This is a genomic window from Rhodococcus sp. 2G (assembly GCF_001886355.1).
Classification (GTDB): domain Bacteria; phylum Actinomycetota; class Actinomycetes; order Mycobacteriales; family Mycobacteriaceae; genus Rhodococcus; species Rhodococcus pyridinivorans.
The window spans coordinates 3,165,127-3,220,175 of sequence record NZ_CP018063.1 but is presented as its reverse complement, the minus strand read 5'-3'; the positions used below and the strand labels follow the sequence as shown (position 1 = coordinate 3,220,175).

Sequence of the window (55,049 nt, the reverse complement as noted above, 5' to 3'; positions counted from 1 at the left end):
CTCGAGCGAGGTGTGCTCGTCCGGGGCGAACAGCACCGTCACCTCACGCGAGCCGGCGAGGAAGGCCGGATAGTTCGCGGCGAGCAGCGTGCCGGCGGGATGGCCGAGCCATTCGGAGCGGGTGCGCACGAGCAGGTGGTCGCGGTACACGCTCACCCGCGCGTCGTCGGGAACATCCAGTTCGACGAGCTCGCCGTCCGCGGTGAGTTCGAAACGCTGCGCCCGGTAGAAGTCGATCGCGCGGTCGACGAAGCTGCGCTCGTATCCGGGCGTGTTGTCGTACCAGGCGGAGACAGCAACATCGGTGCGCTCACCTTCGAAGACCGTCTCGGCCTCATCGATCGGAGTGCCGCGCCGCCAACGCTTCGCGAGTCGCGGATAACCCGAGTCGGTGAGCGACCCGTCGCCGAAATCGCTTCCCACATAGACGGTGTCGGAGTCGATCCACCCGATGTCCGTCTTCGCCTCGGGTAGTTCGAAACTGTCCGGGCCCGAGACGAATCGTCGCTCGACGAGATCGAACTCGCGGATCACACTCGCGTCGGCACCACCGCGCGACAAGCTGATGAGCGCGCGGGTCTGATCGGGCCGCAGCACCTGGGCACCCGACCACACCCAGTTCTCGCCCTCTTCCTCGGCGACGGCGTCGAGGTCGACGAGGACGTCCCATTCGGGTTCGTCGCGCAGGTACTGCTCCATTGTCGTGCGACGCCACAGGCCGCGTACGTGCTCGGCGTCCCGCCAGTAGTTGTAGAGGTACTCGCCCCGCCGACGCGCATAGGGGATGCGGGCGTCGGTGTCGAGGATCTCGCGGATGCGGGATTCGAGGTCGGTGAAGCTCTCGGTGCGGGTGTACTCCTCGACCGTTCGGTCGTTCCGGGCACGCACCCAGTCGAGTTGTTCCTCGCCGGTGACGTCCTCGAGCCATAGGTACGGATCGGTCGTGTCGTCGCTCATGATCCATTCATACCCGCCCCGCACGTGCCTCCGGCGGCAGGCAGACTGTGACCTCGTGCAGATGCATCCGTCGGACGCGCGCCGGGAATGGCTCGGCGACCGCATCCCGGGCGACCTGTTCGCCCTCTACTGTTTCGACGCCCCCGCGACTCCGGTCGCCGACGTGCTCGACGAACTGCGGTCGCGGGCGGCGGTGATGGGGGAGCTGCAGGTACGGATGGTCGAGGTACCCGCGGGTCTCGACTATCCCTACTGGGCAGCGCACACCCAAGCAGAAGACCGGTTCGTCGTCCACGAATCCGGCAGCTACGAACAGATGCTCGTCGCGCTGTCCGGACTCGTCGCGACCCGCGTCGACGTCACCGTCTCGCCGTGGCGACTGCGCGTCTTCCCACATGTCACGGGTGCTCCGCGAGGGAACGGTCCCGCCCTCGTGGTCGTCCTGCAGATGTCGCACGCCTTCGCCGACGGGGTGCGCACCTCCGCGCTCGCCCGCGATCTGCTGGCGGGCACCGCGACACCCACGACACCGCCGCGCGCCCTCTCGCCCGCCGGGATGCTTACGCGTGCCGTCCTGCGGCTGCCGTTCTCGATTCCACGGGTGATCGCCGACGGGCGGCGGTCGGTGGATGCGGCGCGACAGCTCGCCGACCCCTCGGTGCCGCCACCCACCCCGGGGAGGCCGCTGGTCGCTGTGAACACCGCACCCGGGCCGCGGCGGACGGTCCGCACACTCGTGTTCGACTCCGCCGCCCTGCGCAGCGTCGGCACGGTCACCATCGGCGCGCTCACGGCCATCGGCGCTGCCCTGTCGCAGTTCCTCGGCGTCGACGAACTGTCCGCCGAGGTGCCGGTCGCGGTGGCGCCGGGCACGGCCCGCAACAGCTACCGCAACGTCGGCGTCGACCTGCACTGCGCGATCCGCGACCCGCACGCACGTGCCGCGGCGATCGCCGCCGACCTGGCGTTGCAACGGATCCGTGCGCGGCACCCCGCCATGGCGATCCGGGTCCGCACCGACGACCACGTCCCCGCACCGTTGCTGCGGTTCGGTACCGACCGACTCGACCTGTCCGTCGTCCCACCCACCGTCACGGGCAACACCGTCGTGTCGAGCGTCTACCGAGGTCCGGCCGACCTGGAACTCGGTGGCGGGCGGGTGCGGTTCACCTCGGGCTTCCCGGGCCTGTCGCCCGTGCAGGCGCTCACCCACGGCGTGCACGGGATCGGCGACACCGTGACCCTGTCGGTGACGACCTCCCCGGATGTCCTCGACGCGGCAGGTCTCGCTCGGTACGTCTCCCTGCTGCACGAGGCGGTCGCCTCGCTGTAACGTGCCCCGAATCCAACGATGGAGGGGCACATGGCGGCTTATGCGGTGACGGGTGCCGCGTCGGGAATGGGCCGGGCGAGCGCGGAGCGGCTGCGGGCCGCCGGGCACACGGTGATCGGCATCGACCTGAAGGACACCGAGGTCACGGCGGACCTATCCACTCCGGAGGGCCGTTCCCACGCCGTCCGGGCCACGCTCGAGCTGGCGGGCAGCCGCCTCGACGGTGCCGTGCTCGCCGCGGGCCTGGGCCCCACCCCCGGCAAGGAGAAGATCATCGCGCAGGTCAACGTGCGCGGCGTGATCGACCTGCTCGTCGGATGGCGAGCAGCTCTGGCCGCCTCCGCGAACAGCAAGGTCGTGGTGTTCGGATCCAATTCGACGACCACGACTCCCGGCGTGCCGAACTCGGCGGTGAAGGCCTTCCTCGCCGGCGACATGGACAAGGGCGTCGCGCACACCACCCGCATCTCGCAGGCGGGCCCGCCGTTCACCTATGCGGCGTCGAAGATCGCCGTGACCCGATGGGCGCGACGCGCCGCGGTCACCCCCGAGTGGGCGGGTGCCGGCATCCGCCTCAACATCCTCGCGCCCGGAGCGATCTCCACCCCGCTGCTCGACGCGCAACTCGAGAGCCCCCTCGGGAAGGTGGTGGAGAGCTTCCCCGTTCCGCTCGGGGGCTTCGGGAAGCCCGACGAGATCGCGCAGTGGGTCGAATTCATGCTGTCGCCGGCGGCGGACTTCATGACGGGCAGCGTCGTGGTGGTCGACGGCGGCACCGAGGCGTACTTCCGTCCCGACGACTGGCCGGTGCGGGTCCCGTTCCGGTCGATCCCGCGCTACCTGCTCGGCATGCGCAGGTTCGGGCGCCGCAAGTGAGGGTCCGCGCAGCGCGGACCCTCACCGCGCTCCCGTATCAGGCGAAGTAGTCGCCGAAACCGTAGATCGCGTCGAACGCGCTGGTGGGCAATACATCCACCGCGTTCACGCGGTAGGACGAGTACGAGTCCTGCATCAGGTCGCGCACGAACCGCAGGGCGTGGATCGCGTCGACGGCGTCGACGGTGATGATGAGCTGGGCGCGACCGTTGTCGCTGCGGCCCACCGCCCCGTGGTGCGGGACGATCGGTTCGATGAGGTCGACGGTCTCGTCGTCGGTCAGGAGATCGAGGTCGGCGTCGATTTCGATCATTGCGTTGTATTCCATGTGGGTTCTCCCGTGTCGAACACCCGAGCGGCCTCGCGCCGCGCGGGTTGATCTCGACGGGGAACACGCACGGCGACATCATGCCCGAGCCGGATGACCCTCGCCATCATCCGATCGGGGGACATCCGATCGAGACGGACGGACGATGTGCGGGACCGGTGCTCCGCGCGACGCTCGATGCATGCCGATCGTCGAAGTGAACAATCTGCACAAGTCGTACGGAGGTCGCGCCGTCGTGGACGGCGTGAGCTTCGAGATCCACGAAGGTGAGATCTTCGGGATGCTCGGTCCGAACGGGGCCGGGAAGACGACCTCCGTCGAACACATCTCGGGTCTGCGAAAACCCGATGAGGGCACCGTCCGCGTCGCCGGCCTCGACCCGGTCCGCGACCACCGGGCCGTCACCGAACTGCTCGGCACGCAGTTGCAGCAGAGTGAGCTGCAGCCGAAATTGACCGTGCGCGAGGCCCTCCGGTTGTACGCGGCCTTCTACGCCCGACCCGCGGACGGCGATGTGCTCGCCGAACGCCTCGGGCTCGGCCGCATGCTCGACACCCGGTTCACGAAACTGTCCGGGGGCCAGAAACAGCGGTTGTTCATCGCACTGGCACTCATCGGTTCACCGCGCGTCGTCGTCCTCGACGAACTCACCACCGGACTCGACCCGCGTGGGCGCCGTGACACCTGGGAACTGATCGAGGAGGTGCGTGATTCCGGCGTCACCGTCCTGCTCGTCACACATTTCATGGAAGAGGCACAACGCCTCTGCGACCGTGTCGCGGTCTTCGATTCCGGGCGCATCCGTGCGTTGGGGACGCCGGCCCAGCTGATCGGGCAGTCGTCCGCAGCGATCGTGGTCTCGTTCCACCCGTCCGGTCCGCTCGACCCCGCGCTCCTCGAAGCCCAGCCCGGCGTCGTCTCCGTGCACACCGCACGGGAACGGGTGGCCGTCGAAGGCAGTGAGGAGTCGATCCACGCGGTACTCGGCCTGTTGGCACGCCTCGGCGTCACGGCCGAACGCCTCCGCATCGCCGAAGCGACCCTCGACGACGCCTACCTCGATCTCACCGACACCAGGAGCACGTCATGACCGACCCGACCGTCCGCACCAGGCTCGTCGAGACGTCGACGACGAGCACCCCGGCGATGTCCGCATCGACCGCCGTTCTGCGTACCGAGGCACGACTGTTCACGCGGGAACCCGGGGCGCTCTTCTGGATCCTCGTCTTCCCCACGCTGTTGCTCGTGATCCTCGGCCTGATTCCCGGTTTCCGGGAACCGGATCCGGACCTCGGTGGTCTGCGGGTGATCGATCTGTACGTCCCCGTGGCGATCCTTCTCGCGATGATCGTGGCCGGTGTCCAGACGATGCCCGCGGTGTTGTCGTCGTACCGAGAACGGGGAATCCTCCGCAGGCTCGCCGTGACCCCGGCGAGTCCGTCGCACCTGCTGACCGCACAGATCGTGGTGCACGCGATCGCGGTCCTGGCGTCGGTGTTCCTCGCACTGATCGTCGGTCGGGCGGCCTTCGGAGTCGCCTTCCCCGCCCAGCCGTGGGGATACGCACTCGCGGTACTCGTCACTCTCGCTGCGGCACTGAGCGCGGGAGGGACACTGGCTGCGGTGGCACCGTCCGTGCGGATCGCCCAGACGCTGGGCACGATCGTGTTCTTCCCGTTGATGTTCAGTGCGGGCGTATGGCTTCCGGTGCAGGCGATGCCCGAGCTACTGCGACGGATCGTGGAGCTGACACCCTTCGGTGCCGCAGCGCAACTGCTCGACGAGACCGCCGCGGGCGGCCTGCCGAATCTCGGTGGCATCGCGGTCGTGGTGGGTTGGACCGTCGTCCTGACCGGCGTGGCGATCCGGTGGTTCCGTTGGCAGTGACGGCGTCGACCGTCATCCTGGAAGCCATGACGGCACCGACGACCACCGACGATCCGTGGCTTCGGACCTACAGATGGGCGCCGGTGGGGATGCTCGCGACCGGCACCGTCCTGTCCGTCGGCACCGCGACGTTGTTGATGAGTCCCGCCGAGCGGTACACGGCAGCGGTGCTCACCGCGGTGGCGGTGGGTCTGGAACTGTGGCGCGGTCGCCGCCGCCGGTCGATGCCGGAGGGCGACGCGGTCTACTACCTGCTCCGGTCCGCCCTGGCGTTCGTCCTGAGCTGGCTCAACCCGTTCTTCGCGATCTACGCGGCCTCCGGCTACTTCGATGCCCACGCGATGCTGCCGGACCGCTGGATCCGGTTCGGGCTGATCGTCACCGCCGTGACGGTGGCGGGTTCGCAGGCGGGTGGTCTGCCGCCGGACGACACGACGATGTGGATCGCGTTCGGGCTCCTCGTCGTGCTCAACGCCTCGATCTCCATGCTGATGATGAGGCTCGCCGAACGCGACGAGCAGCGAAGTCTCGAACGGCTCGCTGCGATCACCGAACTCGAACGCACCAACGTCCGACTCGAGAACGCGCTGTCCGAGAACCAGGCCCTGCACGCGCAGCTGCTGGTGCATGCCCGGGAAGCGGGGATCGACGACGAGCGCCGCCGGCTCGCCGCGGAGATCCACGACACCCTCGCCCAGGGCCTGGCCGGGATCGTCACGCAGTTGCAGGCGGCACAGGACACCGCCGATCCGGAGGCGGCGCGGCGCCACGTCGAGAGGGCCACGAACCTTGCGCGACGCAGCCTCGGTGATGCCCGCCGCTCGGTGCGCAATCTCGCTCCCGAGGCACTCGAGCACCGCACGCTCGACGACGCGCTGGCCCACGAGGTGGAGAGATGGTCGGCCGAACACGGGATCCGGGTCGATCTTACGGTCACGGGCACCACCGAACCGTTGCACGACGACATCGGCGTGACGTTGTTCCGCATCACCCAGGAGGCCCTCGCGAACGTCGCCAAGCATTCCTCCGCACACCGTGCCGGTGTCACGGTGTCCTATATGGACGACGAAGTGAGTGTGGACATCCGGGACGACGGATGCGGTTTCGATCCGTGCGCGACACCGGGCGACGGATTCGGGTTGCGGGGCATGCAGTCCCGTGCCGACCGGATCGCCGGCGTCGTGGACGTCGAGTCCGAACCGGGTGTGGGGACCGCGGTCTCGGTGCGGGTGCCGCTGATCAGGGCCGGGAGGATGTCGTGACCGACGCGGACGAGATCACCGTGCTGATCGTCGACGACCACCCCGTCGTGCGGGACGGCCTGCGCGGAATGTTCGCCGCATCCCCGGAATTCGACGTGATCGGGGAGGCCGCCTCCGGTCCGGAGGCCGTGACCCTCACGCTCGAACTCGACCCCGACGTGGTGCTCATGGACCTGCGGATGCCGGGAGGCGGGGGAGTGCAGGCGATCACCGAACTCGTCGCGCGAGGTGCGCGCAGTCGCGTCCTGGTGCTGACGACCTACGACACGGACGCCGACACCGTGCCTGCGATCGAGGCCGGCGCGACCGGCTACCTGCTCAAGGACGCTCTGCGCGACGACCTGTTCGCCGGGGTGCGGGCCGCGGCGGAGGGACGGACCGTCTTGTCGCCGGTGGTCGCGTCGCGGTTGATGAACCACATGCGGACACCGACCGCCCCGCAGGCGCTCAGCGCCCGGGAGCGTGAGGTGCTGGCGCTCGTCGCGAAGGGCACCTCGAACCGGGCCATCGCCCAGGAGCTGTTCATCAGCGAGGCGACCGTGAAGACCCACCTGACCCACGTCTTCGCGAAGCTCGAGGTGAAGGACAGGGCGGCCGCGGTCGCAGTCGCCTACGACCGCGGGATCCTGGGTTAGCCGAACAGCAGGGTTAGCCGAACAGCAGGGTCAGCCGAACGGCAGGGTCAGCCGAACAGCAGGGTCAGCCGAACACCGCACGCTCGCGGCGTCGTTGCCGACGGGAGAAGACCGCGACCATCAGTCGCACCGGAAGGGGCAGTTCGCGGCGGACCCGCTCGGTCTCGTCCTCGGTCATCACGGCGAAGAAGCGGGTGAGGTCGAAGTCGGCCCGGCCACCGCGCTGGGCGTCCTTCTCGAACCGCTGCCACGCGTCGGCGGAGACGCGCCCGGTGATGAGCGGGAAGACCGTTCTCTCCTCGTCCGCGATGTGCTCGTGGAGGTGCTCACTCAGCGTGCGGAGGGTGCGTGCGAAGCCGGCCACTGCCGCGGGGTCGGGGAGCCCGCGGGTGAATTCGCCGAGTTCGTCGAGGAGCGGGTCGAGTTCGTCGTGGTCGTCGGTGAGTTCGGTGAAGTCGACGTGGGGTCCGGCCGACGCGGTGATCAGCGGCCAGAGTGCGAGGTCCTCCACGTTGTGATGGTGGTAGAGACTCGCGACGAACAGTCCGACATAGTCGGCGGTCGCCGCGTAGCGGGCCCTGTCGAAGCTCGACGGATCTGCGAGCATCCGGTCCGCCAGTTCGCGGAGCCGGGTGACGTCGCGGAGGATCACGCGGTGCGCGAGCCGCATTCCGAGCAGGTCGTCGTCGGTGGTGAGGCGCGGGGTGAGGGATGCGGAAGTCATGTCGGTAGCGTGCGCGGCCGGACTTGGAACCGGCTTGGTGCCGAGCGGGCGCCGGAGATCGTCGCGCACCAAGTGGTCGCCAAGAATGTCTCCGCGCGCTCGGTCCGTGATCATCACTCCGGCGCTTGCAGGGAGCCGGCAGCTGATGTCAGCGGGTCGGCGCGATGCCGAACAGGAGCGCGTCGATGCCGGCGCGGAACGCACGGTCGTTCGCATCGGATCCGTCGTCCGCACCGCTGCGGCTGTCCGCATCTGCGACATCACCTGCGGATCCTCCGGCGGACGCGCCGGTCATCAGGGCGGTGAGATGCGGGTAGTCGCCGTGCTCGAGCATTGCGCCGATGTGCGCGGCTCCGCCGCCGGCCGCCCCTGCAGACATCCCGGCGGCCTCCTGCGCGGCGAAGTTGGTGACCCACCCCGACAGGAGGGCGACTCCGGTCATCGTCGCGGTCGGGTCGAGTCCGGCGGGGGCGAGGGCGCCGACGAGGTGGTCGAGATACCGCATCGAGTTCGGGCCGAGCGTCGATGCCGTGACCTGGCTCAGCCAGGGATGCCGGCGGTGGATTGCGCGGGACTGTTCGGCGACGTCGAGTACGTCGGCGCGCGCGTCACCGGTCAGCGGAGCGAAGCGGTACTCGGCGCCGGCCCGGTAGCTACCGGCCGGTAACCGGACCATCGGCAGACACCGGAATCGGGCGGGACTACCCTGTATATCCGTGACCTCACACTATGACGTCGTTGTCCTCGGAGCCGGTCCCGGTGGGTACGTCGCTGCTATCCGCGCGGCACAGCTGGGACTGAGCACCGCCATCATCGAGCAGAAGTACTGGGGTGGTGTCTGCCTGAACGTCGGCTGCATCCCCTCGAAGGCACTTCTCCGCAACGCCGAGCTGGCACATCTCTTCAACAAAGAGGCCAAGACCTTCGGCATCTCGGGAGACGTGTCCTTCGACTTCGGTGCCGCCTACGACCGCAGCCGCAAGGTCGCGGACGGGCGCACCAAGGGCGTGCACTTCCTCATGAAGAAGAACAAGATCACCGAATACGACGGTAAGGGCTCGTTCGTCGACGCCAAGACCATCGAGGTGACCCTCACCAAGGGCGGCACCGAACAGGTGACCTTCGACAACGTCATCATCGCCACCGGCTCCGTCACCAAGCTGCTGCCGGGCACCGAGCTCAGCGACAACGTCGTCACCTACGAGGAGCAGATCCTCACCCGCGACCTCCCCGAGTCCATCGTCATCGTCGGTGCCGGTGCCATCGGCATGGAGTTCGGCTACGTCCTGAAGAACTACGGGGTCGACGTCACCATCGTCGAGTTCCTCGACCGCGCACTGCCCAACGAGGACGCCGACGTCTCCAAGGAGATCGCCAAGGCGTACAAGAAGCTCGGCATCACCATCAAGACCGGTGCCGCGGTGCAGAAGATCTCGGACGACGGTTCGAAGGTGACCGTCGAGATCAAGGACAACAAGTCCGGCAACGTCGAGACCGTCACGGTCGACAAGGTGCTGCAGTCGGTCGGCTTCGCCCCGCGCGTCGAGGGCTACGGCCTCGAGAACACCGGCGTCGAGCTCACCGACCGCGGTGCCATCGCGATCGACGAGCGCATGCGCACCAACGTCAAGGGCATCTACGCCATCGGCGACGTCACCGCGAAGCTTCAGCTCGCGCACGTCGCGGAGGCGCAGGCCGTGGTCGCGGCCGAGACCATCGGCGGTGCCGAGACCCTCGAGCTCGGCGACTACCGCATGATGCCGCGTGCGACCTTCTGCCAGCCGCAGGTCGCCTCCTTCGGTCTCACCGAGGAGCAGGCGAAGGCCGAGGGCTACGACGTGAAGGTCGCGACCTTCCCGTTCACCGCCAACGGCAAGGCGCACGGTCTGGGCGATCCCAACGGCTTCGTCAAGCTCATCGCCGACAAGACCCACGGTGAGCTCATCGGCGGCCACCTCATCGGCCCCGACGTCTCGGAGCTGCTGCCCGAGCTGACCCTGGCCCAGAAGTGGGACCTCACGGTCAACGAGCTCGCGCGCAACGTCCACACGCACCCGACTCTGAGCGAGGCGCTGCAGGAGGCCATCCACGGTCTCGCAGGACACATGATCAACTTCTGAGGATGCGGGGCCGACCCGAGGCCCCGCGTTCACCCTTCTTCCGTGTGGGCGGATCCCCGCTCGGATGTACCGGCTCAGCCCGTGACGACTCGACCGTCGTCGCGGGCTGACGTCGTTCCGCCCTTCTCCGGGCGCAGCACCGGCTGCACGAGACAGTTACCGTCCTGCGGGTCGGGCCGGACGTCGACGGCGTAGCGGCTGCGCAGCAGGTCGGCGTGGTCGTCGAGGACACGCTGGATCAATCCGCGTTGGATGCCGTGCACCACTTCGGGATTCGTGCGGGCGATCTCCGCGAGCGGGCACGTGCACAACGTGAGGCTGTGGGTGCCGAAGGCGTTCGTCGCGCTCTGCGTCTCGAAACCCAACTGCTGCAGGGCGTCGATGACGAGCGTGCCGGCGTCGACGGTCGGCGCGGGTGCGAGGGCGAGGGCGAGGGCGAGCATGCCCGCCCAGTCCGAGCCCACCTCGAACGCCTTGTCCTCGCGCTCGGTGGGGGTGCCCCCGATCCGCGCGGCGAGCAGCGCGACGAGATCGGTGTAGGACGGTTCCTTCACCGCGACGTAGCCGAGGCGCGGGCGCCCGACCCGCTCGGTCGGAAGTTGCCGGGTGCGGACGAGACCTTCCTCCCCGAGGCCGCGAGATGGAAGCGGACGGTCGTGACGTGCAGGTCGAGCGTGGCGGCGAGATGATGGGCGTCGACCGGGCCCGAGGACTCCCGCAACAGGCCGAGAATCCGCTCGAGTTGCTTCACCCGCCGTGCCAAGTCCGCTCTCCCGTCGCGCCCGCGGTGACTCTCAGGTGAGGGTCACCTTACTAAAAGGAGGAAAATCCTCTATAGTCGGCGCCATGGAGGCGACAACCGACGCACCGTCCACGTTACGACCGGTCCGGAGAGCCTCGGAACCGTAGCCACCCTTGCCCTCGCGATAAGGAGTGCAGAACATGGCGGACAAGCACGCATCGGAAGACGCTCTCCCCCTTGCGGGTAGGGACACCGCCCACCTGCCGGGACACTGGCTGCTCGCCCGCCTGGGCAAGCGTGTGCTGCGGCCCGGCGGTAAGGAACTGACGGCACGCGTGCTCGCCGACGCGAGGTTGCGTGGCGCGGACGTCGTCGAGTTCGCGCCCGGCCTCGGCCGGACGGCGCAGGAGATCCTCGCGTACTCGCCCGGCAGCTACACCGGAGTCGAATCCGACGAGACGGCAGCCGAACTGACGCGCAAGGCCATCGCCGGCGGAGGCAGTGTGGTCAGCGGCGAGGCGTCGAAGACCGGACTCGACGACGAGGTCGCCGACGTCGTGGTCGGCGAGGCGATGCTGACCATGCAGACCGACAGGCACAAGGCGGAGATCGTGCAGGAGGCCCGTCGGGTGCTCCGTGTGGGCGGCCGGTACGCCATCCACGAACTCGCGATCGAACCCGACAAGGTCGATGACGAGGTCAAGACCGAGATCCGCACGTCGCTCGCGCGCTCGATCAAGGTCAACGCCCGCCCGCTCACCGCGGCGGAATGGCGGACCCTGTTCGAGGAGAACGGATTCGAGGTCGAGAAGATCGGCTTCGCTCCCATGGCGCTGCTCGAACCCAAGCGCATCCTCGCCGACGAGGGCCTGCCCGGCACCCTGAAGTTCGTTCGCAACGTCCTTCGCGACTCCGACGCCCGCAGCCGGGTGCTCCAGATGCGGTCGACGTTCACGAAGTACAAGAAGCATCTGGTCGCGATCGAGATCGTCGCCACGAAGAAGGAAGCGTGATGAGTACACAGCAGGTCGAGGGCAAGCTCACCCGTATCGAGGGGCTCGCGGAGCTCAACGCGGGCGAGGGGAGCGGACCACGCATCGAGAAGCTCGCGGCGGTCACCGGTGCCACCGTGGTACGTCTGTCCTTCGTCGCCGGGCAGACGATGGAGGACCACAAGGCCGGCGCTCCGATCCTCGTGCAGGCCGTCACCGGCGACATCTCGTTCAGCACCGCCGACGAGACCGTGTCGCTCGTACCGGGTACCGCCGTCCACGTCGACGCCGGCATCGTGCACCGCCTCGTCGCGAACGCCGATTCCGTGGTGCAGCTGACGATCCTGCGCTGAGCTGTCACCGATCCCACATCGGCGACGAATGTGCACGTGAGGTGTGCGCGCCCGCGTAGTGTTGCGCCATGGCGGAACGCGGCGCTCGCCCACACGTGCACCCGGTTCGGAGATGGTTGCTGCGAACGGTGCGGCACCTGTTCACACCTCTGCGGCCCGACGACTATCTCGAGATGATCAACCCGCTCTGGACGACCCGCGAACTGCGCGGTCGTGTGGAGCGGGTCGTCCCCGAGGGCGGCGACGCCGCATCGGTGCTCATCCGCCCGGCCTACGAGTGGCGCGGTCACGAGCCGGGCCAGTACGTGCGGCTCGGGGTGGTCATCGACGGGGTCTACCACTGGCGCGCGTACTCGCTCACCTCCGACCCCGATCCGGTCGACGGGCTCATCAGCGTCACACCCAAACTCGTCGAGAACGGCGTGGTCTCGCCGTACCTGGTCCGCAAACTCGAGCCCGGCGACATCGTCCGCCTCGGTGAGGTCGAGGGCGTGTTCACCCTGCCCGACCCGCTGCCCGCGAAGATGCTGTTCATCAGCGCGGGCAGCGGGATCACCCCGATCATGAGCATGCTGCGCAGCCTCGACCACCGCGACCGCATCGACGACGTCGTCGTCGTGCATTCCGCCCACACCGAGGACGAGGTGATCTTCGGCTCGACCCTGCGCGACCTCGACGAGCGGCATCCCGGAATGCGTCTCGAGCTGTGGCTCAGCGGCGACCGCGGCCGCATCACCCCCGACGACCTCGGCGATCTGTGCCCCGACTGGCGCGAACGCGACGCTTTCTGCTCGGGCCCGCGCGACCTGCTCGACGCCCTCGAAGAACACTGGGACGAACACGGTGATCCCGAAAGATTCCACCTCGAACGTTTCCAGCCGATCATCGGTAGGAATGCCGGGAGCGGCGAGGGCGGCACCATCCACTTCCTCGACAGCGAGAAAGAGGTGGAGTGCGACGGGGGAACACCCATCCTGGTCGCAGGCGAGAACGCCGGCCTGAAGTTGCCATACGGCTGCCGTATCGGCATCTGCCACACGTGCGTCGGAACGCTGAAATCCGGGCAACTCCGGGACCTGCGGACCGACGAGGTGAGCGAGCCCACCGGGGCTGCGGTGCGTACCTGCATCCACACCGCGGAGGGTGACATCGAAATAGAACTGTGAAGCAACCGGCTTCGAAGCAGGGGGCGTCGTGACGAGAAGCATCGACAGGACCGACACCGGGACGCGGGAACCACACAGTCCGCTCGCGCGTCTGAGCGACGACGATCTCGAGCAGATCGCCAAGGAGTTCGACGCCATCCACGACGAGGTGTACTCGAGTCTCGGCGACAAGGACCGGCAGTACATCAAGAACGTCATCGCCGCGCAACGGCAGTTGGTCGTCGCGGGGCGGTTACTGCTCTTCGCGTCGTCGTACAAGCCCGCCTGGGTGGCCGGGACAGCCTGTCTCGGAGTGGCGAAGATCCTCGAGAACATGGAGATCGGCCACAACGTCATGCACGGCCAGTGGGACTGGATGAACGATCCGGACATCCACTCGTCGGTGTGGGACTGGGACACCGCCTCCACCGCGGAGGCGTGGAAGCACTCGCACAACTACATCCACCACACGTTCACGAACATCCGCGGCCTCGACAAGGATCTCGGCTACGAGATCATGCGGATCGACCCGCACCAGAAGTGGCACCCCGTCTACCTGGCGCAACCTCTCTACAACGCGCTGCTCACCGTGCTCTTCGAATGGGGTGCGGCGCTGCACGACCTCGACCTCGAGGCGTTGTGGGCCGGCGAGAAGTCGACCGGTCAGGTGATCGAGGAGCTGAAGGGCATCTTCGGCAAGGCCCGCGCGCAGTTCGTCAAGGACTACGTCGGCTGGCCGCTGGTGAGCGCCGCGCTGTTCGGTCTCGCGCAGGTCGCGCTGCAGGGCCGGTTGCCCCAGCCGAAGACCTCGCGTCTGGGCCGGCGACTGCGGTCGATGAGCAAGGGACCGATGGGCAAGGGCCGGTCCGAAAAGTTTCGTACCGCAGCCCATCTCGCCGACCGGTATCTGCCCGGTGTCGAGAAGACCTTCCTCGCGACGGTTCTCGCCGACATCACGGCCAACATCATCCGCAACGTGTGGGCGCACGCGATCATCTTCTGCGGGCACTTCCCGGACCAGACCTATACCTTCTCGAAGAAGGAGGTCGAGAACGAGTCGCGTGGAGGGTGGTACGTGCGGCAGCTCGTCGGCGCCGCGAACATCGAAGGCACCCCGCTGTTCCACATCCTCAGCGGCAATCTCGGCTACCAGGTGGAGCATCACCTGTTCCCCGACATGCCGAGCACCCGTTACGCGGAGGTCGCGCCGATGGTCAAGGACATCTGCGAGCGTTACGAACTGCCCTACAACTCGGGGCGATTGGGCAAGCAGTGGTTCATGGTGCACCGCACGATCGCCCGGCTCGCCTTCCCGGGCGGCAAGCCCCGTCCGAAGCCCGGACCGTATCGTCGTTCGCAGGACCCCACCGGCGGTCCCGTTCCCAGCGAGGCCGCACGGTTCCGCGACCGTCTGCCCGCCGACCATCCCGACGCCGGACCAGAACACGAGGGCGGCGGCGTGAAGGTCGATCCGCCACCCCGCTGATCACGTCGTCCGGTGTGCAGTTGTCGTCGACGATGCGCGAATTCGCCGATGAGAACTGCACTCCGGAGCCGGGGTCAGGACGCCCGGTATGCCTTCCAGCCGCCGAACTCGGTGATGTCCACCGCGTCGGCGGCTGCGTCCTGCGTGCAGCCGAAGCCGACGACCCACCGTCCGTCCGCCAGTTCGACACTCGTCAACGTCATCGGGGCGGGCAGCGCGGCGAGGAACCGACCCAGTCCGGCCTCCGACAACCGGAACAGTTCACCGACGATGGCGGCGCCCTCGCCCGGTGCGTGACGCACCAGGCCCGGCTTCGGCGGCGTCGTGTTCAACGCGGCGAGGCGGTACGCGTCGGAGGTGTACACCTCCTCGACGAAGCGCGCCCCGAGATCCTCGAGCTGGAAGTGCAGCGGCTGACCGCGCAGGTGCGCTCCGAAGACCGCGAGTTCGACGCCGGACTCGACCACGCGCGGTGCGTCCACACCGTTCAGCGCGGCCGCGACGTCCACGGCCACCTGGTCGCCGAAGGCCGGGACCACGACCATGACCCCGAACGGCTCACCGGCCGGTGTCGGCGCACCGGGCACCGCCACCGCCGTCATGTCCAGCAGGTTGCAGAAGTTGGTGTAGGTGCCCATCCGACGATTGATGGCGATCGGATCGGCCTGCACCGCGGCGATCGTCGGGTGTTCCGTCGTCGTCGGGAGCAGCAACCCGTCGAACCCGGCGAGCAGTTCACGCGCGAACGCCTTCACGTGAATGAGGGTGTCGAGATCCTCGACGAGTTCGTAGGCGGCAGGCTTCTTCGCGCCGGCGACGATCGCGGCGACCGTGGGATCGGCACCCTCCGGTGCCGTCGACAGGAACTCGCCGACGGCCGCGTAGCGCTGGGCCACCACGGCACCGTCGTAGAGAAGCAGGGCAGCATCGAGCAGCGGTGAGATGACCACCTCCGCGATCTCGATGCCGGATTCGCGTGCCGCGGTCACCGTGCGGGCGAAGGCGTCGCGGTACTCCTCACACAACGCTTCGAGATCCTCGGCGCGCGGCACCGCGACGCGCAGAGTGTTCGGCGCGGCGAGTCGTACATCCGCGGGCCAGGTCCTGCTGCGCGGGTCGCGGGGTTCGGGTCCGGCCATGATCCGGACCGCGGTCGCCGCCAGGTCGAGCGACGTCGCGAAGACCGTGAGGCAGTCGTAGTCGACGCAGGCCGGGACCACGCCGTGCGCCGGGATGACGCCGAGAGTGGCCTTGATGCCGACGATTCCGTGCAGCGCGGCGGGTACCCGTCCCGAACCGGCCGTGTCGGTGCCCAGCCCGATGTCGGCGATGCCGAGCGCCACCGCGGCCGCCGAACCGGAACTCGAACCGCCCGAGACCTTCTCGGGATCCCACGCGCACCGCACCGCCCCGTACGGGCTGCGGGTGCCGACGAGACCGGTGGCGAACTGGTCGAGGTTGGTCTTACCCAGCACGACGGCGCCGGCGGCGACCAGACGCTCGACACCCGAAGCGGTTTCCTCCGGGACGTACGCGAACTCGGGACATGCCGCAGTGGTCGGGATTCCCGCGACGTCCACGTTGTCCTTGACCGCCACGACCAGACCGGCGAAGGGAAGGGACTCACCGGCGGCGACCCGTGCGTCCACTTCGGCGGCGTCGGCGAGAAGATCGTCGGCGCTGCGCAGCGTGATCCACACCTCGGGTCGATCCACCTCGTCGATGCGGCCCAGTGCGGCACGAACGCGATCGGTGGCGGACACCCTCACCGGGGAGACGGGCGCCGCAGCTGTATACATCTTTGTGGACATGGCTGTATACGCTATGGACCAGCAATGACGCTGCTGTGACGTTGTGTAACAGCCTTGTTAGGATCGCGCCGAACCGATGCCCGCCGGTGCGGACGGATCAGAAGTCGCGTTCGATCCGCAGCACACCGATGGTTGTGGCAAGGGCGTCGTACTGCGTGACCAGCAGACAGAACTCGATGAGCCTGCGGTCGTCGTAGAACTGCGCGAGCGACGCCCACGTCTCGTCGGACAGATTTTTCGTCGCCACGAGTTCGTCGACGGCGGCGAGAAGAGCGCAGTGCCTTGCCTGCCAGCCGGGAGCGTCGGGTCCGGCGACGATACGCTCGCGCACCTCGTCGGTGATGCCGGCACGGCGACCCAGGCGGGTGTGGTGGTCGAATTCGTAACCGCACTCGCGCAGATGCGCGACGCGCAGGATCACCATCTCCGCTTCGAACCGGCCGAGACGGCCGAACGGCATGAGCATGCCGGCATAGTGCAACCACCCGCGGAACAGTCGTCCGGTGCGGCCGAGGGTGCTGAACAGGTGGGCGTCCGAGGTGCCGCCGGCGGCGGACAGGGCCTTCCATGTCACCCAGTTGATCGGGCCGAGCTCCTTGAAACGTCCGGGCGGGATGCGGGGTGTCATGAGCGCCAGTGTGCCGCACCGGACCCGTCCGGTCACGTGACACGACCGGAAGTGTCAGTCTCGGACGGCCCGGGCCATCCGCGCGAAGGCGCGTGCCTCCTCGGCCCGGCGCACGACCACCGATCGCGAGGTGTCGATGTGGGCGAGCAGCAGGTCGTGGGCGTCGTCGAGCTTGTCGGCGAGAACCAGCTCGGCGACCTCGATGTGCTCGTCGACGGTCGCGACGATGCGGTCGGGGGTCAGATAGTCGAACATCCGCACCGGGCGCACCTTGGCGTTCACCGAGGCCAGCGCGTCACACAGGGCACGGTTGCCGGAGGCGGCGAGCAACGTCATGTGGAAGCGCTCGTCGAGCGTGACGAAGCCGGCATCGGGCTCGGGCGGATCCTCGCGGATCTCATACCAGCGGTCGAGCTCGGGACCGAGGACGTCGGGATCGTGCCGCACCGACTCGCCGCCGAGTGCGCGGCGAATCCCGCGCAGCTCCAGGGTGGTCCGCAGTTCGTACAGGTCCGCGAGGTCGTCGAAGCGCGGACGGTAGGGGTACAGCCCCTGGTCGCGGCGTTCGACGAGCCCGTCGGAGACCAGTCGGGCGAGGGCCTCGCGTACCGGCGTGCGCGACACCTCGTACTGCTCGGCGAGGCGTTCTTCACTGAGTCGTTCGTCGGGGGAGGGGGTCCCGGACATCAGACGATCGCGCAGGGCCTTGTAGACCCTCTCGCGCCGTGTGTCGGCGGCCATCAGATTGCCATCGCCGCACGGACGGTGGAGGCGGCGTCGACACCACCGTCACCCGTCGAGGTGATGCGCCCGGATTCGAGGACGTAGTAGTGCAGGGCGTTGTCGAGGGCGAAACCGATGTGCTGTTCGACGAGCAGCACCCCGAGGTCGCCGCTGCGGCCGAGTTCGACGATGGTGTTCTCGATCTCGGCGACCACCGACGGCTGGATGCCTTCGGTGGGCTCGTCGAGGATCAGCATGCGCGGCTCGGTGATCAGCGCGCGGGCGATGGCAAGTTGCTGGCGCTGACCGCCGGAGAGCAGGCCGGCGCGGCGGTCGAGTAGCGGGACGAGGGCGGGGAACAGGTCGAGCATGTCGGTGACCAACTGCCGGCCGTTGCGGCGCGTGTCGGCGACGACCTGCAGGTTTTCCCGGCAGGTGAGCTGACCGAAGGACTGTTGCCCCTGCGGGACGTAGGCCAGGCCGCGGGCGACGCGGGCAGATGGTCGCAGCGAGGTGATGTCGTCACCGTCGAAGAGGATCTTTCCCTTGGTGACGGGCAGCAGGCCGACGGCGGCGCGCAGCAGTGTGGTCTTGCCGGCACCGTTGTGGCCCATGACCGCGACGGTCTTGCCGGTCGGCACGGTCAGGGAGATGCCGTGCAGGATCTCGGTGCGACCGTAACCGGCGCGGACGTCGACGAGTTCGAGCATCATGCCTCCTGAGCAGCGGTGGCGGTCCCGAGGTAGACCTGCTGGACCTGCGGGTCGTTCTGGACCTGGTCGACGGTGCCGTCGGCGATGACCTTGCCGCGGGCGAGGACGGTGACGGAGGTGGCGAAGGCGCGCATGAAGTCCATGTCGTGCTCGACGACGACCACCGTGCGCTGCGCGCCGATGCGGCGCAGCAGCTGCCCGGTCTCCTCGCGTTCGTCGCCGCTCATTCCGGCGACGGGTTCGTCGAGGAGCAGCACGTCGGCGTTCTGCACGAGCAGCATGCCGATCTCGAGCCACTGCTTCTGCCCGTGGGCGAGGATGCCCGCGGGGGTGTCGCGGTGGGCGGTCAGGCCGATCGTCTCGAGTGTTTCCTCGATCTCGGGCAGAACGTTGTTGCGGCGGCGCAGCAACTGCCACGGGGAGCGGCTCGCGCCGGCGGCGATGTCGAGGTTCTGCAGAACGGACAGTTCCTCGAAGACCGAGGCGGTCTGGAAGGTGCGGCCGACACCGAGGCGCGCGATCTTGTGGGTCTTCTTGCCGAGCAGTTCGACGCCGGATTTGGTGATCGAGCCGGTCGCTGGGACCAGGCCGGTGACGGCGTCGACGAGGGTGGTCTTGCCGGCGCCGTTGGGGCCGATGAGGAACCGCAGGTCGCCTTGGAGGAGGGTGAGGTCGACGCCGTCGACGGCGGTGAAGCCGTCGAAGGTGACACGCAGGTCGCGGATCTCGAGGTAGTCGCTGCTCATTCCGGCGTTGCCGCCGTAGACGGGTTTGCTCATCGCACGGGCTCCATCTCGGGAAGGTCGGCGGGCTCGGGTTCGGTCGGGGGTGTGGGTTCGGTCGGGGTGGTGCGGCGGCGCCGGCGGAGCAGGGTGATGACTCCGGCGAGGCCGGCGGGGAAGAAGCCGACGACGACGATGAACAGCAGGCCCTGCGCGTAGGTCCAGGCCGACGGGAAGTTCTCCGACAGGGTGGTCTGTGCCCACGCCACGCCCACCGCGCCGAGGACCGGGCCGAGCAGGGTGGTGCGTCCGCCGATGGCGACACCGATGAGGAACGCAATCGACGGGACGATGCCGACGTCGGCGGGGGAGATGATGCCGACGATGGGCACGAACATCGCCCCGGCGATGCCGGCGAAGAAGGCCGCGACGGTGTAGGCGGCCACCTTGATCAGGGCGGGGTCGTAGCCCAGGAAGCGGACCCGCTCCTCCTGGTCGCGCACGGCGACGAGCAGTTCGCCGTAGCGGGACTGCATGAGCTGGCGGGTCGCGGCGACGACGAGCAGCAGGATCGCGGCGACGATGAAGAACAGCATCCGCTTGTTGACCGGATCGGACAGGTCGTAGCCGAAGAAGGTGCGGAAACGGTTGAGGCCGTTGGATCCTCCGGTGGACTGCTGGCCGATGAGCAGGATCGCGAAGGCGGCGGCCAGTGCCTGGGAGAGGATGGCGAAGTAGGCGCCCTTGACGCGGCGGGCGAACACACCGAAGCCGAGCAGGGCGGCGAGCAGGGCCGGCACGATCAGGATCGCCAGCAGCGTGACGGCGGGGGAGGCGAACGGGGTCCAGTAGGCGGGTAGTTCCCGGATGCCCGCGATCTGCATGAAGTCCGGGACTGTGTCGCCGCGGAGCTGCGCGTCGGAGATCTTCAAGTGCATGGCCATGATGTAGGCGCCGAGGCCGAAGAAGACACCCTGGCCGAGGGTGAGCATGCCACCGCGGCCCCAGGCCAGGCCGATGCCGACGGCGACGATCGCGAAGCACAGGAACTTGCCGAGCAGGCCGAGCCGGAAATCGGAGAGGACGGCGGGGGCGAGACCGAACAGGACGATCGCGGCGATCGCGAATCCGCCTGCTGTGCGTACGGGTCCGGGTCGGGTGAAGGTGCGGGTCGAGAAGGTCGCGGGCATCAGACCAGGCTCCTCGTCTTGACGGCGAACAGGCCCTGCGGACGGACCTGCAGGAAGATCACGATGAGCACGAACACGATGACCTTCGCGATCGACGCGGTCGTGGAGTACTCGATGAACGAATTGAGCAGGCCCAGTGCGACGGCCGCGAGCACGGCGCCCTCGATGCGGCCGAGACCGCCGATGACGACCACGAGGAAGGCGTCGATGAGGTACGACTGGCCGATGGTCGGGCTGGTCGAGCCGATGAGTGTCAGGGCCACACCAGCGAGGCCGGCCAGGCCCGAGCCGAGGAAGAAGGTCGTGATGTCGGTGCGGCGCGACGAGATGCCCACCGTCTCGGCGAGATCGCGGTTCTGCACCACGGCCCGGATCCGTCGTCCCATCGGGGTGTACTTCATCGACGCGATCAGGGCGACCACGCAGACCACGGCGAGGGCGAGGATGAACAGGCGGGTCTTCGGGACCACCGCCCCGAAGATCTCCACACCACCGGAGAGCCAGGACGGTGCGACGACGTTGACGGCGGGGGCGCCGAAGATGTCGCGGGCGGCCTGCTGCAGCAGCAGGCCCACACCGAAGGTCACCAGCAGGGTGTCGAGCGGGCGGTGGTACATGCGGCGGATGAGGGTGACCTCGAGGATCACACCCATCACGCCGCCCACCAGGAAGCCGACGAGCAGGGAGACGAACAGGGACATCCCGGCCGAGGAGATCACCTGCTGCACGACGAAGGCGGTGTAGCTGCCGGCCATGATGAATTCGCCGTGGGCCATGTTGATCACGCCCATCTGGCCGAACGTCAGCGACAGCCCCAGTGCTGCCAGCAACAGGATCGATCCGATACTCAATCCTGTGAAGAGCTGTCCTACAAGGACATCCATGTCGTCTCCCTCTTCGGCTTCCGTGCTCAGTTACCGGACAGGCCCGACGCCCAGTCGTAGGACTCGAGGTACGGGTCGGGCTCGATGGCGCCGTCGGACTCCCAGACGGTGTAGATCAGGCCGTCGCCGCGGATCTCACCGATGCGAGCGGTCTTGGTGATGTGGTGGTTGTCACCATCGATCGTGACGGTGCCCTCGGGGGCGTCGAAGGTCACGCCGTCGGCGGCTTCGACGACGTCGTCGACCTCGAAGGACTCGGCCTTCTCGACGGTGTTCTTCCACAGGTAGACCGAGGTGTAGGCGGCCTCCATGGGATCGGAGGTCGGCTTGTTGGCGCCGTACTTCGCCTTGTACGCCTCGACGAACGAGGTGTTCTCGGGGGAGTCGACGGTCTGGTAGTAGTTCCACGCGGTGAGCTGGTCCTCGATGTTCTGCGCGCCGATGCCGCCCACCTCCTCTTCGGCGATGGACACCGACACGACCGGCATGTCCTTCGCGTTGAGGCCGGCGTTGGTGTACTCGCGGAAGAACGCGACGTTGGAGTCGCCGTTGAGTGTGTTGAACACCGCGTCGGCGTCGGCGGTGCGCACCTTGTTGACGATGGTGGAGAAGTCGGTGGAACCGAGCGGGGTGTAGTCCTCACCCTTGATCTCGATGTCGTTGGCCTCGGCGTACGCCTTGATGATGCGGTTGGCGGTCTGCGGGAAGACGTAGTCGCTACCGACGAGGTAGAGCGACTTCACGCCCTGTTCCTTCAGGTAGTCCAGGGCCGGCACGATCTGCTGGTTGGTGGTCGCGCCGGTGTAGAAGATGTTCGATGACGACTCGAGGCCCTCGTACTGGACGGGGTAGTACAGCAGCGCGTTGCGGTCCTCGAAGACCGGCAGCATCGCCTTGCGACTCGACGATGTCCAGCCACCGAACACCGCTGCGACGCAGTCGGATCCGATGAGCTTTTCGGCCTTCTCCGCGAACACCGTCGGTTCGGATGCGCCGTCCTCGGAGACGATCTCGATCTGCTTGCCGAGCACACCGCCGTCGGCGTTGATCTCCTCGACGGCCAGCGCGATCGAGTCGCGGACGGTGACCTCGGAGATCGCCATCGTGCCCGACAGGGAGTTGAGCGAGCCGACCTTGACGGTGTCGCCCGAGGTGTCGACGCACGACGCAGCACCGGAGGCGGCCGTGCTGCCCTCGTCACCTGCGCGGCTTCCGCAGGCGGACAGCACGAGTCCGACTGCGACGAGTGCTGCGGGGGCCGCGATGGCGCGGGTGGCGAGCCTGGACCTGACAACAGACATGTAGAGCCCTTCCTTCGAAGGTGTGGCCTGAGGGGACCCCGGTGTATCCGGGAGGCGTATACAGCGCTGTATCCGTGAGGCCACACAGTAGAAGGGAGTTGTTGCGCGGGAATATCTTCCGGTCACGGTCTCGTGACACAGATTTCGTGGGCGTTACAAAGTGCGCACAAGCATCAGCTACGACCTTCGCTATCCGCTACGGCAATCGCTGCGGCGGATAGCTGACGGTGTAGCGAACTGTTTGTCCACAGGTGGCGAGATCATCCACAGGCGACGCGAATACCGGTGTTCGCACCGCGTCTGCACCACGACGATCGGGCACGGTTGTCCGCATGCGACCGACACCTTTCCTGCGGACCACCGCTCTCGCTTCCGGGATGACCGACTCCGAGATCCGTCGTGCGGTACGCGCCGGTGAACTCGAGCGACTCGAACCCGGCGTCTACCTCCACCGCGACGACTCCCTCGACGAACTCGATCGCTATCGCGTGCGCGTGCGATCCGTCGGGGCAGTGCTCGCGCCCGGCACGGTGATCAGCCACGAGTCCGCCGCCGTCCTGCACGGGCTCGCCCTGTGGAAGCCGGATCTCACGCGGGTCCACGTCACCCGCGGCAGATCGGGTGGTGGTCGGAGGAACGCGAACCGTCACCTGCACGTCGCCCCTCTGCGTCCTCACGACCTGTCGGAGGTCGCGGGCATAGCGTGCACCTCGCTCGCCCGGACCGTCGTGGATCTCGCCTGCACACTCGACTTCGACGAAGCCGTGATCGCGGGTGATTGTGCTGCGGCTCGTGATGCCGAGTTCGGCTCCGCGTTGCTCTGTTGTCTCGACGAGTCCGGGCCGCGTAGGGGTATCGCCGCGGCGCGACGCGTGGCTGCATTTCTCGACGGTCGCAGCGAGAGTCCGGGAGAATCGCTGAGTCGCATCCGGATGCATCAGGCCGGCATGCCCGCACCGACGCTCCAGAAGGAGATACGAACACCCGACGGGCAGTTCGTCGCCCGGGTCGACTTCCTCTGGGAGGACGAAGGAGTCGTCGGTGAGTTCGACGGGATGGGCAAGTACGACGAGGGAGGCGTCGAGGCCCTACGGAACGAGAAGCGACGGGAGGACGCCCTGCGCGACCTCGGCTTCGAAGTGGTCAGGTGGACGTGGCCCGAACTGTCCCGGTTCGACGTCGTCCTCGCTCGCTTCGACCGTGCCGTCGCCCGTGCGTGGCGGTAACCGCTACCGTCCCAGCTATGTGCCGCATCTGCTTCCGCTGCGGATGGCAAACAAGCGAGCGGATGCGTCAGATGGGGTCGAGGACCGAGCCCATCACGCGCTCGACTGCGATCTCGATGACGACGCGGCGGGGGTTGGGGCGGGGTTCGCGGTAGCGGGCGGCGTAGCGACGCTCGCCCTCGCGGACGTCGGCCGGCTCGCGCGTAACGCGGGCCGGGCCCTCGAGGGTGAGCCAGCGACCGCCGTCGACCTGGCTCACCACCGCGTAACCCCCGCGCTCGACGTTGAGGGTCTTCTGGGAGCCCTCGAAGGTGATGACGCGGGCGAGGCCGGCCTCGCCGTCCCACGTGAACCCGACGGCGACGACGTGCGGCGAGCCGTCCTTGCGGAGGGTCGTGAGCGTCGCGAGGTGGTACTCGGACAGGAACTCGAGTGCCTTCGCGCCTATCGAGTCGGGGGTGCGTGCCATGCGACGAGCCTACCGACGCTCAGCGCACCAGATACGGCGAGACCGACGAGCGGTGCTCGTTGATGTCGATCTCCTTGCCCAGGGGAGGGAAGGCGCGCTGCGGGCAGTTCATCCGCTCGCACACGCGGCAACCCGAGCCGATCGGCGTGCCGGGATTGGACTCGTCGAGGTCGAGACCGTCGGCATAGACGAGGCGATGCGCGTGCCGCAGTTCGCAGCCGAGACCGATCGCGAACGTCTTCGACGGCTGGCCGTAACGCGCGGCGCGACGCTCGACCGTGCGCGCGACCCACAGATAGCGACGACCGTCGGGCATCTGCGCGATCTGCGTCATGATCTTGCCGGGATAGGCGAAGGTCTCGTATACGTTCCACAACGGGCACGTGCCACCGCTGGTGGAGAAGTGGAAACCGGTGGCGGACTGACGCTTCGACATGTTGCCCGCGCGGTCGACGCGCACGAACGAGAACGGGACGCCCCGCAGCTTCGGACGTTGGAGTGTCGACAGCCGGTGCGCGATCGTCTCGTAGCTGACGCCGTAGAAGGCCGACAGGCGTTCGACGTCGTAGCGGAAGTCCTCTGCGATCTCGTGGAACTGCGTGTACGGCAGGATCAGTGCGGCCGCCCAGTAGTTGGCGAGCCCGAGCCGGGCCAGCGCGCGTGAGGCATCGCTCGTGAACGAACCCTCCGCGACGAGGCGGTCGATGAGCTCTCCACACTCCAGGTACGCGAGTTCGATGGCCAGCTTGAAGACCTGCTGCCCGCCGGACAGCTGCGGCGCGACCTCCAGGACACGGGTCTCGGGGTCGTAGCGGTGAAGGATGTTCTCGCCGAGGTCGATGCGCTTGACGATCTGCACATCGTGGACCGTGGTCATGCGGCGAGCGATCTCGCCCCCCACGTCGCCGCGGTGGAACCGGATGCGGTTGGCCAGCTCCTCGGCCGCGGTGTCGAGATCGTGCAGGTAGTTCTGCCGCTGGTAGAAGTAGTCGCGGACCTCCTCGTGGGGCATGGTGATCGCACCGCTGCCGCTGCCGTCGCTGTACCTCTCCTCGGTCGCGACGGCGAGCTGCGCGGTGGTGTTGCGGAAGCGCCGGTGGAGATTGACCATCGCGCGCGCCAGAGTGGGGTGGGCTGCGACCATCTCGGCGATCTCCTGGGCGTCGGCCTCGATGCCCATCTCCCGGTCGAGCGCGACCTCCCGCATCTCCGCGATCAGACGGGTGTCGTCCTGCGAGGAGAAGAAGGTGGCGTCGACCCCGAAGACCTCGCTGATCCGGAGCAGGACGGGCACCGTCAGCGGCCTGACGTCGTGCTCGATCTGGTTGAGATAACTCGCCGAGATCTCGAGGGTCTTGGCGAGCGCGGCCTGGCTGAGTCCTCGCTCGGTGCGTAGCTGCCGCAGCCGGGCGCCTACATAGGTCTTGGCCATTCGCCCAGGGTAGAACTGCCTCGCAGCCTTCGCAAGGCAGCGTTCGCAGCGTGTTAATCGACAGATACCGGTGGGGCCTCGAGGCCGAACCACGAGCCCGGCGCGAACGCCTCGAAGTGAATCGACCCGGGGGATACCCCCGACGCGACGAGTTCCGAGCGGATGGCACGCATGAACGTGATCGGACCGCACACATAGGTGCGGGCATCGCCCGGAATCGTCAGCCCGGACAGTGGAGTTCGTCCGTCGCTGCGGATCTCGTCGTACTCGGTGTAGCGCACGTGCAGCCGGGCGTCCGGCAACGAGTCGACCAGGATGGCGAGTTCGGTCCGGTGCGGTTGCTCGTAGGGGGTGCGGTCGACGTGGACGACGTCGACGCTCCGGCCGTCGCCCCGGGACTGCATGTCGCGCAGCGCCGCGATCGTCATCGTCACGCCCACGCCCGCCGAGGCGAGCAGCAACGGTTCGCTGCCCCTGTCGACGACGACGCTGCCGAACGGCGGCGACACGAGGAGGTGATCGTCGACGCCCAGGCCGTCGCACAGCACGGGGGAGACGAGTCCGCCCGGCACGCGCTTGACGGTGACGGCCCACTCGCCGCTCGTCCTGCCCGGGAAGACGGTGTACTGGCGGATCTGCTCGGAGCCGTCCGGCAGCGCGACCCGCACCGAGATGTACTGGCCGGGAAGGAAGGCCGGCAGCGGCCGACCGTCGACGGAGCGGAGGTGGAAGGTGGCCGCGTGCGCGCCGTCGTACTCGTGTTCGGTGACGACAACCCGACGCCAGATGTCACCGGGGGCCACACCGGCCCGCCGGTACAGCTCCGTCTCCTGCTCGACGAGCGAGTTCGCCATCAGCGTGTACACCTCGTGCCAGGCCACGGCGACCTGCGGTGTGACGGCGTCGCCGAGCACCTCGGCGATCGCGGCGAACAGGTGGGTCCGCACGATCCCGTAGTGCGCGGCCTGTACACCGAGGGACGCATGTTTGGCGGCGATCCGCTCCATGATCGGGTCGATGTCGGTCGGTGCGTGGGTGACCAGCAGTGATGCGAAAGCGGCGACCGAGTCGGCGAGCGCCCGTTGCTGGGCCCCGTTGGCCTGGTTGGTGCGGTTGAAGGTGTCCCGCAGGGACGGGACGGCCCGGAAGAGCCGGTTGTAGAAGACACGTGAGATCGTGCCGATCTCGGCGCCGACCACCGGCAGGGTCGCTTCGACGATCGACCGCGACGTACTCGAGAGAATGTCGACTCCTCGTGTTCGGGGGCTGTTCTGCCGGGGCCCTGACACACGAAGGCACTACGATGCACCGGCCCCGATCCGGCCCGAGACATGTTACGGATGGGATTCCAGAGGTCAATGGGGATCACAAACCACGATCACCGTTTGTGAAGGCAGTCACAGGCAGGTGTCCGATCCGTCCCGAGGTGGGGGAGTCGGCGGGACGAGGCGTCCCGGCGGTGTGGGCCGGACGGCAGCGGCAAAAGCCGAGGTAGTTACTACTCGCGGGTAATAAACCCGTGCCCGATTCGGGTAGTTGGACCGACCATCGATTGGCAATCTTCGCAATGGCTGCGACGAAAATAGCCGAGATTGGCATTAGCAACAGGTAGACGGGCTTTTTGGACTGTGTCATTGTCGTTCTTGTACATCCGAACGGCACGCAAAGGATGTGAAGTCGTACACGCGTACTGCTTCATCCCGAGCGGGGCAGATCTAGAGAGTGGAGATTTGATGTCGACCACCGGCACCCCGAGGACTGCAGAAGAGATCCAGAAGGATTGGGACACCAATCCGCGCTGGAAGGGGATCACCCGCAACTACACCGCCGAGCAGGTCGCCAAGCTGCAGGGCAACGTCGTCGAGGAAGCCACCCTCGCTCGCCGCGGTTCCGAGATCCTGTGGGACCTCGTCAACAACGAGGACTACATCAACTCGCTCGGCGCCCTCACCGGTAACCAGGCGGTCCAGCAGGTCCGCGCCGGCCTGAAGGCCATCTACCTCTCCGGTTGGCAGGTCGCCGGCGACGCCAACCTGTCCGGCCACACCTACCCGGACCAGTCGCTGTACCCGGCGAACTCGGTTCCGCAGGTCGTCCGCCGTATCAACAACGCGCTGCTGCGCGCCGACGAGATCGCCAAGGTCGAGGGCGACACTTCCGTCGACAACTGGCTCGCTCCGATCGTCGCCGACGGTGAGGCAGGCTTCGGTGGCGCCCTCAACGTCTACGAGCTGCAGAAGGCCATGATCGCGGCCGGCGTCGCCGGTTCCCACTGGGAGGACCAGCTCGCGTCGGAGAAGAAGTGCGGTCACCTCGGTGGCAAGGTGCTCATCCCCACGCAGCAGCACATCCGCACCCTGACCTCGGCTCGCCTCGCGGCCGACGTCGCGGACGTCCCGACCGTGGTCATCGCCCGCACCGACGCCGAGGCCGCGACCCTCATCACCTCCGATGTCGACGAGCGTGACCGCCCGTTCATCACCGGTGAGCGCACCGCCGAGGGCTTCTACCACGTCAAGAACGGCATCGAGCCCTGCATCGCCCGTGCGAAGGCCTACGCTCCGTACTCCGACCTCATCTGGATGGAGACCGGTGTTCCGGACCTCGAGGTCGCCAAGAAGTTCGCCGAGGGCGTCCGCAGCGAGTTCCCGGACCAGCTGCTGGCCTACAACTGCTCGCCGTCCTTCAACTGGAAGGCTCACCTGGACGACGCGACCATCGCGAAGTTCCAGAAGGAGCTCGGCGCGATGGGCTTCAAGTTCCAGTTCATCACCCTCGCCGGCTTCCACTCGCTCAACTACGGCATGTTCGACCTGGCGCACGGCTACGCCCGCGAGGGCATGACGGCCTTCGTCGACCTGCAGGAGCGCGAGTTCAAGGCGGCCAAGGAGCGCGGCTTCACCGCCATCAAGCACCAGCGTGAGGTCGGTGCCGGCTACTTCGACACCATCGCCACCACCGTCGATCCCAACACCTCCACGGCTGCCCTGAAGGGCTCCACCGAGGAAGGCCAGTTCCACTAGGAACCAGCGCCACCCCGAGGTCCACCACCCCGCGGCGGGATCCACAGGTCCCCATGTCCTGCCGCGGGGTGCGTGCGTATCCGGAGCAGTTCGAAACGCGCGCACCCGACGGGTCCTCGCTTGTACTTCCGGCCTCGGCCACGACCCCCACAACGAGAAGGAGCTGACGTGACCAGCGAAAAGATTCAGCGCGTCGGCGTGATCGGCGCCGGCATCATGGGCGCAGGTATCGCCGAGGTGTGCGCACGCGCTCATGTCGACGTACTGGTGTTCGAGCAGACCCGCGAACTCGCGGCTGCCGGACGTGCCCGGATCCTCCGGTCGCTGGACCGGGGCGTGAGCAGCGGAAAGATCACCGAACGGGAGCGTGAGCAGGCCGCATGGCGTCTGCGCTTCACCTCCGATCTCGGTGACTTCGCCGATCGGCAGCTCGTGGTGGAGGCCGTCGTCGAGGACGAGAAGGTCAAGAGCGAGATCCTCGCGGAGCTCGACAAGATCGTCACCGATCCCAACGCGGTGCTCGCCTCGAACACCTCGTCGATCCCGATCATGAAGCTCGGTATCGCGACCGGTGCGCCCGAGCGTGTCATCGGCATGCACTTCTTCAACCCTGTTCCGGTGCTCCCGCTCGTCGAGCTCGTCACCACCCTGAAGACCAGCCCCACCGTCGCCGAGCGCGCCGAGGCGTTCGCAGCCGACGTACTGGGCAAGCAGGTCGTGCGGTCCTCCGACCGTGCAGGTTTCATCGCCAACGCACTGCTGGTGCCGTACCTGCTCTCGGCGATCCGGATGGTCGAGTCCGGCTTCGCCACCAAGGAGGACATCGACAAGACGATGGTCCTGGGTTGCGCCCACCCGATGGGTCCGCTCGCCCTGACCGACCTGGTCGGTCTGGACACCGTCAAGTCGATCGCCGACTCCATGTACGAGGAGTTCAAAGAGCCCCTGTACTCGGCCCCGCCGCTGCTACAGCGCATGGTCGAGGCGGGACTCGTCGGCAAGAAGTCGGGCGCCGGCTTCTACGAGTACGCCGACAACGGTCGCACGGTCAAGAAGGCCGGCTAGCCAGGTAGCACCACCGCACACGGCGCCCGTGCCCGGCGACAGTGTTCCGAACACTGGTCACCGGTGCACGGGCGCGACGTGCATGAGGGAAAGGTCGACGCCGACATGGCAACTCTCGCCGACGGATACGGATCGAGCATCCTCGGGTACCCGCGCATCGGGCCCCGCCGCGAGCTCAAGTTCGCCCTCGAGGCCTACTGGCACGGTGAGGGCACGCGCGACGAACTTGTCGCGGTCGCTCGCGAGCTCCAGGAGAACACCTGGCGCGAGCTCGCAGCCACGGGTCTGACCCAGGTACCCGGCAACACGTTCTCCTACTACGACCACGTCCTGGACAACGCCCTGTTGTTCGGCGCGCTGCCCGAGCGGTTCCGTCCACTGGCCGATGAGCTCGACCCGCTCGATCTGTACTTCACGCTGTGCCGTGGCCGCGAGGACTTCCCGCCGCTCGAGCTGGTGCGCTGGTTCGGCAGCAACTACCACTACCGCCAGCCCGAACTCGACGAGAACACCGTCTTCGAGCTGAATTCGGCGGCCGTACTCGACGAGTTCGAGCGTGCGAAGGCCGAGGGTATCGAGCTGCGGCCGGTGGTGCTCGGCCCGGTCTCGCTGCTGCTGCTGTCGAAGGTCGCACCGACGTCGACGAAGGAGGGTTTCCGCACCCTCGACCTGCTCGACGCGCTGCTCCCCGAATACGAGAAGCTCTTCGAGCAGCTCGCCCGTGCCGGTGCCACCTGCGTGCAGCTCGACGAGCCGTCGTTCACCGAGGACCGCAGCGAGGAGGAGCTCGCAGCCCTCGGGCGTACCTACGACGCGCTCTCGCACGCTCCGCTGCGTCCGCGTCTGCTCGTGACCGGCCCGTACGGGCATCTCGGTGAGGCACTGCCGATCCTGGCCGCGTCGAAGATCGAGGCGATCGGCCTGGACCTGGTCAACGGCCGCATGAGCGCGGACGAACTGGCCGCAGTGCCCGGACTCAAGCGCAAGCGCATCTACGCCGGTGTCGTCGACGGCCGCAACGTGTGGAAGGTCGACCGCCACCGCACCCTCGACTACCTGAAGTCGCTCGCCGCGGTCGCACCGGATCTCGTCGTGTCGACCTCGTCCTCGCTGCTGCACGTGCCCTACGACCTGCTCGTCGAGTACGACATCCCCGGCGACGTCGCCGACCGTCTCGCGTTCGCGAAGCAGAAGGTGGGGGAGGTGGTCTCCCTTGCCAAGGCGCTCACGACCGGGGCCGAGGAGCGGTGGCGCAAGCCGCCCGTGTCGGTGCACTTCAAGCAGAAGCACACCGTCCGTGCACGTCTGAACGCGGTCACGCCCGCCCATCGGGTGCGCGCGCCGTACGAGGAGCGCCGCGCCGCGCAGCAGAAGCGACTGGATCTGCCGCCGGTGCCGGTGACAACCCTGGGGTCGTTCCCGCAGACCGCGGAGATCCGCAGGGCACGAGCGGAACTCGGTCATGGCCGGATGTCGTACGGCGAGTACGTCAAGCGGATCCAGGAGGAGATCGAGTCCACCACCCGTCTGCAGGAGGACATCGGTCTCGACGTCCTCGCCCACGGCGAGCACGAACGCAACGACATGGTGCAGTACTTCGCCGAGCTGATGGAGGGTTTTGCCACCACCCACTTCGGCTGGGTGCAGGCCTACGGTTCGCGCTGCACGCGTCCGCCGATCCTCTACGGCGACATCGTGCGGCCGAAGCCGATGACGGTCGAGTGGATCTCGTTCGCGCAGTCGCTGACCGACAAGCCGGTCAAGGGCATGCTCACCGGTCCGGTGACGATGCTGGCGCGTTCCTACGTGCGTCAGGATCAGCCGCTCCACGAGACGGCCGACCAGCTCGCGCTGGCCATCCGCGACGAGATCGCCGATCTCGAGCGGGCGGGCATCGCGATCATCCAGGTCGACGAACCGGCCATCCGGGAACTGTTGCCGCTGCGGCAGGACGGGCGCTCCGAGTACCTCGACTGGGCCGTCGACGCGTTCCGTCTCGCCACCGGTGGCGCGAAGCCGGAGACGCAGATCCACACGCACCTGACCTATTCGGGTCAGGCGTCGGTGGTCGACGCGATCGAGCGGCTCGACGCCGACGTCACGGCGATCGTGGCGACACGCTCGATCCGCTGGGTGCTCGAGGCGATCAAGGACCGCGCGCTGTCCCACGGTGTCGGTCCCGGTGTCTACGAGTCCCGCTCGGCCCGGATCCCGGACATCGACGAGCTCGACGAGTTGCTCAGCGAGGCGGCGGAATCGGTGGAACTCGACCGCTTGTGGGCCAATCCGGACGGTGGTCTCAAGACCCGTCACCACTGGCAGCTCGAGCCGTCGCTGCGCAACCTCGTCGCTGCGGCGCGACGACTGCGCCGCCGGGCGGCACACCGGTCCGACCAGGCCGGATAGCCGAACCGTCTCCACGACGTGCACCTGCGGGAGTCCCCCGCGGGTGCACGTCGTCGCGAGGCGGAGTAGTTGTGGAGGAATGACGTCCACAACTGGTACGACCACCGTCGCCGCATACGCCGCCACCGCGCCCGACGCGCCCCTGTCGAAGACCACCGTCGAACGACGTGCCCTCGGCCCGCTCGACGTGCTCATCGCCATCGAATTCGCCGGCATCTGCCATTCCGACATCCACACCGCCCGGAACGAGTGGGGCGGAACCAAGTACCCGATCGTGCCGGGCCACGAGATCGTCGGCACCGTCGCCGCCGTCGGTTCCGGTGTCACGAAGCACGCCGTCGGAGACCGCGTCGGCGTGGGTTGCTTCGTGAACTCCTGTGGTGAATGTGAGCCCTGCCGAACAGGATTCGAGCAGCACTGCACCAGTCGGGTGACGGGAACCTACAACTCCGTCGACCGCGACGGCTCCGTCACCCAGGGCGGCTACTCGACGCACATCGTCGTCACCGAACACTTCGTCCTGAGGATTCCCGACGGACTCGACCCGGCCGCCGCGGCGCCTCTGCTGTGCGCGGGAATCACCCTGTACTCGCCGCTGAAGCGGTGGAATGCCGGGCCGGGGAGCAAGGTCGCGATCATCGGCATGGGCGGTCTCGGGCATGTCGGAGTGAAGATCGCGGCAGCGATGGGTGCGGAGGTGACCGTGCTCGGTCACTCGCTGTCGAAGCGGGACGACGGCCTGCGCTTCGGTGCGGTCGACTACCGGTCCACCGAGGACGAGTCGACCTTCAAGGAGTTGCGCGGGAAGTTCGATCTGATCCTCAACACCGTCTCGGTCAACCTCGACCTCGACCGCTACCTGTCGTTGCTGCGGCTGCACGGCACCCTCGTCGGCCTCGGCCTGCCCGAGAAGCCGCTGTCGGTGCGGGCGTTCTCGCTCGCGATGAACGATCGTGCGATGGCCGGATCGAATGTCGGCGGAATCCCCGACACGCAGGCGATGCTCGACTTCTGCGCAGAGCACGGCATCGGTGCGGAGATCGAGCTGATCTCCGCGGACCGTATCAACGAGGCATACGACCGTGTGGTCGCCAGTGATGTGCGCTATCGCTTCGTGATCGACGCCTCGACGTTCTGACCGCGTCGACGTCCCGGGCACGGGAGCCCGGGACGTCGACCCGTCAGAAGTTGTCGCCGAGCTGATCGCGGAGCTGCGCGAGGGTCTTCGTGAGCAGACGCGACACGTGCATCTGCGAGACACCCACGCGCTCGGCGATCTGCGTCTGCGTCATGTTGCCGAAGAAGCGCAGCAGCACGACCGTGCGTTCGCGGGCCGGAAGGGCCTCGAGCAGCGGACGCAGCGCCTCGTGGTTCTCGACCTCGTCGAGCGCGGCGTCGTAGTCGCCGAGCGTGTCGGCGAGGGTGAGCCCGTCGTCGCCGGACGGGGACGACCGGTCGACCGACACGGTCTGGTAGGCGTTGCCGGCCACGAGACCCTGCAGCACCTCCTCCTGATCGATGCCGAGTACCTCGGCGAGCTCGGAGGCGGTGGGTGCACGTCCGAGCTGCTGGGAGAGCTCGGACGTGGCCTTGCTCAGGGACAGATGCAGTTCCTTCATGCGTCGCGGCACACGAACCGCCCAGCCGGCGTCACGGAAGTGCCGGCGCACCTCGCCCATGATCGTGGGGACCGCGAAGGAGACGAAATCCGAACCGCGTTCGGGGTCGAAACGGTCGACAGCGTTGACCAGGCCCAGGCGCGCGACCTGCAGCAGATCTTCGAGGGCTTCACCACGGCCGTCGAAGCGCCGGGCGATGTGCTCGGCGAGCGGCAGGCACCGCTCGACCACTGCGTCGCGGATGCGGATGCGACCGGGGTCGCCCTCCTCGAGTGCGAGGAGTGTTCTCAACGTTTCGGTGACGTCGGCGTACTCGTCGCTCGACCTACCCGTGTTGCGCGTCACCGATCGGCGCTGCCTTCGGCGATGGACATGTCGATCGTGGCGCGCGAGTCGTCGCTCGTCACCGAGATGGACTCGGTCAGCGAGTTGAGCACGTGCCATCCGAAGGAGCGCGGCTGCCCGATCGCGGAGGCGTCGTTCGTGGGCGCCGACAGGCTGATGTGCAGCAGCGGGAGAGCCGCCCGGAACGAGCACGCCAGGATCGCGTCCTCGGGTGCGCCCATGATCAGCCGCGTGGCCGCTTCGTCGACGGCGAGCTTCACATCCGCAACGGTATCGAGGTCGAAGTCGTGCTGCAGCGCGATCGCGGCGGCTACTGCTCGGAGCACTGCGAGCTGGTCGGGATGGGCCTCTACTCGGAGTTCGACTACCGGGGGATTGTGGTCGCGTGCCGATTCGATCGACGCGGATTTTGCCATGAGCCTGATGTCTCCAGTACGGGGAGTGGGGGTACGAGTGGGTCGTGTCTGTCTGGTCGTCGGAGAGATTACCCAGATACCGCGAATTCAATCCATCCTCCGTGACCTGGGCAGGGGTCCGCAACATGCCCGAAATGCACGATCGACGTGTTGAGTGCCCCTGGTTCGTGGACTACTGTGGCGGCAGAAGGTTGAGCACACAGCCGAGAACACGGAAGCGCCCCTGTTTCGGGAGGGTTCCGATCGGTCACCGGTTGTGCCTGTCTCGTAGGTCGTGCTTCCTGCAATTTTCGATGTTGGGAAGTGCTATGACAGTTCCTCAGCGAATTGCCGCACAGGTAGATTCCGTCCCATCCGGGTGGTCGGCTCGGCCGATCAGGTCCGACATTCCCGCAGAACGGGTCGTCGGCGCAGAATTCAGCGCGCAGAAGATCGAACCGGACCTCGTCTGGATCGACGTGCGAGGCGAGATCGACATCCGCAACGCACACGCTCTACACGCGTTCACCCATCGGCAGCTCGAAGAATCGATCCGTATGGTCGTCGATCTCGGGGCAGTCGAATTCTTCGGTGCGGCCGGGTTGTCGGTCTTCGACGATCTCGACGAACGTGCGCAGGCCCTGAACGTCCGCTGGGCACTTCTGAGTGGGCGACCGGTGGAACGGTTGCTCCGGGTCGCCGACGCGACCATCGCTTCCAAGGCATGCAGAACACGTGAAGCAGCGCTTGCTGCGCTCGCTCGCGTGAAGTAACAGGCCGGGAGAGCCGAACATACGGCGTGGCCGCAATCCGCCACGCCCCTCCATACCGTTGCCGTTCGGGTTTCCCGGGCGGCAACGGTTCTGTTCGGAGGGCATCTCCGATCCGCCGCTCGGCCCGAGGTGCCCGTTTCGTCACTTCGACCCGGGGGAACCCGCTGGTGAACCCGAGGAGGTCGAGATGAGCACGAACGACTGGATTCTGCTGGTGATAGCGGTGGTCGTCGCGTTGGTGGTAGTGGCGGTGCTGGGGTGGACGCTCCGCAACCGGCGTGCCGAGCGCCGGCGTGCCGAAGCCGAACGTCTGCGTCGCAGCGTCGAGGAGAACAGGCCGGGAGTCGAACAGCGGGCGGCGTCGGCCGAACGCACCGAAGCGGAGGCCCGTCGCGCCGCGGCGGACGCCGAAGCGAAGGCGGCCGAGGCGGAGCGGCTGCGCGCCCGCTCCGAGGAGGAACGTCGTACCGCCGAAGCGGCACGAGCCGAACTCGACGAGCGTCGTCGCCGGGCGGAAGAGCTGGATCCCCGTTCGGCGGAACACGCCGAGCGCGGTGATCACCGCGCGGATCCGGTTCCGCGGACGGCAGATTCGTCGGATCAGGTCCCGAACACCGTTCCGGGCGACGAGGCCGGCCGAGCGGGCGCACACCGGAACGATCAGGACTTCCGTCGCTGATCGTTCCGGCGCCTGTAGAGGTTCGACGGGCGCTACTGCACGCCGGTCCGTGCGGTCCGGTGTGCAGTACGCCGGACCGGCACGCAGCGTTCGTAGGCGCGAAGGGTGTCCTCCGCCACGCGATCCCAGGTGTACCGGGCGAGAACGCGGTCGCGTCCGGCGATACCGAAGGTGGCGCGTGTCGTCGCATCGGAGAGAAGCCGGCGCGCGGCTGCCGCGACGGCCTCGGGGGAGCGGGTGGGCACGAGAAGGCCGGTCGCCTCGTCGAGCACGGTGTCGAGCAATCCACCGGAAGCAGTTGCGATGACCGGGCGACCGCACGACATCGCCTGCAGGGCGAGCATCCCCGACGGATCGTGCCAGGGAGTGGAGACCACGGCGTCGGCGGACAGGAGCAGACCGGGCATCTCGTCCCGCCCGACATCGCGGCGGATCCGGACGCGTCCCTGCACACCGCGTACGCGTGCGAGCTTCACGAGACGGGACTTCTCCTGCTCGTCTGCTCGGCGCGACAAGTACGGGGGAGCGGGATGCGCGGCGATGACGAGTTCGGTGTCGGGAATGCCCGCCAGCGCTTCGATGGCGATGTCGAATCCGGAGCCCAGTTCGAGAGGGCCGGCTGCGAGCAGACGATGCTTGCGGGTCCTCGTGGTGTCGGGAGCGGCAGCGGTGCTGTAGTGCACGGCGTCCACGCCGCTCGGCACCACCGTGGTCCGCGTGCGGGGAAGTCCCATGCGCGCCAGCTCGAACACCTCGTCGGAACTCGTCGCGATCATGCGTGTCGCGCCCCGGGCGATGAGCCGCTCCAAGCGGATTCGGTCACGCGCGGACGCGTCCATCGCAGTCTTCTCCCGGATCCGGTGCTCGACCGTGCCGAGGGAGTGGAAGGTCTGAACCGTGGGGATGCCCAGCGAACGGGTGGCGAGCTGCGTGGCCAGTCCGGACAGCCAGTAGTGGGCGTGGGTGATGTCCGGTGGCCGCCGGCGCCACTCCCGATCCAGGAAGCTCCCGAATTCCCCCATCGCAGAGGCGGTTTCTTCGGGACGCAGCGGGGACGGTGGTCCTGCCGGTACCTGCACCACCTCGTATGCACCGGGGGTGGAGATCCGGTCGGGGTCGTCGCGGTCCTCGCGGCGTGTGTAGACCACCACCTCGTGACCGGCCCCGGCGAGGGCGGACGACAGTTCGGCCAGGTGGACGTGAAGTCCTTGCGGCGGCGCATCTGCGTGCGCGCCGTGACCGAGCAGGGGATTCACTTGTCCGGCAACCATCGCGATCTTCACCACAGCGGTATTCCCGTGTGTGGTGGGGGATAAACCGGTCACGGCGCGCCGGTACGAACCGAAATACGCTGCTGTCCCACCTGTTCGTTCGTGTGGGGTCGGTGGCTCCGGCCGCACCGGGCCGGGACGACCGGTCCCGGATCAGATGATGGCGCGGGCGGAGATGGTGGCGTAGACGACCATCAGCACCAGCAGTACCCATCCCGCACCCTGCCAGATCGGCCAACGACCGCCGCGCTTCCACGTGCGGTAGGCCGTCAGCAGTGCGCCGAGTCCGCCGAGCAGGAGCACGAGTGTGGGTCCGAAGACCAGGATCTGGCGGGCGGGATCGGTGCACACCGCGAATGCGGCGTCGCTGCAGTCCTGTCCGGAGTTCGTGCCCCAGAGAATGGCGACGCCCATCACCACGAGCGCAGCGACGATCACGCCCCCCGCGTACATCGTGGCCTTACGGGCCGTCCGGGGGTCGTTCCAGCGTTTCTCCACATCCTGGGTCATGGCTCTCCCTCTCGTGGCCGAACGGTGCACGCGCGATGGCGGCGCACGCGCGCAACGGCCGGCGTGACTCGCTCTCCGAGTACCCCCGGCCAGGTCGCCCAATCCGGATGTGCGGTGGTCGCCCCACGAGAGGTGGGGTGAGCCGGGCGTCAGGCGCGCTGGTGCACGGTCATGAAGACGTAGTCGAAGTGGCTCCGATGCTGTTCGGCGAGGGCCGGCAAGGACGTGATCTCGTGTACGAGTCGTTCGGCCAGTGCCCGCAGTTCGACGTCCGTCTCCTGCGAGCGCCAGGCGCCGCCGGACCCGGATTCATCCCCGCCCGATCCGACCTTGGAGAGTTTTGTCCGTTAGGGCCGGATCAGGGTGCTCGGTGCGTTTGTTCGGTTTCCCCCTCGGGTATTGCTACCCGGCCGGACGGTCCGGCATATGAGACGGATCGAGGTGAGGTCGTGCGATTGGTGAGTCTCGTGGTCCTGATCTGGTTGATCATCGGTGCGGTGGCGGCCGGTCAGCGCGGCTACTTCAGCGACTCGGACCAGAATTGCAGCAGTCTCGCGACGGTGGCAGTTACGGTGGTGGCCGGGCCGCTCAACTACGCGGGCGTCAATCCCCAGGTCGAGTGCGAGGTGCCGCAGCCGAGCCGGTAGGTCCGCATTCCTTCGGGTCTGTCGCTGTTCGAGGTGCGGAGCGTGCGGGTCCTCTTCCGACAGATGTCGGAGAGGACCCGCACGCCTAGCTTCCGGAGGCGGTGACGTGCGCACCCGAGGTGGCTCGCAGGTCCTCGAGGAAGGTGCGCGACCAGCGGGCGACGTCGTACTCCATGACGTGCGCGTGCATGGTCTTCATGCGCTTCTTCCGTTCGGCCGGGTCCTCCTCTATCGCTTCCACGATCGCGCGCTTGACGCCTTCGAGATCGTGTGGGTTGACCAGAAGAGCGCGGCGGAGTTCGGCTGCCGCCCCGGCGAATTCGCTGAGCACCAACGAACCGCTGCCGTCGGGGTGGCAGGCGATGTATTCCTTGGCGACGAGGTTCATGCCGTCGCGCAGGGGAGTGACCAGCATGACATCGGCACCGGTGTACATCGCGAGCAGTTCGTCGCGGTCGACCGAGGCATGGAGGTAGTGGACGACGGGGGAACCGAGCCGGGCGAACTCGCCGTTGATCCGACCCACTTCGCGCTCCACCTGGTCGCGGAGTTGTGCGTACGCCGTCAAACGCTCGCGGCTCGGCGTGGCCAATTGCACCATCACGACCTTCTCGGGATCGAGGGTGCCTTCGGCGAACAGCTCGTGCAGGGCCTCGAGACGTACGTCGATCCCCTTGGTGTAGTCGAGCCGGTCGACGCCGAGCAGCATGACCTCCGGATCGCCCAGGTCCCTGCGGATCTCGGCGGCACGCTCCTGAACGGCGGTGTCGCGGGAACGTTCGCGGAGCTGCGCGGAGTCGATGGAGATGGGGTAGGCACCGACATGAACCTGCCGGTCGCCGAGAACGATGGTGCCGCCCGACGAGGTCCCGCGCGGTGCCGGAAGTCCGAAGAGCCGGTTGGCGAGATAGAGGAAGTTCTGTGCCCCGCCGGGGAGATGGAAACCGACGAGATCGGCGCCGAGCAGACCGTCGACGATCGCCTTCCGCCACGGCAACTGCAGGAACAGTTCGGTGGGCGGGAAGGGGATGTGGAGGAAGAAACCGATCGTGACGTCGGGCCGGAGTTCACGCAACATCCGGGGAACGAGCTGGAGCTGGTAGTCGTGCACCCACACTGTCGCCCCGGGGGCAGCGGCACGGGCCGCGGCCTCGGCGAATCGCTGATTGACCGCGCGATAGGTCCGCCACCACCGGCGATCGAAAGTGGGTGGGATGAGCGCGTCGTGGTAGGGCGGCCACAGAGTGTCGTTCGAGAAACCCTCGTAGTACTCCTCGACCTCCTGGGAGGACAACTCCACCGGATACAGCGAGAGCCCGTCCTTCTCGAAGGGATCGACCGTCACGTCGGGAGTGCCGGGCCAGCCGACCCAGGCGCCACTGTTGGACCTCAGGACGGTCTCCATCGCGGTCACCAGGCCACCGGGGCTGCGTCGCCAGACCGGCGGGCCACCGTCGGTCGGCGTCTCGAGATCCACCGGCAAACGGTTGGCGACCACGACGAAATCGTCGGAGTTCGGTTCGTTCATAATCCCGCCTTCGTGCAACTGCCTTACGGCGAACCAATCCCACATGTTCGAAATCGACTACTTCTTGTTATCAAGGCGGGTAGGGGGCCGCAAACTGCGTGCACCGCTGCGGGCCTTCGACCAGCAGTTCTCCGGAAAATCAGCTTTCGCTCGGCAGGGGAGCAGCCGGGTTGTCGAACATTTCGTCGATACGCTTCTTGATCTCCGCGGTACTGAATCGCACGCCCTGGTGGAGGGCTGCGGGCGGGAAGAAGGTGGCGCCGGAAACGGGGCTCTGCTCGAGCATCGTCGAGGTCCTTTCGGAAAACAGACGGAGATGGACCGGGACCTTTGTGGTCGCGGTCGGTGAAGTGACGAGGATCGGCCTGCGTCGTGGCCCGAACGATTCAGCTCGCGGGGTTCGCCGCGAAGAGATCTATGAGTGCCTTGCAGAATGCCGGCAGGTCGCCGGGGTTGCGGCTCGAGACCAGATTGCGATCGACGACCACCTCTTGATCGACGACGTTTCCGCCGGCGTTGCGGATGTCGGTACGAACGCTCGGATACGACGTGAGGGTGCGGTCGCGCACCACGTCGGCCTCGACGAGCATCCACGGTCCGTGGCAGATCACGCCGACCGGGCGCCCGGAGGTGACGAACTCCCGCACGAACGACACGGCCTTGTCGTCCTGGCGCAGCTGATCGGGATTCGTGGTTCCACCGGGAAGCACCAGGCCGTCGAAGTCGCCGGGGGAGACCTCCGAGACGAGGTGATCGACGGTGTATTTTCCTGCGGCGTTGACGTCCTTCTCCATTGCCTGGATCTCGCCCTGCTCGATCGAGACGAGTCGGACGGTGGCGCCCTCGTCCTCGAGAGCTTTACGCGGCTCGACGAACTCGACCTCCTCGACTCCGTTCGTCGCGAGAATTGCGATGGTCAGTCCGGACAGTCGTGCCCCATCGGCGGAATTCATGTTCGTGTGTCCTTTCTCGGCTGCTGTCGGAATTACCCGGCTCGGATGGTGTGAAACGCGGGCTCTCACGCCTTTTTCCACCCTCGGCGTCACCTGGGGGAAAGGTTGCCGGTCGCGGGCCCCTCCAGCAGAGTGCCGTCGGCAGTGAATCGTGAGCCGTGCAGCGGGCAGTCCCACGACGACTCCGCGTCGTTCCACCGCAGGATTCCGCCCAGGTGCGGGCAGACCGCGCTCACGCGGTGCGTCCGGCCGTCGACCGTGGACACGCCGACGGGACGTCCGCAACTGCGTACCACCCGTCCCTGTCCTTCTTCCGGCTTTGATCCGGAGGACGTCGCGGCCTGCAACCAGCCCTTGGCCATGTGCAATGCGACGGTGGTATTGAGTTTGGCTGCGGTGGGAATGCCGGTCACCAGTTCGGTGCGCCATGCCGCCATGGCGGGCGCCCACGCCTCGACCTCGGGATCCGGCGACTCCGAGAACCGGGACGCGATGATGTGCGCCGCCGCGACCCCGCCGGTCATGCCCCACTTGCCGAAGCCGGTCGCCACCCAGATCCGGTCGGCACCGGGCAGGACGGGCCCGACCTCGGGGAGGCTGTCCATGTTCGTGTAGTCCTGCGCCGACCACCGGTACAGTTCGTGGGCGCCGGGGAAGGTCCGTTGGCTCCATCGCAGCAGGTCGTCGTATGTGGAGCGGGTCGAATCGTGCCGGCCGACGACGTGTCCGTTGCCGCCGACGAGCAGTAGTCGATCCGCCGACGAGGACGTTCCCGCCGCAGAGGCGGTGCGGAGCGACCGGGTGGGACTGTCCGCGGACAAGAACATCCCTTCCGGCGGGCCACCGGGCACTTCGACGGCGATGGAGTACGAGCGGTCGGGTTCCATCCTGGCGAAGAATGCACCGCGGTCCAGGATGGGGATGCCGGTTGCAAGTACGACGCGATCTGCACGGATGTTGCCGTCGTCGGTGCGGACGATGCATCCTGTGTCCTCGGTGTCCACGGTCTTCACGCGCCGCCCGACGAACACTTCGGCGCCGCACGCACGCGCCCGGTCGACCGCCGTGAACAGAATGGGCATGGGATCGACCTGCACCTGGTCGGGAATCGTGACTGCCGCGGCCACGCCGAAGGGCAGCGGGATCTCACCGACCCTCTCGGCCGGTAACCCGGCGGCGCGGCAGTGGTGGTATTCCGCGTCGATCATGCTCACGTTCGACGGATCCTGCGCGTAGGTATAGGCGTCCGCACGGTCGAAGTCGAGTCCGTGCCGCGTGCAGAAATCGACCACCCATCGTTGTGCCGCGAGGGTGCCGTCGACATATCCCTGACGGATCGCACCGGAATGTCTGCGGCCGATCTGCGACAGGCGTGTGCCCTGCAGGACGCTGACCTTGCCGGTGGTGTTCCCGGTGGTCACCGCCCCGATGTCCCGGGCTTCGAGCACCGCAACGCGCAGTCCCCTCTCAGCGAGGAGCAGCGCCGTCACGGTGCCCGTGATCCCGGCGCCGACGACCACGATGTCGTAGCGCTCCCGGCGGGCCGTCCAGTCGTCGTACGTCGCGATGTGCGGGGCGCGATCCCGCCAGAGGGACACCGTGGTCTCGGTAGGCATATGCGCTGGTTACCTCCCCGGCCGGACCGGTAAACGGGGCGCTGCGGGAGCCTCTTGCATCGTTGTTTCCGGTTCGTGATCCGAACCGGGTGTTTCGATGCCGGACAGGTGTGGGTAAACCGCAGTACCACGTCGCGTAAGGCGAAATAAATCAACCGGTTTCGTGGGTGGCCCACGGGAGGTTCCAGTGCTGTCTTCTGAGATCGACGATTTCGGTGGAGGTGAGGGCGTCAGCCGCACCCACCGAGGTGGAAGCGTGCGCTCCCGAGTCGTTCGGGGCGCGGTACGCGCACTCGCGAAGCCGGTCGTCGGGGCATGGATGGCCCGGCCCGACCTCGCGTGGCCACTGTCGGTCGTCGACGGCGCTGCGTCCCTCCTCCCCAAGCCCTCCGGAGCCCAGTACGTGGACGTCGACCTGGGCGCGTGCAGTGCAGAGTGGATCCGCGCGGAAGGACGATCGACCAAGCGCGCGGTGCTGTACCTGCACGGTGGCGCGTTCCTGATGTGCGGATTGAACACTCATCGTTCGCTGGCGGTGAGCCTGTCGGATCGCGCCGACGGCGCGGTGCTCAGCGTCGACTACCGCATGCTGCCGAACGCTCCCATCGCACACGCGGTGGACGACGCGGTACGCGGTTACGAGTGGTTGTGCGAGAAAGGTTATCGGGGAGAGGACATCGTCGTCGCAGGCGACTCCGCCGGAGGATACCTGTCGTTCATGACGGCCCTGGCCATCGCGGAATCCGATCTGCCCCGCCCCGCCGGAATCGTCGCGCTGTCGCCCCTCGTCGACCTCGATTCCGATCGTCGCGCCGAACACGACATGCAGGCGGCCTGCCCCATGTTCCCCGGATCGGCCGTGCAGTCGCTCGTACGCTACATCGAGGGCACCCATACCCGTCTGACCGTCGACGGGGAGCCCGGACCGCTGATGTGCCCGCTCGACAACGACCTCAGCGTGCTACCCCCGGTGATGATCCACGCCGGTCACGACGAATTGCTGCGCAGCGACGCAGAATCCATGGCGCGGGCCGTGCGGGAGGCAGGGGTCAGCTGCGACCTGCACCTGTGGCGACACCAGGTGCACGCCTTCCCGGTCTTCGCCGACAGCGTTCCCGAGAGCCGGCGTGCGCTCGCCGAGGCCGGCCGGTTCGTGCAGTCCGTGACGGACACGACCGGTCGTGCGCAACGGTCCGTCGTCACGCCGATCTCTCGCTACGTCTCCGATTCCGCAGTCGCCTGAGCACTGCAGTGCTCTGAGAACTGCAGTGCTCTGAGAACTGAAGTGCTCTGAGAACTGCAGCGGCCCGAATCAATTGGAGTCGGGACCGCTCGGTCGCGGCACTCGTGACCGAGCGGTCCCGGAACCTTCTACAGCACCTACTGCTGCGAACTACCCGAGTGGGCGAATTCCAAGGTTCCGAGATCGGCTTCCGCCACCTCGAAAGGCATCGTCAGCACGGTCGCGGTCGCCCACCCCCGGCACACGAGAACGGCGTCGCTGTCGTGGGATTCGTCGAGTTCGACCGCCCGGAAGGTGACCGGCAAGGCGCGGGAGATGTCGCCGTCGTCCTCGACCTCCCCGATCTCGGCCTGGACGGCACCGAATCCTGCCAGAGGAGCACTGCGCAGTCCGCGTAACTCGTGGACGGGCATGTCGGGGATGTTGACGTTGAGAACCGTGCCCGGACGGCTGTGTTCGACGGCCCACTCGAGAGCGCGACGGGTCACCAACTCGGCGGTCTCCCACTGCGACGGAGCTGTCCCGTTGAGGGACAATGCGACCGCGCGGGCACCGTGGGTGGCCGCGGTCAGGGCTGCACCCACCGTGCCCGAATGCAGGATCGCGTGACCGGTGTTGGGGCCCAGGTTGATTCCGGATAACACGATGTCCGGTGCCGTCCCGAACGCGCCGTACGAGGCGAGGAAGGTGATCAACGCCGGAGATGCTTCCACCGCATAGGATTCCACCTCGGGCAGGTCGTCGAGCGGGCGACGGCTGAGCAGGAGTTTTCCTTCGTCCTGGAGAGCGGTCAAGGATGCACTGGCGCCGCTGCGCTCGACATGGGGCGCCGCGACCTGCACGTCGAATCCCGCCTCGACGGCGAGGCGGGCGAGCAGGGCGAGACCGGGACTGTCGATGCCGTCGTCGTTGACGATCAGTGCTTTCATGAACGCTTCCCCTTCACCTTCCGGACCTCCACCTTCTCGGCCATCTTCTCCACAGCGCCACGATGCCCCGTCGCCAGACCGCGGCGCGTGACGTTGACCGCACCTGCTGCGGCGCCGAGACGCAGCGCGTCCTCGAACTTCGCGCCCGCGGCGTAGGCCGACGCGATGCCGGCGGTCATCGAATCTCCGGCACCGTGGTGGTCCACGGTCTGCACCGAGGGTGCCTCCACCTCCCAGATGGTTCCGTTGTCCAGTGCGATCGCCGGATCGCCGGCGCGGGAGATCACCACCGAGGTGGCACCTTCGTCGTGGAGACGGTGCAAGGCCTCGATGAGATCGTCGAGATCCTCGGACTTCGCGCGACCGTCCTCGATGAGATCCTCGTGGCTCACCTTCAGCACGGTCACCCCGCCTTCGAGGGCCGCACCGAGGGTGGGGCCGGACAGATCGGCGACGACCGGGATGCCGAGGGCTCCCAGATCGGCGCACAGGCGCGTGTACACCTCGCTCGGTACGGCGTCGTCGTTGTGCGGTCCGCCCAGCATCGCGACCTTCGCGCACATCGCGGACGCCAGCGACGCGCTGAACAGATCGTCGGTCTCGTGACGGGTGAGTGCCGGCGGGTCGATCTCCACGATCTCCTTCCGTTCGCCCTCGCGCCGGTCGTGGATGTAGGAACCGTTGGGTGATGCGGTCTCCACGGCATGCACCGTCACGCCTTCGCGGTTGATCATGTCGACGAGGATCGTGCCGGACTCGCCGCCGAACGGTCCGCACAGGTGCACGTCCATTCCCAGGGTCGCCGCCATGCGGCCGATCCAGAATCCCTGCCCGCCAGGATGGACGTGCAGTTCGGTGCTTCCGTCGGGTGCCTTCTCGAGGGTTACCGTGAGGAGCGGGGACGGCGCGAAGACGAAGGCGTACGGGTTGGAGGAGGGGGTGTTCTCGGCTTCCATGCCCGCCCGGATACCCCCTCCGAACAGCGATGACACCCGGCGTCGTGTGACACCTGCGGAAGCGGGGTATGCGTCTGCCGCAAGCGAGCTGTCGTCCAGAGGATGAGGAGCGGGCATGGCCAGGATCGCGACGATCGAGACTTCGGTGGCACCGGCGCGTGTATGGGAGATCCTCGCCGACGGCTGGCGGTACGCGGCATGGGTAGTGGGTGCGTCGCGCATCCGGGCCGTCGACCCCGCCTGGCCGCAACGGGACACCCGGATCCATCATTCGGTGGGTCTGTGGCCTCTCCTGCTCGACGACCACACCGAGGTCAGCGAGGTGGTGCCCGAACGGCAACTGGTGCTGCGCGCACGTGCCTGGCTGTTCGGCAAGGCCGAGATCGCGATCTCGCTCGAACCCACCCACGACGGCGGCACCCGCATCACGATGGCCGAACACGTCGTCGAAGGACCGTACGCCCTCGTCCCCGATCGCGTACAGGAGGAAATGGTGTTGCCACGGAACCAGGAATGCCTGAGACGGCTGGTGCTGCTCGCCGAAGGCGCCACCGAATGAGCGACGCGACGGTCGATGCGGTCGTCATCGGCGCCGGACCCAACGGTCTGACCGCCGCCGCGGTGCTCGCCGACGCCGGATGGGACGTCCTCGTACTGGAGGAACAACCCGAACCCGGTGGAGCGGTGCGCAGCGCAGAACTTCACCCGGGATACTGCGCCGATCTGTTCAGCGCGTTCTATCCGCTCGGTGTGGCCTCACCGGCCTTCCAAGCCCTCGATCTCGCGTCGCACGGCCTCCGCTGGGCGCGTTCCCCGAAGGCCTTCGGTCACCCGCTGGGCCCCGACGACGAGGACGCGATCGTCGTCTCTCCGGATCCGACCGACACGGCGGCCGACCTCGAGCGTCGCTACGTCGGTGACGGGGAAGCGTGGCTGGCGCTGTTCGACCAGTGGAAGCAGGTACGCGGCGCGCTTCTCGAACTGCTCCTCGGTCCGTTCCCGCCCGTCCGGGGTTCCGTGGACCTGCTGCGCACCATGAAGACGGGAGATCTGCTGCGCTACGCGCGCATGCTCGCGCTGCCCGTCACCCGGATGTCGTCGGAGTTGTTCGGCGGTTCGGCGGCGCGGCTGCTGCTCCTGGGCAATGCCATGCATGCCGACACACCGCCCGAGGCGCCCGGCAGCGGCGTGATGGGTTACATGCTCACGATGCTCGCGCAGGACGTCGGATTCCCCGCGCCGGTCGGCGGCGCGGGAGCGCTCACCGACGCGCTGGTCCGGCGCGGCGCCGCAGCGGGTGCCCAGCTGCGGTGCGACTCGCCGGTCGTCGGCGTGGAGGTGCAGGGCGGGAAGGTCTCCGCAGTCCGGATCGCCGGTGGCGAGCGGGTGAAGGTGCGACGTGCCGTCCTCGCCGATACCTCGGCCCCGGCCCTGTACACGCGGCTCCTCCCGGCCGACGCCGTCGGGTCACGGGTACTCGACGACCTGCGCAAGTTCGAATGGGACACCCCGGTCGTGAAGGTGAACTACGCGCTCGACGGCCGCGTGCCGTGGCGTTCGCCCTCGTTGAGCGGGGCCGGCACGGTGCACGTCGGTGCCGATACGGACGCGATGATCCGGTGGTCGGCCGATCTGTCCACCGGGGTCGTCCCCGAGTCGCCCTTCCTCCTCTTCGGGCAGATGACCACCACCGACACGACGCGGTCGCCCGAGGGAACCGAAAGCTGCTGGGCCTACACACATCTGCCGCGGGGCATCACCGACGACGCGTCCGCCGACCACCTCGCCGAACGCGTCGACGCGCAACTCGAGGCCTACGCACCGGGTTTCGGTGCACGCGTGGTCGGCCGGCACGTCCAGCGACCCGGCGACCTCGAAGCGGCCGACGCAAATCTCGTCGGCGGCGCCGTCAACGGTGGAACCGCGCAGGTCCACCAGCAGTTGTTCCTGCGGCCCACTCCCGGTTTCGGCGGACCGCGGACGCCGGTCGAAGGGGTGTATCTCGCCAGCTCGGGTGCGCATCCGGGCGGGGGAGTCCACGGCATGGGTGGCTGGAACGCCGCTCACGCCGCACTCGCGGACGGCAAACGCACCGCTCCGGTGACCCGACGCGTGCGAAATGCCGCTCGCCGGGTGCTGTTCTCGTGATTGCTGGGCCTCCCACGCGGAACGGTGGCGTGTTTCACACGGAAGTCGCGCGGGTATCCGCCCGCGAACGGACGGATCCGGGTTTTCGGCCCGGGGTGGTGGAGATGCCGTCGAACTCGAGATACCGAGGTGGTGTGACGTGACAGCTTCCCTGGCGCTGGACGGATCGGATTCGCCGCGGGTATGGCGTCTTCCGGGGGTGTACCGCCCCCAAGAGGATTCGTATCTGCTCGCAGGCGCGCTTGCGGACGCAGGCGGTACGAAGGGTGCGAAGGTGCTCGACTTCTGCACCGGGACAGGGTTTCTGGCGGTGAACGCCGCCATGCTCGGTGCTTCGTCGGTGACGGCCTTCGACATCAACCCGCGAGCCGTGTTCAGCGCCCGCGTCAACGCGTGGTCGCGCCGGCTGCCGATCCGTGCCCGGCAGGGAGGCCTGGACGAGGCGTTGCGCCACGGTCCGTTCGACATCGTCTTGTCGAATCCGCCGTATGTTCCGTGCGACGGGGAGAACCGCGACCCGCGCTGGGATGCCGGCGCCGACGGACGCTGCGTGCTCGATCCGTTGTGCGACAGCCTGCCCACCCTGCTCACGCCCGGCGGATTCGCGCTGATCGTGCACTCCGAGTTCACCGGTGTGGAGGCGACACTGTCCCGGCTGCGCGAGGCGGACCTCAAGGCATCCGTCGTCGCCCGCAGCCGTATCCCCTTCGGACCGGTCCTTCGCAACCGCACGGACTATCTGTACTCGTCGCAGCTGGCGGAGCCCGGGGCACTGACCGAGGAGGTGGTCGTCGTCCGCGCCGACCGCCCCCGCACGAGGAGTTGAGAACGTGAGCAAGGCACCGAAGATCACGCAGCTCACCGCCGACGGAGAGTGCGAAGCACGGGTCGTGCGGCAGGTGAGGGGCGGTCCCACCCTCGTCGAGGGCCCGGTGCGGATCGTCGAGGACGACGGCGCCGAGACGGTCTCGGACCGTTTCGTGGTGGCCGTGTGCCGGTGTCACCGCAGCGCGCTGTACCCCCTCTGCGACACCAGCCATCGCGCACTCCGTACGCCGAAGGCGGCGGCGCGCACCGACACCTAGGCATCGAACTGACCTTCCGGTCCGGGCCGGTCCCTGCACAGGGGCCGGCCCGGACGTCGTTCCGGGACCCCGGGCCGCCGGTCGGCCTGTCGTATCGGGGCGGGGTCGTAAGGGTCCGGAAACGACGAATCCCGGGTGCCGTGAGCACCCGGGATCCGCAGTTCTGCCTCGTGCCGGACGTCTCCTTCCGGCGCGGACGATCGACAGGGGGTCAGTACCAGTGCGCGCGTCCGCCGATCGCCCGGCCCGTCGCGCCCAAGATCGCAAGGATCACGCCGATCACCAGAAGTATCACTCCGAGTGTGGTGAGGATCGAGATACCGGTGAAGAACCCCACCACCAACAGAATCAGACCCAGAATGATCATTGTCGCCACCTCAGATGTCATGACCGAAACCTGGAAGCCTCGGTGCCCGGCGATCGAATAACCGGGTTGGTCCGTTTCCAAACGTTTGTGACTCGCCTGATCCGGACAAATTCATTCGACGCAGGTCACGGGACGTCCGGTGCGCCCGGATGTTTGGATTCCACCGTGCCTCGGGTATTCGCCTTCCGACACACCCGAGAGCATTCCGGAGGAAGAATATGTCGAACTCGAGCTATACGGTTCCCGGTCTGAGCGATGCCGACGGCTCGCGCACCGCGAAGATTCTCCAGGAGCGCCTGAGTGCCTACAACGACCTGCACCTCACGCTGAAGCACATCCACTGGAACGTCGTCGGTCCGAACTTCATCGGCGTCCACGAGATGATCGACCCGCAGGTCGAGCTCGTGCGCGGATACGCGGACGAGGTCGCCGAGCGGATCGCCGCGCTCGGTGCGTCGCCCAAGGGCACGCCGGGCGCCATCGAGAAGAACCGCACGTGGGACGACTACTCGGTCGGCCGCGACACCGCGCAGGCGCACCTCGCTGCGCTGGACCTCGTCTACGACGGCATCATCACCGACAACCGCAAGGCGATCGACGAGGTCGGCAAGCTCGACCCGATCACCGAGGACGTCCTGATCGGCCAGACCGGCCAGCTGGAGAAGTTCCAGTGGTTCGTCCGCGCCCACCTCGAGAACGCTGCCGGTATTCTCCCGAACGCGGATGCGCAGACGGAGAAGGACGCAGCGGAATCGGCCCGCTGACCGGGACACCCGGACGATACCGACGATGCCGATGGCTCCCACACCCCGAACCGGTCTGCCACGACGCATCGTCGTCACCGGAGCGAGCGGAAATGTCGGCACGGCGCTCCTGCGCCGGCTGGCCGCTCACCCCGCACAACTCGATATCGTCGCGATCGCGCGCCGGATTCCCCCGGCGCGCGATCCGTATGCGGCGGCCAAGTGGTGCGCCGTGGACCTCGGGGCTCCCGACGCCGCCCGGGTCCTGACTCCGATCTTCGCGGAGGCCGACGCCGTTGTGCACCTGGCCTGGGGATTCCAGCCCTCGCACCGTCGCGACTATCTCCGGCGGGTGGCGGTGGACGGCACCCGCGCCGTCATGACGGCCGCCGCCGACGCCGGTGTCGCGCACGTGATCCACATGTCCTCCGCCGCCGTGTACTCCGAGGGCGCCTACCGTCGGGAGGTCGACGAGTCGTGGGCCCGCGAAGGCGTGCCCACCTGTGTCTACAGCGTCGACAAGGTTGCGGCGGAGACATTCCTCGACGACTTCGAGTCCGGCACGAACGTGCCCGTCCTCACCCGTTTCCGCCCGGGATTCATCGGGCAGCTCGTCTCCGGCTCGGGCCTCGAACGCTACGTGCTGCCCGAGTTCGTGCCCGCCGGCATCACGAACCATCTGCCGTTGATCCCGATCGATCACAAGCTCACGATTCCCGCCGTGCACTCCGACGATGTGGCGGACGCGCTGGTCGCAGCGCTCGAGCGACGGGTGCCCGGTCCGTTCAACCTGGGTGCACCGACCCCGGTGGGAGCGCGGGACTTCGCCGCTCCGTTCGACTGCCCGACGATTCCGGTGCCGCGATGGGGTCTGTCGGCGCTCGCCGAAGCGACCTGGCGCCTACGGTTGCAACCGGTGCAGGGCGGATGGATCGACCTCGCCTACACCTGCCCGATGCTCGACTGCAGAAGGGCCCGCGAGGAACTCGGATGGTCGCCGAAGTACGACGGTCCCGAGGTGTGGTCCGAGACGGTGCGCGGCATGCGCAGCGCGACGGGCACCGACAGCCCCGTCCTCTCTCCGCGCAGCGCGCGCGAACGACTCGCCGCGCTCGTCGAACGTGGGCCCATCGGCCGGCGGATACCGCCGTAACACTCTCGGCCGTAACGCTCTCCTGCGCAGAACCATCCGCCGCCCTCCGTCGTCCCCTGCTGGGCCGTGGAGGGCGGGTTCGTGGAGGGCTGGTTTCGTGGAGGGCCGGATGCGGTATCCACCACCATGACGAAACCATCGAATCGAGCTCACGCTCCCACCACTGCGTCCCGAGCTTCGGGCTGGGTCGGATACGCCTGCATCCTCGCGGGGATCGCTGTCGTCGCTCTCGTCCTCTACGCGGCGGGCGACGGATTCGAGGGATGGGTGATCGTCGGAGCCATCGCTGCCGCCGTGCTCATCGTCGTCGGCGTGGTGATGTCCGCGCTCAACCTCCGTCGACGCCGCCTCCGCGGGTCCGGTGGCACCCCCACACACGAACCCGGCCTGATCGACTGAGCCGGGACCCCGGCACCGACGAGTGGAGCCCCGGGACGCACTGTCCCGGGGCTCCACTCGCTGTCTCGTACCCGAGTGTCAGGCCGGTGCCTCCGCCGACGTGAGGAGCGAGCTGTGACCGGCGGTCCAGCTGCCCAGCAGATGGCTTCCGAGCCGGCCCTCGAGGAACTCGATGGCCTGCGCACCGAACGAGATGTCCTGCGCCCGAGCTGGATCCTGTTCGATCATGTAACCCACCACGTCGTGCCGCAGGACGAGCTCGTGGACGGCGTCGGCCTCGATGTGCTCGGAGTAGAAGAGGACGCACGCGTCGTCGGCGCCCAGACGCTCGAGAGCCTCGACCATGCGGCGGGCGCTGGGGGCGGTGGTGATCTCGGCCGCGGCGAACATCCCGACCAGCATCGGCGTATATGCGCGGTGCAGACCGCACAACGACATGAAGTTCACCGTTGCAAGGGTGACCGCGGGAACGACGTCGAGATAGCCCAGATAGTCGTCCTTCAGGCCGGCGGCGAGCAGCAGGTCGGCGAACAACCGCGAGTGCATGCGCTCGGCCCGACCTCCGCCGTACTCGTCGAACTCGACGGCGACCAGCGCGGCTTTGGCGCGACCGGACAGTCGAGGGATCGCGAGGGCGTGTGGGTCCGCTTCCTTGAGGTGGTAGATCGAGCGATGGACGAAGAACTCGCGCATCATCTCCCACGTGCCGTTCGCGGCGAGCTCGTGGGAGACACCCCACGAGTCGTCCGGCTCGCGGCACAGGTCCTCGAGGACACCCTGCGGATCGTCGGAAGCCGGGACGTCGGCGCGCAGCCGATCGAGGAAGATGCGCTCGAGACGCGCCCGGACCCCGATCGGGCCCGGTGCCCATTCCCAGGCCGGGTCGACGCCCGCGAACCCGCGGTAGTGGAGCTCGTAGAGAACGGCCAGAGCGAGTTGGACGTCCTCGCCGTAGGCATCCGCGCCGTCGGTCGCGACGTCCCACACGGCATCGTCCACCGGGCCACCGAGTCGCTCGACGATCTCGGCGGAGATGGGTCCGCGGGGCGTGGGAAGCGGAGCGTCGTGCACGTCGCACATCCGGGTCTCATGAGCCATACGCCGGGGTTACCCTCTCGGAGCAGTGCAGAAACGACCCGTCGGTCGGTGCAGAAACGACTCGTCGGTCGGTGCAGAAACGACTCGTCGGTCGGTGCGGACCGGGGAAACCGGCGTGAATATCGATGCAGCCTGTGGGTATCCGGCGGCCATGAGCGAGGACCGCGAACGAGAACCACACACCATCGACTATCCCGGTGAGACCGACGAGATGGCCGAGCGCCCCGCCGACGAGATGCGCGGTTACGTCGGCCGCGGGTTGCTGTCCGGCCGCAAGGCCCTCGTCACGGGCGGCGACTCCGGCATCGGACGGGCGGTCGCCGTCGCCTTCGCGAAGGAGGGTGCCGACGTCGCGATCGCGTACCTCGAGGAACACCGCGACGCCGAACACACCGCCGACCTGGTGCGACGCGAGGGCCGCACATGCCACGTGATCGCGGGCGACCTCGGCGACGCGCAGCACTGCCGGGCGGTGGTGGCCGAGACGGTCGAGCAACTCGGTGGCCTCGACATCCTCGTCAACAATGCCGGCACCCAGCAGCCCGTCGACGATTTCGCCGAGTTGAGCGAGGAACAGTGGCGCCACACCTTCGCCGTGAACATCGACAGCTTCTTCCACGTGACGAAGGCGGCCCTGCCGCATCTGACGCCGGGCGGTTCCGTCATCAACACCGCGTCGGTCAACGGTCTGCGCGGCAACAAGACGCTCATCGACTACTCGGCGACCAAGGGCGCGGTGATCGCCCTGACCTACTCGCTCGCGCAGGCACTGCAGGACAGGCAGATCCGCGTGAACTGCGTGGCGCCCGGACCGGTGTGGACACCGTTGATCCCGGCGACGATGGACGCGGAGAAGGTCTCCGAGTTCGGGCAACAGGCCCCTTTCGGCCGCGCCGCGCAGCCCGACGAGATCGCCCCGTCCTACGTCTTCTTCGCATCGGAGACGATGTCGTCGTACTACAGCGGTGAGGTACTCGCCCCGCTCGGCGGCGAGACCATGCCGGGCTGACCGGGTGAGCCGGTAGAGAGCAAGAACGGTCGGGCGGCGGCCGGGGTCTGCGCGCGACACTGAACGCATGACTTTCGGCCGTGATCGACTGCGGGAACTGCTCGACGCCGTTCTCGACGAGAACAACGCAACCCTCGAACGGATGGCGCAGCACGCCTACGCGTCGCAGTGGCACTTCAGCCGCACCTTCGCGGTGGGCACCGGCGAGTCGCCGGTGGCGTTGCGGCGCCGGGTGATGCTCGAGCGTGCCGCCTGGCAACTGCGTCACGGCAGTTCGGTCACCGATGCGGCGTTCGCCGCCGGCTACGACAGCGTCGAAGGGTTCGCCCGGGCCTTCGTCCGTGCCTACGGATATCCGCCCAGCGAGGCCGCCCGGGTGCTCGGCACCGGCCGTAGGGATCCCGGGGCGCCCGCACCCGTCGACCACTGGGCGCCCGCGCCCGTCGATCACTGGTTGCCCGCCCCCAACGGCGTACATTTCCATCCGCCCACCAATCTCTGGGTCGAGGAGGACGGAAGGCGGTCCACCGCGCCCGACTACCCGGCCGCAGAGGTCCTCGCGCAGATGGTGCAGCACGACCTCGCGGACACCCGCTATCTCCTCGAGCGCGCCACCGAGCTCGACGACGACGAGCGCGACCGGATCAGGTTCCCCGGACTGGTGGTCCTCGAATGGGACGGTCCCGAGGAATCCGTCTCACGTGTGCTCGGCAACCTGGTACGTGCCAAGGAGATGTGGTTGGCCTCGATGGCCGGCGCTGATCACCCCGAGGATTCTGACAACGGGATCGACTCTCTGACAGATCGTTTCGAGGACGTTGCTCCGCGCTGGGTGGAGACGATCCGCGACATCCATCGCCGCGGCGCCTGGGGCGACGTGCTCATCGACGCCCTGTGCGACCCTCCCGAGAGCTTCGTCCTCGGGGGAGTGGTCGCCCACGTCCTCACCTTCGCCGCACACCGCCGTCAACTCGCGCGGCACATGATGCGGGCGGTCGGGCTCGACGTCGATCACGGAGATCCACTCGACTGGAACAGGAGCAGCTCATGACCCGGATGATCTACTACACCGCAAGCACACTGGACGGCTTCCTCGCCACCGAGGACCATTCGCTCGACTGGTTGCTCACCCGGGAGTCCGGTGACGGCG

59 protein-coding genes (2 of these 59 only partly in view) are annotated in these 55,049 nt (G+C 67.7%); 30 read left to right on the top strand and 29 right to left on the bottom strand.

Going from position 1 to position 55,049, the window contains the following annotated elements; all coding sequences use genetic code 11:
- On the bottom strand, positions 1–957 hold the 5' portion of the coding sequence (locus tag BO226_RS15155; RefSeq protein WP_019291130.1) for a prolyl oligopeptidase family serine peptidase. The gene continues 1,062 nt to the left of window position 1, outside the view; 957 of the gene's 2,019 nt are visible here — the first part of the coding sequence; it begins with the start codon at positions 955–957; its stop codon lies beyond the left edge, outside the window.
- Between BO226_RS15155 and BO226_RS15150 the strand changes: the two genes are divergently transcribed.
- Together BO226_RS15150 and BO226_RS15145 are read left to right on the top strand one after the other, a co-directional pair.
- Positions 956–2,290 carry a wax ester/triacylglycerol synthase domain-containing protein gene (locus tag BO226_RS15150; protein WP_083543741.1) on the top strand — a complete coding sequence of 445 codons (1,335 nt, stop codon included), beginning with the start codon at positions 956–958 and terminating at the stop codon, positions 2,288–2,290. The genes BO226_RS15155 and BO226_RS15150 overlap by 2 nt on opposite strands.
- Before the next feature lie 30 nt (positions 2,291–2,320).
- On the top strand, positions 2,321–3,166 hold the full coding sequence (locus BO226_RS15145) for an SDR family oxidoreductase (RefSeq protein WP_024101791.1): 846 nt from the start codon (positions 2,321–2,323) through the stop codon (positions 3,164–3,166).
- Positions 3,167–3,203: 37 nt separating this feature from the next.
- On the opposite strand, the gene BO226_RS15140 is transcribed toward BO226_RS15145, so the two are convergent.
- A complete protein-coding gene (locus BO226_RS15140; RefSeq protein WP_019291132.1) occupies positions 3,204–3,494 on the bottom strand; it encodes a hypothetical protein in 291 nt (96 codons plus the stop codon).
- A 181-nt stretch (positions 3,495–3,675) separates the two neighbouring features.
- Here BO226_RS15140 and BO226_RS15135 point away from each other — a divergent pair, with 181 nt between their 5' ends.
- From BO226_RS15135 to BO226_RS15120, 4 genes are all read left to right on the top strand, one after another.
- Positions 3,676–4,584, top strand: a complete 909-nt coding sequence (locus tag BO226_RS15135) for an ABC transporter ATP-binding protein (protein WP_071935570.1) — start codon at positions 3,676–3,678, stop codon at positions 4,582–4,584.
- Positions 4,581–5,381: an ABC transporter permease gene (locus BO226_RS15130; protein WP_024101788.1), complete on the top strand. Its 801-nt coding sequence runs from the start codon at positions 4,581–4,583 to the stop codon at positions 5,379–5,381. Before BO226_RS15135 ends, BO226_RS15130 begins: the two co-directional genes overlap by 4 nt.
- 26 nt (positions 5,382–5,407) lie before the next feature.
- Complete coding sequence (locus BO226_RS15125; RefSeq protein ID WP_071936462.1) at positions 5,408–6,643, top strand: sensor histidine kinase; 1,236 nt, start codon at positions 5,408–5,410, stop codon at positions 6,641–6,643.
- 68 nt (positions 6,644–6,711) lie between these two features.
- The gene (locus BO226_RS15120; RefSeq protein ID WP_232238134.1) at positions 6,712–7,278 is read left to right on the top strand and encodes a LuxR C-terminal-related transcriptional regulator; all 567 of its coding nucleotides are present in this window, start codon (positions 6,712–6,714) and stop codon (positions 7,276–7,278) included.
- A gap of 64 nt (positions 7,279–7,342) precedes the next feature.
- On the opposite strand, the gene BO226_RS15115 is transcribed toward BO226_RS15120, so the two are convergent.
- Positions 7,343–8,002 carry a hemerythrin domain-containing protein gene (locus BO226_RS15115; protein WP_071936461.1) on the bottom strand — a complete coding sequence of 220 codons (660 nt, stop codon included), beginning with the start codon at positions 8,000–8,002 and terminating at the stop codon, positions 7,343–7,345.
- Between the two features lie 148 nt (positions 8,003–8,150).
- Positions 8,151–8,678: a TetR/AcrR family transcriptional regulator C-terminal domain-containing protein gene (locus tag BO226_RS15110; protein WP_232237960.1), complete on the bottom strand. Its 528-nt coding sequence runs from the start codon at positions 8,676–8,678 to the stop codon at positions 8,151–8,153.
- A gap of 40 nt (positions 8,679–8,718) precedes the next feature.
- Between BO226_RS15110 and lpdA the strand changes: the two genes are divergently transcribed.
- On the top strand, positions 8,719–10,122 hold the full coding sequence (lpdA, locus tag BO226_RS15105; protein WP_006553599.1) for a dihydrolipoyl dehydrogenase: 1,404 nt from the start codon (positions 8,719–8,721) through the stop codon (positions 10,120–10,122).
- 74 nt (positions 10,123–10,196) lie between these two features.
- Here lpdA and BO226_RS15100 read toward each other — a convergent pair whose 3' ends face one another.
- Positions 10,197–10,676: a transcriptional regulator gene (locus BO226_RS15100; protein ID WP_232237959.1), complete on the bottom strand. Its 480-nt coding sequence runs from the start codon at positions 10,674–10,676 to the stop codon at positions 10,197–10,199.
- The gene (locus BO226_RS28140) at positions 10,673–10,885 is read right to left on the bottom strand and encodes a hypothetical protein (RefSeq protein ID WP_232237958.1); all 213 of its coding nucleotides are present in this window, start codon (positions 10,883–10,885) and stop codon (positions 10,673–10,675) included. The genes BO226_RS15100 and BO226_RS28140 overlap by 4 nt, the downstream gene beginning before the upstream one ends.
- Before the next feature lie 179 nt (positions 10,886–11,064).
- On the opposite strand from BO226_RS28140, the gene BO226_RS15095 reads away from it, so the two are divergent.
- The 4 genes from BO226_RS15095 (at position 11,065) to BO226_RS15080 (ending at position 14,840) form a co-directional block, all read left to right on the top strand.
- Positions 11,065–11,877 carry a class I SAM-dependent methyltransferase gene (locus BO226_RS15095; RefSeq protein WP_071935568.1) on the top strand — a complete coding sequence of 271 codons (813 nt, stop codon included), beginning with the start codon at positions 11,065–11,067 and terminating at the stop codon, positions 11,875–11,877.
- The gene (locus tag BO226_RS15090; protein ID WP_071935567.1) at positions 11,877–12,209 is read left to right on the top strand and encodes a cupin; all 333 of its coding nucleotides are present in this window, start codon (positions 11,877–11,879) and stop codon (positions 12,207–12,209) included. Before BO226_RS15095 ends, BO226_RS15090 begins: the two co-directional genes overlap by 1 nt.
- Before the next feature lie 68 nt (positions 12,210–12,277).
- Positions 12,278–13,375, top strand: coding sequence for a ferredoxin reductase (locus tag BO226_RS15085; protein ID WP_071935566.1), 1,098 nt, complete (start codon positions 12,278–12,280; stop codon positions 13,373–13,375).
- A 28-nt stretch (positions 13,376–13,403) separates the two neighbouring features.
- Positions 13,404–14,840, top strand: coding sequence for a fatty acid desaturase family protein (locus BO226_RS15080; RefSeq protein WP_071935565.1), 1,437 nt, complete (start codon positions 13,404–13,406; stop codon positions 14,838–14,840).
- A 74-nt stretch (positions 14,841–14,914) separates the two neighbouring features.
- On the opposite strand, the gene atzF is transcribed toward BO226_RS15080, so the two are convergent.
- The 8 genes from atzF to urtA all read right to left on the bottom strand — a co-directional run bounded on the left by atzF (position 14,915) and on the right by urtA (position 22,812).
- Positions 14,915–16,639 (bottom strand): allophanate hydrolase, encoded by a 1,725-nt coding sequence (gene atzF, locus BO226_RS15075; RefSeq protein ID WP_071935564.1) that lies wholly within the window; start codon positions 16,637–16,639, stop codon positions 14,915–14,917.
- A gap of 109 nt (positions 16,640–16,748) precedes the next feature.
- Positions 16,749–17,279 carry a carboxymuconolactone decarboxylase family protein gene (locus BO226_RS15070; RefSeq protein WP_071936460.1) on the bottom strand — a complete coding sequence of 177 codons (531 nt, stop codon included), beginning with the start codon at positions 17,277–17,279 and terminating at the stop codon, positions 16,749–16,751.
- Between the two features lie 54 nt (positions 17,280–17,333).
- On the bottom strand, positions 17,334–18,020 hold the full coding sequence (locus BO226_RS15065) for a GntR family transcriptional regulator (protein WP_071935563.1): 687 nt from the start codon (positions 18,018–18,020) through the stop codon (positions 17,334–17,336).
- A complete protein-coding gene (urtE, locus tag BO226_RS15060) occupies positions 18,020–18,712 on the bottom strand; it encodes an urea ABC transporter ATP-binding subunit UrtE (RefSeq protein ID WP_024101776.1) in 693 nt (230 codons plus the stop codon). The genes BO226_RS15065 and urtE overlap by 1 nt, the downstream gene beginning before the upstream one ends.
- A complete protein-coding gene (urtD, locus tag BO226_RS15055; RefSeq protein ID WP_024101775.1) occupies positions 18,712–19,494 on the bottom strand; it encodes an urea ABC transporter ATP-binding protein UrtD in 783 nt (260 codons plus the stop codon). The genes urtE and urtD overlap by 1 nt, the downstream gene beginning before the upstream one ends.
- Positions 19,491–20,627 carry an urea ABC transporter permease subunit UrtC gene (gene urtC / locus BO226_RS15050; RefSeq protein ID WP_071935562.1) on the bottom strand — a complete coding sequence of 379 codons (1,137 nt, stop codon included), beginning with the start codon at positions 20,625–20,627 and terminating at the stop codon, positions 19,491–19,493. The genes urtD and urtC overlap by 4 nt, the downstream gene beginning before the upstream one ends.
- The gene (gene urtB / locus BO226_RS15045) at positions 20,627–21,511 is read right to left on the bottom strand and encodes an urea ABC transporter permease subunit UrtB (RefSeq protein ID WP_006553586.1); all 885 of its coding nucleotides are present in this window, start codon (positions 21,509–21,511) and stop codon (positions 20,627–20,629) included. Before urtB ends, urtC begins: the two co-directional genes overlap by 1 nt.
- Positions 21,512–21,537: 26 nt before the next feature.
- Positions 21,538–22,812 (bottom strand): urea ABC transporter substrate-binding protein, encoded by a 1,275-nt coding sequence (gene urtA / locus BO226_RS15040; RefSeq protein ID WP_071935561.1) that lies wholly within the window; start codon positions 22,810–22,812, stop codon positions 21,538–21,540.
- Positions 22,813–23,144: 332 nt separating this feature from the next.
- Here urtA and BO226_RS15035 point away from each other — a divergent pair, with 332 nt between their 5' ends.
- The gene (locus BO226_RS15035) at positions 23,145–24,038 is read left to right on the top strand and encodes a type IV toxin-antitoxin system AbiEi family antitoxin domain-containing protein (RefSeq protein ID WP_039585434.1); all 894 of its coding nucleotides are present in this window, start codon (positions 23,145–23,147) and stop codon (positions 24,036–24,038) included.
- A gap of 67 nt (positions 24,039–24,105) precedes the next feature.
- On the opposite strand, the gene BO226_RS15030 is transcribed toward BO226_RS15035, so the two are convergent.
- From BO226_RS15030 to BO226_RS15020, 3 genes are read right to left on the bottom strand one after another with little or no spacing between them, the layout of a single operon-like run.
- Complete coding sequence (locus tag BO226_RS15030; protein ID WP_024101771.1) at positions 24,106–24,507, bottom strand: PPOX class F420-dependent oxidoreductase; 402 nt, start codon at positions 24,505–24,507, stop codon at positions 24,106–24,108.
- A 19-nt stretch (positions 24,508–24,526) separates the two neighbouring features.
- Complete coding sequence (ramB, locus tag BO226_RS15025; protein WP_006553582.1) at positions 24,527–25,939, bottom strand: acetate metabolism transcriptional regulator RamB; 1,413 nt, start codon at positions 25,937–25,939, stop codon at positions 24,527–24,529.
- A 53-nt stretch (positions 25,940–25,992) separates the two neighbouring features.
- Complete coding sequence (locus tag BO226_RS15020; RefSeq protein WP_232238133.1) at positions 25,993–27,138, bottom strand: globin domain-containing protein; 1,146 nt, start codon at positions 27,136–27,138, stop codon at positions 25,993–25,995.
- Between the two features lie 534 nt (positions 27,139–27,672).
- On the opposite strand from BO226_RS15020, the gene aceA reads away from it, so the two are divergent.
- The 4 genes from aceA to BO226_RS15000 all read left to right on the top strand — a co-directional run bounded on the left by aceA (position 27,673) and on the right by BO226_RS15000 (position 33,571).
- The gene (aceA, locus tag BO226_RS15015; RefSeq protein ID WP_006553580.1) at positions 27,673–28,962 is read left to right on the top strand and encodes an isocitrate lyase; all 1,290 of its coding nucleotides are present in this window, start codon (positions 27,673–27,675) and stop codon (positions 28,960–28,962) included.
- 168 nt (positions 28,963–29,130) lie between these two features.
- A complete protein-coding gene (locus BO226_RS15010; RefSeq protein ID WP_019291147.1) occupies positions 29,131–30,027 on the top strand; it encodes a 3-hydroxybutyryl-CoA dehydrogenase in 897 nt (298 codons plus the stop codon).
- Between the two features lie 105 nt (positions 30,028–30,132).
- Complete coding sequence (metE, locus tag BO226_RS15005; protein WP_071936458.1) at positions 30,133–32,433, top strand: 5-methyltetrahydropteroyltriglutamate--homocysteine S-methyltransferase; 2,301 nt, start codon at positions 30,133–30,135, stop codon at positions 32,431–32,433.
- 79 nt (positions 32,434–32,512) lie between these two features.
- Complete coding sequence (locus BO226_RS15000; RefSeq protein WP_039585432.1) at positions 32,513–33,571, top strand: NAD(P)-dependent alcohol dehydrogenase; 1,059 nt, start codon at positions 32,513–32,515, stop codon at positions 33,569–33,571.
- Positions 33,572–33,614: 43 nt separating this feature from the next.
- Here BO226_RS15000 and BO226_RS14995 read toward each other — a convergent pair whose 3' ends face one another.
- The gene (locus BO226_RS14995) at positions 33,615–34,397 is read right to left on the bottom strand and encodes a SigB/SigF/SigG family RNA polymerase sigma factor (protein ID WP_071935560.1); all 783 of its coding nucleotides are present in this window, start codon (positions 34,395–34,397) and stop codon (positions 33,615–33,617) included.
- On the bottom strand, positions 34,394–34,813 hold the full coding sequence (locus BO226_RS14990; protein ID WP_059383400.1) for an anti-sigma factor: 420 nt from the start codon (positions 34,811–34,813) through the stop codon (positions 34,394–34,396). Before BO226_RS14990 ends, BO226_RS14995 begins: the two co-directional genes overlap by 4 nt.
- Before the next feature lie 308 nt (positions 34,814–35,121).
- On the opposite strand from BO226_RS14990, the gene BO226_RS14985 reads away from it, so the two are divergent.
- Both BO226_RS14985 and BO226_RS14980 read left to right on the top strand, forming a co-directional pair.
- Positions 35,122–35,565: an STAS domain-containing protein gene (locus BO226_RS14985; RefSeq protein WP_071935559.1), complete on the top strand. Its 444-nt coding sequence runs from the start codon at positions 35,122–35,124 to the stop codon at positions 35,563–35,565.
- Between the two features lie 187 nt (positions 35,566–35,752).
- Positions 35,753–36,244 carry a hypothetical protein gene (locus tag BO226_RS14980; RefSeq protein WP_071935558.1) on the top strand — a complete coding sequence of 164 codons (492 nt, stop codon included), beginning with the start codon at positions 35,753–35,755 and terminating at the stop codon, positions 36,242–36,244.
- A 32-nt stretch (positions 36,245–36,276) separates the two neighbouring features.
- Here BO226_RS14980 and BO226_RS14975 read toward each other — a convergent pair whose 3' ends face one another.
- Positions 36,277–37,515, bottom strand: coding sequence for a glycosyltransferase (locus BO226_RS14975; RefSeq protein ID WP_071936457.1), 1,239 nt, complete (start codon positions 37,513–37,515; stop codon positions 36,277–36,279).
- Positions 37,516–37,668: 153 nt separating this feature from the next.
- The gene (locus tag BO226_RS14970) at positions 37,669–38,025 is read right to left on the bottom strand and encodes a hypothetical protein (RefSeq protein WP_019291150.1); all 357 of its coding nucleotides are present in this window, start codon (positions 38,023–38,025) and stop codon (positions 37,669–37,671) included.
- Positions 38,026–38,474: 449 nt separating this feature from the next.
- Between BO226_RS14970 and BO226_RS14965 the strand changes: the two genes are divergently transcribed.
- Positions 38,475–38,672: a hypothetical protein gene (locus BO226_RS14965; RefSeq protein ID WP_071935557.1), complete on the top strand. Its 198-nt coding sequence runs from the start codon at positions 38,475–38,477 to the stop codon at positions 38,670–38,672.
- A gap of 85 nt (positions 38,673–38,757) precedes the next feature.
- On the opposite strand, the gene BO226_RS14960 is transcribed toward BO226_RS14965, so the two are convergent.
- The 4 genes from BO226_RS14960 to BO226_RS14950 all read right to left on the bottom strand — a co-directional run bounded on the left by BO226_RS14960 (position 38,758) and on the right by BO226_RS14950 (position 42,769).
- Positions 38,758–40,200 (bottom strand): alpha,alpha-trehalose-phosphate synthase (UDP-forming), encoded by a 1,443-nt coding sequence (locus tag BO226_RS14960; RefSeq protein ID WP_071935556.1) that lies wholly within the window; start codon positions 40,198–40,200, stop codon positions 38,758–38,760.
- 139 nt (positions 40,201–40,339) lie between these two features.
- Complete coding sequence (locus BO226_RS27745) at positions 40,340–40,486, bottom strand: hypothetical protein (protein WP_019291152.1); 147 nt, start codon at positions 40,484–40,486, stop codon at positions 40,340–40,342.
- A 100-nt stretch (positions 40,487–40,586) separates the two neighbouring features.
- The gene (locus BO226_RS14955) at positions 40,587–41,153 is read right to left on the bottom strand and encodes a type 1 glutamine amidotransferase domain-containing protein (protein WP_006553568.1); all 567 of its coding nucleotides are present in this window, start codon (positions 41,151–41,153) and stop codon (positions 40,587–40,589) included.
- Positions 41,154–41,242: 89 nt separating this feature from the next.
- Complete coding sequence (locus BO226_RS14950) at positions 41,243–42,769, bottom strand: FAD-dependent oxidoreductase (RefSeq protein ID WP_071935555.1); 1,527 nt, start codon at positions 42,767–42,769, stop codon at positions 41,243–41,245.
- Between the two features lie 187 nt (positions 42,770–42,956).
- Between BO226_RS14950 and BO226_RS14945 the strand changes: the two genes are divergently transcribed.
- A complete protein-coding gene (locus tag BO226_RS14945) occupies positions 42,957–44,012 on the top strand; it encodes an alpha/beta hydrolase (protein WP_071935554.1) in 1,056 nt (351 codons plus the stop codon).
- A gap of 137 nt (positions 44,013–44,149) precedes the next feature.
- Here BO226_RS14945 and surE read toward each other — a convergent pair whose 3' ends face one another.
- Positions 44,150–44,941, bottom strand: a complete 792-nt coding sequence (gene surE / locus BO226_RS14940; RefSeq protein WP_006553565.1) for a 5'/3'-nucleotidase SurE — start codon at positions 44,939–44,941, stop codon at positions 44,150–44,152.
- Positions 44,938–45,897, bottom strand: a complete 960-nt coding sequence (locus tag BO226_RS14935; RefSeq protein ID WP_071935553.1) for a 1-phosphofructokinase family hexose kinase — start codon at positions 45,895–45,897, stop codon at positions 44,938–44,940. Before BO226_RS14935 ends, surE begins: the two co-directional genes overlap by 4 nt.
- Positions 45,898–46,012: 115 nt before the next feature.
- On the opposite strand from BO226_RS14935, the gene BO226_RS14930 reads away from it, so the two are divergent.
- The 4 genes from BO226_RS14930 to BO226_RS14915 all read left to right on the top strand — a co-directional run bounded on the left by BO226_RS14930 (position 46,013) and on the right by BO226_RS14915 (position 49,130).
- Entirely contained in the window at positions 46,013–46,456 is a 444-nt protein-coding gene (locus BO226_RS14930; protein ID WP_006553563.1) for an SRPBCC family protein, read from the top strand.
- On the top strand, positions 46,453–48,045 hold the full coding sequence (locus tag BO226_RS14925) for a phytoene desaturase family protein (RefSeq protein WP_024101761.1): 1,593 nt from the start codon (positions 46,453–46,455) through the stop codon (positions 48,043–48,045). Before BO226_RS14930 ends, BO226_RS14925 begins: the two co-directional genes overlap by 4 nt.
- 199 nt (positions 48,046–48,244) lie before the next feature.
- Positions 48,245–48,871: a HemK2/MTQ2 family protein methyltransferase gene (locus BO226_RS14920; RefSeq protein ID WP_019291159.1), complete on the top strand. Its 627-nt coding sequence runs from the start codon at positions 48,245–48,247 to the stop codon at positions 48,869–48,871.
- A gap of 4 nt (positions 48,872–48,875) precedes the next feature.
- Positions 48,876–49,130: a CDGSH iron-sulfur domain-containing protein gene (locus BO226_RS14915; RefSeq protein WP_019291160.1), complete on the top strand. Its 255-nt coding sequence runs from the start codon at positions 48,876–48,878 to the stop codon at positions 49,128–49,130.
- A gap of 211 nt (positions 49,131–49,341) precedes the next feature.
- Here BO226_RS14915 and BO226_RS27740 read toward each other — a convergent pair whose 3' ends face one another.
- Entirely contained in the window at positions 49,342–49,497 is a 156-nt protein-coding gene (locus BO226_RS27740; RefSeq protein WP_006552398.1) for a DUF6131 family protein, read from the bottom strand.
- A gap of 218 nt (positions 49,498–49,715) precedes the next feature.
- Between BO226_RS27740 and BO226_RS14910 the strand changes: the two genes are divergently transcribed.
- The 3 genes from BO226_RS14910 to BO226_RS14900 all read left to right on the top strand — a co-directional run bounded on the left by BO226_RS14910 (position 49,716) and on the right by BO226_RS14900 (position 51,792).
- The gene (locus tag BO226_RS14910; protein WP_006552397.1) at positions 49,716–50,261 is read left to right on the top strand and encodes a Dps family protein; all 546 of its coding nucleotides are present in this window, start codon (positions 49,716–49,718) and stop codon (positions 50,259–50,261) included.
- A 25-nt stretch (positions 50,262–50,286) separates the two neighbouring features.
- Positions 50,287–51,393 (top strand): NAD-dependent epimerase/dehydratase family protein, encoded by a 1,107-nt coding sequence (locus tag BO226_RS14905; RefSeq protein ID WP_071935552.1) that lies wholly within the window; start codon positions 50,287–50,289, stop codon positions 51,391–51,393.
- Positions 51,394–51,519: 126 nt separating this feature from the next.
- Positions 51,520–51,792, top strand: a complete 273-nt coding sequence (locus BO226_RS14900; RefSeq protein WP_006552395.1) for a hypothetical protein — start codon at positions 51,520–51,522, stop codon at positions 51,790–51,792.
- A gap of 78 nt (positions 51,793–51,870) precedes the next feature.
- On the opposite strand, the gene BO226_RS14895 is transcribed toward BO226_RS14900, so the two are convergent.
- Complete coding sequence (locus BO226_RS14895; protein ID WP_083543641.1) at positions 51,871–52,890, bottom strand: iron-containing redox enzyme family protein; 1,020 nt, start codon at positions 52,888–52,890, stop codon at positions 51,871–51,873.
- A 151-nt stretch (positions 52,891–53,041) separates the two neighbouring features.
- Between BO226_RS14895 and BO226_RS14890 the strand changes: the two genes are divergently transcribed.
- The 3 genes from BO226_RS14890 to BO226_RS14880 form a co-directional block, all read left to right on the top strand.
- The gene (locus BO226_RS14890; protein WP_019291163.1) at positions 53,042–53,899 is read left to right on the top strand and encodes an SDR family oxidoreductase; all 858 of its coding nucleotides are present in this window, start codon (positions 53,042–53,044) and stop codon (positions 53,897–53,899) included.
- A gap of 67 nt (positions 53,900–53,966) precedes the next feature.
- A complete protein-coding gene (locus BO226_RS14885) occupies positions 53,967–54,950 on the top strand; it encodes a helix-turn-helix transcriptional regulator (RefSeq protein ID WP_071935551.1) in 984 nt (327 codons plus the stop codon).
- Positions 54,947–55,049: the 5' portion of a dihydrofolate reductase family protein gene (locus BO226_RS14880; protein ID WP_024101753.1), read on the top strand. 461 nt of this gene lie beyond the right edge of the window; 103 of the gene's 564 nt are visible here — the first part of the coding sequence; the start codon lies at positions 54,947–54,949; the stop codon falls past the right edge of the window. Before BO226_RS14885 ends, BO226_RS14880 begins: the two co-directional genes overlap by 4 nt.

Excerpts from the sequence above, each read along its gene's own strand:
- BO226_RS15150 (WP_083543741.1), top strand. The coding sequence starts at position 956 with ATGATCCATTCATACCCGCCCCGCACGTGCCTCCGGCGGCAGGCAGAC.
- BO226_RS15145 (WP_024101791.1), top strand. The coding sequence starts at position 2,321 with ATGGCGGCTTATGCGGTGACGGGTGCCGCGTCGGGAATGGGCCGGGCG.
- BO226_RS15140 (WP_019291132.1), bottom strand. The coding sequence starts at position 3,494 with ATGGAATACAACGCAATGATCGAAATCGACGCCGACCTCGATCTCCTG.
- BO226_RS15135 (WP_071935570.1), top strand. The coding sequence starts at position 3,676 with ATGCCGATCGTCGAAGTGAACAATCTGCACAAGTCGTACGGAGGTCGC.
- BO226_RS15130 (WP_024101788.1), top strand. The coding sequence starts at position 4,581 with ATGACCGACCCGACCGTCCGCACCAGGCTCGTCGAGACGTCGACGACG.
- BO226_RS15125 (WP_071936462.1), top strand. The coding sequence starts at position 5,408 with ATGACGGCACCGACGACCACCGACGATCCGTGGCTTCGGACCTACAGA.
- BO226_RS15120 (WP_232238134.1), top strand. The coding sequence starts at position 6,712 with ATGTTCGCCGCATCCCCGGAATTCGACGTGATCGGGGAGGCCGCCTCC.
- BO226_RS15115 (WP_071936461.1), bottom strand. The coding sequence starts at position 8,002 with ATGACTTCCGCATCCCTCACCCCGCGCCTCACCACCGACGACGACCTG.
- BO226_RS15110 (WP_232237960.1), bottom strand. The coding sequence starts at position 8,678 with ATGGTCCGGTTACCGGCCGGTAGCTACCGGGCCGGCGCCGAGTACCGC.
- BO226_RS15095 (WP_071935568.1), top strand. The coding sequence starts at position 11,065 with ATGGCGGACAAGCACGCATCGGAAGACGCTCTCCCCCTTGCGGGTAGG.
- BO226_RS15090 (WP_071935567.1), top strand. The coding sequence starts at position 11,877 with ATGAGTACACAGCAGGTCGAGGGCAAGCTCACCCGTATCGAGGGGCTC.
- BO226_RS15085 (WP_071935566.1), top strand. The coding sequence starts at position 12,278 with ATGGCGGAACGCGGCGCTCGCCCACACGTGCACCCGGTTCGGAGATGG.
- atzF (WP_071935564.1), bottom strand. The coding sequence starts at position 16,639 with ATGTATACAGCTGCGGCGCCCGTCTCCCCGGTGAGGGTGTCCGCCACC.
- BO226_RS15070 (WP_071936460.1), bottom strand. The coding sequence starts at position 17,279 with ATGACACCCCGCATCCCGCCCGGACGTTTCAAGGAGCTCGGCCCGATC.
- BO226_RS15065 (WP_071935563.1), bottom strand. The coding sequence starts at position 18,020 with ATGGCCGCCGACACACGGCGCGAGAGGGTCTACAAGGCCCTGCGCGAT.
- urtE (WP_024101776.1), bottom strand. The coding sequence starts at position 18,712 with ATGCTCGAACTCGTCGACGTCCGCGCCGGTTACGGTCGCACCGAGATC.
- urtD (WP_024101775.1), bottom strand. The coding sequence starts at position 19,494 with ATGAGCAAACCCGTCTACGGCGGCAACGCCGGAATGAGCAGCGACTAC.
- urtC (WP_071935562.1), bottom strand. The coding sequence starts at position 20,627 with ATGCCCGCGACCTTCTCGACCCGCACCTTCACCCGACCCGGACCCGTA.
- urtB (WP_006553586.1), bottom strand. The coding sequence starts at position 21,511 with ATGGATGTCCTTGTAGGACAGCTCTTCACAGGATTGAGTATCGGATCG.
- urtA (WP_071935561.1), bottom strand. The coding sequence starts at position 22,812 with ATGTCTGTTGTCAGGTCCAGGCTCGCCACCCGCGCCATCGCGGCCCCC.
- BO226_RS15035 (WP_039585434.1), top strand. The coding sequence starts at position 23,145 with ATGCGACCGACACCTTTCCTGCGGACCACCGCTCTCGCTTCCGGGATG.
- BO226_RS15030 (WP_024101771.1), bottom strand. The coding sequence starts at position 24,507 with ATGGCACGCACCCCCGACTCGATAGGCGCGAAGGCACTCGAGTTCCTG.
- ramB (WP_006553582.1), bottom strand. The coding sequence starts at position 25,939 with ATGGCCAAGACCTATGTAGGCGCCCGGCTGCGGCAGCTACGCACCGAG.
- aceA (WP_006553580.1), top strand. The coding sequence starts at position 27,673 with ATGTCGACCACCGGCACCCCGAGGACTGCAGAAGAGATCCAGAAGGAT.
- metE (WP_071936458.1), top strand. The coding sequence starts at position 30,133 with ATGGCAACTCTCGCCGACGGATACGGATCGAGCATCCTCGGGTACCCG.
- BO226_RS15000 (WP_039585432.1), top strand. The coding sequence starts at position 32,513 with ATGACGTCCACAACTGGTACGACCACCGTCGCCGCATACGCCGCCACC.
- BO226_RS14990 (WP_059383400.1), bottom strand. The coding sequence starts at position 34,813 with ATGGCAAAATCCGCGTCGATCGAATCGGCACGCGACCACAATCCCCCG.
- BO226_RS14985 (WP_071935559.1), top strand. The coding sequence starts at position 35,122 with ATGACAGTTCCTCAGCGAATTGCCGCACAGGTAGATTCCGTCCCATCC.
- BO226_RS14980 (WP_071935558.1), top strand. The coding sequence starts at position 35,753 with ATGAGCACGAACGACTGGATTCTGCTGGTGATAGCGGTGGTCGTCGCG.
- BO226_RS14975 (WP_071936457.1), bottom strand. The coding sequence starts at position 37,515 with ATGGTTGCCGGACAAGTGAATCCCCTGCTCGGTCACGGCGCGCACGCA.
- BO226_RS14970 (WP_019291150.1), bottom strand. The coding sequence starts at position 38,025 with ATGACCCAGGATGTGGAGAAACGCTGGAACGACCCCCGGACGGCCCGT.
- BO226_RS14960 (WP_071935556.1), bottom strand. The coding sequence starts at position 40,200 with ATGAACGAACCGAACTCCGACGATTTCGTCGTGGTCGCCAACCGTTTG.
- BO226_RS27745 (WP_019291152.1), bottom strand. The coding sequence starts at position 40,486 with ATGCTCGAGCAGAGCCCCGTTTCCGGCGCCACCTTCTTCCCGCCCGCA.
- BO226_RS14955 (WP_006553568.1), bottom strand. The coding sequence starts at position 41,153 with ATGAATTCCGCCGATGGGGCACGACTGTCCGGACTGACCATCGCAATT.
- BO226_RS14950 (WP_071935555.1), bottom strand. The coding sequence starts at position 42,769 with ATGCCTACCGAGACCACGGTGTCCCTCTGGCGGGATCGCGCCCCGCAC.
- surE (WP_006553565.1), bottom strand. The coding sequence starts at position 44,941 with ATGAAAGCACTGATCGTCAACGACGACGGCATCGACAGTCCCGGTCTC.
- BO226_RS14935 (WP_071935553.1), bottom strand. The coding sequence starts at position 45,897 with ATGGAAGCCGAGAACACCCCCTCCTCCAACCCGTACGCCTTCGTCTTC.
- BO226_RS14930 (WP_006553563.1), top strand. The coding sequence starts at position 46,013 with ATGGCCAGGATCGCGACGATCGAGACTTCGGTGGCACCGGCGCGTGTA.
- BO226_RS14925 (WP_024101761.1), top strand. The coding sequence starts at position 46,453 with ATGAGCGACGCGACGGTCGATGCGGTCGTCATCGGCGCCGGACCCAAC.
- BO226_RS27740 (WP_006552398.1), bottom strand. The coding sequence starts at position 49,497 with ATGATCATTCTGGGTCTGATTCTGTTGGTGGTGGGGTTCTTCACCGGT.
- BO226_RS14910 (WP_006552397.1), top strand. The coding sequence starts at position 49,716 with ATGTCGAACTCGAGCTATACGGTTCCCGGTCTGAGCGATGCCGACGGC.
- BO226_RS14905 (WP_071935552.1), top strand. The coding sequence starts at position 50,287 with ATGCCGATGGCTCCCACACCCCGAACCGGTCTGCCACGACGCATCGTC.
- BO226_RS14900 (WP_006552395.1), top strand. The coding sequence starts at position 51,520 with ATGACGAAACCATCGAATCGAGCTCACGCTCCCACCACTGCGTCCCGA.
- BO226_RS14895 (WP_083543641.1), bottom strand. The coding sequence starts at position 52,890 with ATGGCTCATGAGACCCGGATGTGCGACGTGCACGACGCTCCGCTTCCC.
- BO226_RS14890 (WP_019291163.1), top strand. The coding sequence starts at position 53,042 with ATGAGCGAGGACCGCGAACGAGAACCACACACCATCGACTATCCCGGT.
- BO226_RS14885 (WP_071935551.1), top strand. The coding sequence starts at position 53,967 with ATGACTTTCGGCCGTGATCGACTGCGGGAACTGCTCGACGCCGTTCTC.